This is a genomic window from Streptomyces sp. NPDC034103, assembly GCF_055575395.1.
The window spans coordinates 1-50696 of record NZ_JBVISS010000028.1; the positions used below are offsets into that span (position 1 = coordinate 1).

The 50696-nt window shown below is 67.8% G+C and carries 40 protein-coding genes and 1 pseudogene; 13 read left to right on the plus strand and 28 right to left on the minus strand.

The window, feature by feature from the left end:
* Positions 1-789: 789 nt before the first annotated feature.
* The 5 genes from ACZ56U_RS38845 (at position 790) to ACZ56U_RS38865 (ending at position 7699) form a co-directional block, all read left to right on the plus strand.
* Entirely contained in the window at positions 790-2358 is a 1569-nt protein-coding gene (locus ACZ56U_RS38845) for an NUDIX hydrolase (protein ID WP_469088653.1), read from the plus strand.
* A gap of 64 nt (positions 2359-2422) precedes the next feature.
* Complete coding sequence (gene fxlM / locus ACZ56U_RS38850; protein ID WP_469088654.1) at positions 2423-4780, plus strand: methyltransferase, FxLD system; 2358 nt, start codon at positions 2423-2425, stop codon at positions 4778-4780.
* Positions 4781-4932: 152 nt separating this feature from the next.
* A complete protein-coding gene (locus tag ACZ56U_RS38855) occupies positions 4933-5292 on the plus strand; it encodes a MazG-like family protein (protein WP_469088655.1) in 360 nt (119 codons plus the stop codon).
* 82 nt (positions 5293-5374) lie between these two features.
* The gene (locus ACZ56U_RS38860; protein ID WP_469088656.1) at positions 5375-6679 is read left to right on the plus strand and encodes an MFS transporter; all 1305 of its coding nucleotides are present in this window, start codon (positions 5375-5377) and stop codon (positions 6677-6679) included.
* Between the two features lie 216 nt (positions 6680-6895).
* Positions 6896-7699, plus strand: a complete 804-nt coding sequence (locus ACZ56U_RS38865) for a protein kinase family protein (protein ID WP_469088657.1) — start codon at positions 6896-6898, stop codon at positions 7697-7699.
* Positions 7700-7955: 256 nt separating this feature from the next.
* Here ACZ56U_RS38865 and ACZ56U_RS38870 read toward each other — a convergent pair whose 3' ends face one another.
* The 3 genes from ACZ56U_RS38870 to ACZ56U_RS38880 form a co-directional block, all read right to left on the minus strand.
* Positions 7956-8381, minus strand: coding sequence for a PASTA domain-containing protein (locus ACZ56U_RS38870; protein WP_469088658.1), 426 nt, complete (start codon positions 8379-8381; stop codon positions 7956-7958).
* Between the two features lie 1813 nt (positions 8382-10194).
* Positions 10195-11247 carry a flavin reductase family protein gene (locus ACZ56U_RS38875; RefSeq protein ID WP_469088659.1) on the minus strand — a complete coding sequence of 351 codons (1053 nt, stop codon included), beginning with the start codon at positions 11245-11247 and terminating at the stop codon, positions 10195-10197.
* A gap of 391 nt (positions 11248-11638) precedes the next feature.
* Entirely contained in the window at positions 11639-14644 is a 3006-nt protein-coding gene (locus tag ACZ56U_RS38880) for a hypothetical protein (RefSeq protein ID WP_469088660.1), read from the minus strand.
* A gap of 305 nt (positions 14645-14949) precedes the next feature.
* On the opposite strand from ACZ56U_RS38880, the gene ACZ56U_RS38885 reads away from it, so the two are divergent.
* Positions 14950-15204: a hypothetical protein gene (locus ACZ56U_RS38885; protein ID WP_469088661.1), complete on the plus strand. Its 255-nt coding sequence runs from the start codon at positions 14950-14952 to the stop codon at positions 15202-15204.
* A gap of 144 nt (positions 15205-15348) precedes the next feature.
* Here ACZ56U_RS38885 and ACZ56U_RS38890 read toward each other — a convergent pair whose 3' ends face one another.
* The 3 genes from ACZ56U_RS38890 to ACZ56U_RS38900 form a co-directional block, all read right to left on the minus strand.
* Complete coding sequence (locus ACZ56U_RS38890) at positions 15349-17214, minus strand: pentapeptide repeat-containing protein (RefSeq protein ID WP_469088689.1); 1866 nt, start codon at positions 17212-17214, stop codon at positions 15349-15351.
* An 83-nt stretch (positions 17215-17297) separates the two neighbouring features.
* The gene (locus tag ACZ56U_RS38895; protein ID WP_469088662.1) at positions 17298-20867 is read right to left on the minus strand and encodes a hypothetical protein; all 3570 of its coding nucleotides are present in this window, start codon (positions 20865-20867) and stop codon (positions 17298-17300) included.
* Complete coding sequence (locus ACZ56U_RS38900) at positions 20864-24418, minus strand: hypothetical protein (protein ID WP_469088663.1); 3555 nt, start codon at positions 24416-24418, stop codon at positions 20864-20866. The genes ACZ56U_RS38895 and ACZ56U_RS38900 overlap by 4 nt, the downstream gene beginning before the upstream one ends.
* Before the next feature lie 760 nt (positions 24419-25178).
* Here ACZ56U_RS38900 and ACZ56U_RS38905 point away from each other — a divergent pair.
* Positions 25179-25301 (plus strand): hypothetical protein, encoded by a 123-nt coding sequence (locus ACZ56U_RS38905; protein ID WP_469088664.1) that lies wholly within the window; start codon positions 25179-25181, stop codon positions 25299-25301.
* 87 nt (positions 25302-25388) lie between these two features.
* Here ACZ56U_RS38905 and ACZ56U_RS38910 read toward each other — a convergent pair whose 3' ends face one another.
* The 10 genes from ACZ56U_RS38910 to ACZ56U_RS38955 all read right to left on the minus strand — a co-directional run bounded on the left by ACZ56U_RS38910 (position 25389) and on the right by ACZ56U_RS38955 (position 33927).
* Positions 25389-25922 carry a hypothetical protein gene (locus tag ACZ56U_RS38910; RefSeq protein ID WP_469088665.1) on the minus strand — a complete coding sequence of 178 codons (534 nt, stop codon included), beginning with the start codon at positions 25920-25922 and terminating at the stop codon, positions 25389-25391.
* A complete protein-coding gene (locus tag ACZ56U_RS38915; protein ID WP_469088666.1) occupies positions 25919-26455 on the minus strand; it encodes a hypothetical protein in 537 nt (178 codons plus the stop codon). Before ACZ56U_RS38915 ends, ACZ56U_RS38910 begins: the two co-directional genes overlap by 4 nt.
* 164 nt (positions 26456-26619) lie before the next feature.
* Positions 26620-27471, minus strand: coding sequence for an AAA family ATPase (locus ACZ56U_RS38920; protein ID WP_469088667.1), 852 nt, complete (start codon positions 27469-27471; stop codon positions 26620-26622).
* Between the two features lie 131 nt (positions 27472-27602).
* On the minus strand, positions 27603-27938 hold the full coding sequence (locus ACZ56U_RS38925) for a PadR family transcriptional regulator (protein WP_469088668.1): 336 nt from the start codon (positions 27936-27938) through the stop codon (positions 27603-27605).
* Between the two features lie 76 nt (positions 27939-28014).
* Positions 28015-29589: a hypothetical protein gene (locus ACZ56U_RS38930; protein ID WP_469088669.1), complete on the minus strand. Its 1575-nt coding sequence runs from the start codon at positions 29587-29589 to the stop codon at positions 28015-28017.
* Between the two features lie 25 nt (positions 29590-29614).
* On the minus strand, positions 29615-30433 hold the full coding sequence (locus ACZ56U_RS38935; RefSeq protein ID WP_469088670.1) for a hypothetical protein: 819 nt from the start codon (positions 30431-30433) through the stop codon (positions 29615-29617).
* Positions 30430-30777, minus strand: coding sequence for a helix-turn-helix domain-containing protein (locus ACZ56U_RS38940; RefSeq protein ID WP_469088671.1), 348 nt, complete (start codon positions 30775-30777; stop codon positions 30430-30432). Before ACZ56U_RS38940 ends, ACZ56U_RS38935 begins: the two co-directional genes overlap by 4 nt.
* A gap of 14 nt (positions 30778-30791) precedes the next feature.
* The gene (locus ACZ56U_RS38945; RefSeq protein WP_469088672.1) at positions 30792-31895 is read right to left on the minus strand and encodes a tyrosine-type recombinase/integrase; all 1104 of its coding nucleotides are present in this window, start codon (positions 31893-31895) and stop codon (positions 30792-30794) included.
* A 65-nt stretch (positions 31896-31960) separates the two neighbouring features.
* Positions 31961-33691 carry a hypothetical protein gene (locus ACZ56U_RS38950; protein ID WP_469088673.1) on the minus strand — a complete coding sequence of 577 codons (1731 nt, stop codon included), beginning with the start codon at positions 33689-33691 and terminating at the stop codon, positions 31961-31963.
* A complete protein-coding gene (locus tag ACZ56U_RS38955; RefSeq protein WP_469088674.1) occupies positions 33688-33927 on the minus strand; it encodes a hypothetical protein in 240 nt (79 codons plus the stop codon). Before ACZ56U_RS38955 ends, ACZ56U_RS38950 begins: the two co-directional genes overlap by 4 nt.
* Before the next feature lie 671 nt (positions 33928-34598).
* Here ACZ56U_RS38955 and ACZ56U_RS38960 point away from each other — a divergent pair.
* Positions 34599-34790, plus strand: a complete 192-nt coding sequence (locus ACZ56U_RS38960; protein ID WP_469088675.1) for a hypothetical protein — start codon at positions 34599-34601, stop codon at positions 34788-34790.
* A 69-nt stretch (positions 34791-34859) separates the two neighbouring features.
* Here the strand turns inward: ACZ56U_RS38960 and ACZ56U_RS38965 are convergent, their stop codons facing one another.
* Complete coding sequence (locus ACZ56U_RS38965; protein ID WP_469088676.1) at positions 34860-35555, minus strand: alpha/beta fold hydrolase; 696 nt, start codon at positions 35553-35555, stop codon at positions 34860-34862.
* Positions 35556-36115: 560 nt separating this feature from the next.
* On the opposite strand from ACZ56U_RS38965, the gene ACZ56U_RS38970 reads away from it, so the two are divergent.
* Positions 36116-36526 (plus strand): hypothetical protein, encoded by a 411-nt coding sequence (locus ACZ56U_RS38970; protein ID WP_469088677.1) that lies wholly within the window; start codon positions 36116-36118, stop codon positions 36524-36526.
* Positions 36527-37479: 953 nt separating this feature from the next.
* Here the strand turns inward: ACZ56U_RS38970 and ACZ56U_RS38975 are convergent.
* The 3 genes from ACZ56U_RS38975 to ACZ56U_RS38985 all read right to left on the minus strand — a co-directional run bounded on the left by ACZ56U_RS38975 (position 37480) and on the right by ACZ56U_RS38985 (position 39549).
* Positions 37480-37686, minus strand: coding sequence for a hypothetical protein (locus ACZ56U_RS38975; protein ID WP_469088678.1), 207 nt, complete (start codon positions 37684-37686; stop codon positions 37480-37482).
* Between the two features lie 480 nt (positions 37687-38166).
* Positions 38167-38880 carry a pentapeptide repeat-containing protein gene (locus ACZ56U_RS38980; protein WP_469088679.1) on the minus strand — a complete coding sequence of 238 codons (714 nt, stop codon included), beginning with the start codon at positions 38878-38880 and terminating at the stop codon, positions 38167-38169.
* A 363-nt stretch (positions 38881-39243) separates the two neighbouring features.
* Positions 39244-39549 (minus strand): hypothetical protein, encoded by a 306-nt coding sequence (locus ACZ56U_RS38985; protein WP_469088680.1) that lies wholly within the window; start codon positions 39547-39549, stop codon positions 39244-39246.
* A 697-nt stretch (positions 39550-40246) separates the two neighbouring features.
* Here ACZ56U_RS38985 and ACZ56U_RS38990 point away from each other — a divergent pair.
* Positions 40247-40837: a hypothetical protein gene (locus ACZ56U_RS38990; protein WP_469088681.1), complete on the plus strand. Its 591-nt coding sequence runs from the start codon at positions 40247-40249 to the stop codon at positions 40835-40837.
* Between the two features lie 121 nt (positions 40838-40958).
* Positions 40959-41387 carry a peptidase inhibitor family I36 protein gene (locus tag ACZ56U_RS38995; protein ID WP_391243287.1) on the plus strand — a complete coding sequence of 143 codons (429 nt, stop codon included), beginning with the start codon at positions 40959-40961 and terminating at the stop codon, positions 41385-41387.
* Positions 41388-41647: 260 nt separating this feature from the next.
* Here the strand turns inward: ACZ56U_RS38995 and ACZ56U_RS39000 are convergent, their stop codons facing one another.
* The 6 genes and pseudogenes from ACZ56U_RS39000 to ACZ56U_RS39025 all read right to left on the minus strand — a co-directional run bounded on the left by ACZ56U_RS39000 (position 41648) and on the right by ACZ56U_RS39025 (position 46282).
* Complete coding sequence (locus ACZ56U_RS39000) at positions 41648-42442, minus strand: alpha/beta hydrolase (protein WP_469088682.1); 795 nt, start codon at positions 42440-42442, stop codon at positions 41648-41650.
* Positions 42443-42859: 417 nt separating this feature from the next.
* The gene (locus tag ACZ56U_RS39005; protein ID WP_469088683.1) at positions 42860-43810 is read right to left on the minus strand and encodes a PIN domain-containing protein; all 951 of its coding nucleotides are present in this window, start codon (positions 43808-43810) and stop codon (positions 42860-42862) included.
* Between the two features lie 372 nt (positions 43811-44182).
* Positions 44183-44868, minus strand: a pseudogene (locus tag ACZ56U_RS39010) (sensor histidine kinase); the annotation flags it as partial.
* Positions 44869-44991, minus strand: coding sequence for a hypothetical protein (locus tag ACZ56U_RS39015; protein WP_469088691.1), 123 nt, complete (start codon positions 44989-44991; stop codon positions 44869-44871).
* A 121-nt stretch (positions 44992-45112) separates the two neighbouring features.
* Positions 45113-45805: a hypothetical protein gene (locus tag ACZ56U_RS39020; RefSeq protein ID WP_469088684.1), complete on the minus strand. Its 693-nt coding sequence runs from the start codon at positions 45803-45805 to the stop codon at positions 45113-45115.
* A 156-nt stretch (positions 45806-45961) separates the two neighbouring features.
* Positions 45962-46282 carry a hypothetical protein gene (locus tag ACZ56U_RS39025; protein ID WP_469088685.1) on the minus strand — a complete coding sequence of 107 codons (321 nt, stop codon included), beginning with the start codon at positions 46280-46282 and terminating at the stop codon, positions 45962-45964.
* Between the two features lie 833 nt (positions 46283-47115).
* Between ACZ56U_RS39025 and ACZ56U_RS39030 the strand changes: the two genes are divergently transcribed.
* Positions 47116-48150 carry a hypothetical protein gene (locus ACZ56U_RS39030; RefSeq protein ID WP_469088686.1) on the plus strand — a complete coding sequence of 345 codons (1035 nt, stop codon included), beginning with the start codon at positions 47116-47118 and terminating at the stop codon, positions 48148-48150.
* 42 nt (positions 48151-48192) lie between these two features.
* Here the strand turns inward: ACZ56U_RS39030 and ACZ56U_RS39035 are convergent, their stop codons facing one another.
* Both ACZ56U_RS39035 and ACZ56U_RS39040 read right to left on the minus strand, forming a co-directional pair.
* On the minus strand, positions 48193-49299 hold the full coding sequence (locus tag ACZ56U_RS39035) for a hypothetical protein (protein ID WP_469088690.1): 1107 nt from the start codon (positions 49297-49299) through the stop codon (positions 48193-48195).
* Positions 49300-49658: 359 nt separating this feature from the next.
* On the minus strand, positions 49659-50114 hold the full coding sequence (locus ACZ56U_RS39040; RefSeq protein WP_469088687.1) for a hypothetical protein: 456 nt from the start codon (positions 50112-50114) through the stop codon (positions 49659-49661).
* Between the two features lie 272 nt (positions 50115-50386).
* Here ACZ56U_RS39040 and ACZ56U_RS39045 point away from each other — a divergent pair, with 272 nt between their 5' ends.
* Complete coding sequence (locus ACZ56U_RS39045) at positions 50387-50656, plus strand: hypothetical protein (protein ID WP_469088688.1); 270 nt, start codon at positions 50387-50389, stop codon at positions 50654-50656.
* Positions 50657-50696: the final 40 nt, after the last annotated feature.

Below are 50696 nucleotides of genomic sequence, written 5' to 3' on the forward strand. Positions count from 1 at the left end.
ACCCGATACGAAAAGACCGCCACCTCCTACGAAGCGGCGGTCACTCTCGCATCAATCCTGCTCTGGGCAAGATCCGTTTGAAGACGGACCCTAGTGCTCTGACCGGATAGACACCTCAGGTGGTCAACGTGTCAAGCTTCGGCGGCGAGTTCGGTCGGGAAGGCAGTGGGTAGTACCCGATAAGCGACAGTGATCTTTTCGATCCCCGATTCGCCACGATCGACGGCAGGGCCGAACTAGTTGCCGAGCGCGTTGGCCGGACCTCTGACCCACCTCCCGGCATCACAACCAAATCATGATCGCGACCGGATGCCCGCCCTCCAGCCCGGGACAGCCGGGCACTCGGCGTTTCGGCCAAGATCGCTCTCATCTCGGGCCAGTCCGGGCACGGCTCGTTGCATCCCACACGCCCCACCGCGCCCGTCCTTCTGCGGAAGTGAGCGCGTCTGAAAAACGTGCGTTCGAAGACCCTTCCGCCTCGTTGAGCCAGACAGACTCCAACAATCAACGCGACAGGAACGGGGTGGAACCGTTAGCCCCGGCACACGACAGCAGGCGAGGCGGGATCAGGCGAACCCCTCTCGGATTTCGGTGTACCGGGCTCTTGCCGCCCTCCTCCAACAGCAAGCTCCAGCTCGCGGTCCGGACGACGATCACGCCAAGTGGTCCAGCCCGTGCCCCGCATGTACCGGGCCCGTGTACTGCGAGGGCCTCCCGAATTATCCGAGGCGCGAGTTCGCATACCACGCCCGCCCGCATCTTTTTCCCCGGCCTTAGAGAGGTGCTGACATGCCGCCCGCCCGATCCGACATCCGCGCTCTCGTGCAGATGTACCTGACGCGCCATCCCTCCGAACACGGCGCGGTGGAGCCGTTGTTGAAGCTGCTCGAAGAGGCGCAGGAACCGACGAACCGCGCCACGATGCCGGCGCACATCACGTGTAGTGCCGTGGTGATCGACCGGGACCGGCGCGTGCTGCACATCCTTCACAGGGCGAGCGGCCTGGTCCTTGTCCCTGGCGGTCATCTAGAGCCGGGGGATCGCACGTTGCGTGCCGCGGCGGTGCGCGTGGTGGGCGAGGAGGCCGGGATCAAGGCAGGCGATCTGTGCCTCACCCCGCAGCTTCTCGGTGTCCCGATCGACATTGACTTTCACGACATCGGGGCCCGTGCGGACAGGGGAGAGCCGTCGCACCGGCACTACGACGTACGGTTCGGGTTCTACCTGGTCGGGGAGCATCCCGAGCTGGTTCTGCAGGATGCGGAGGTCGCAGGAGTCGAGTGGCGCGGATTTGACGCGGTCAGTTCCCCGACGCTGCGCGCCAAGCTGCTCGCTTCGGGGCTTGACGGTCGCCCGGAGGCGGTGAACGCCTCTGCGCTGATCTTCGACGATGCCGGCCGCTATCTGCTTCATCTGCGCGACAATCTGCCGGACATTTGGGAGCCAGGGGCCTTTGCCTTGCTCGGCGGCGGCAGCGAGCCGCAGGACGTCACGCTCGAGGACACGGTCCGGCGCGAACTCGGTGAGGAAGTCCCGGATCTTGTCATTCCGGACCTGGAGCCCTTCGCCGTGGAGTGGGCCTCCGGCACCGACGGCCTGTGCGTACCGATCCAGGTGTTCGCCGGCCGCTGGAACGGCGACCCCGACCGTCTGCGCCTCACCGAGGGCGTCTTGCTGCGCTGGTTCGCGCCCGAGATGCTGCACCGGCTGCGTCTGAGCCCGGCAACACGCGACCTGCTGCTCCGGCATGCGGCACAGCGCTCCGCCTTCCTCGGCCAAGACCCCTGCTACGAGCGGCGCAACGGCTCCGAGCAAGGCTTTCTCGTCGCCGACCAGGCGCCCGTGGGTGCCACCGTTCCGGGTCCGCGCACGGCAGGAGTTCCGCGTCTGGCGGTTCCGGCCGATGCGGGCGAGATCGCCCGTCTGCGGTCCGAACTCATCTTGTCCGAGCCGCTGGACGGGGACTGGCTGTCCATCTGCCGCGACCACCTCGCCGCGCGCCTTGTCCCGGGCGGGGACGCCCGGGCCTACGTCGTCGACGCCCCGGAGGGCGGGCTCGCCTCCTGTGCTCTCGCCCTTGTCGATGCCGTGCTCCCCGCTCCGCGGTATCCCAAGGGGCTGGCCGCGCGGATCCAGACGGTCGCCACCGTTCCCGCATGCCGCCGCCGCGGCTACGCCAGGGCCGCGCTGACGGCGCTGCTTGCGCATCTGGAAGGGGACGGCGTGACGCTCTACGAGCTGCACGCCTCCGATGAGTCCGCCCCGCTGTATGCCGCGCTCGGTTTCACCAGCGACCCGGCTCTGATGCGGATGACCCGGATCCCGTCCTCAGCTCCCACAGCCGCGCGCAGGACCTGACCGGCGCCGAATCCGAGCACCACAGCGACAGCCGATCACCACTTCATCGATCAGGAGCAGCTACGTGGCTTATGTCCGCCGGGACCAGTGGGACCAGCACTACGCGCAGGACCGAGGCTTTCGCGGGGTCGGTCAGGTTGAGAGGGCTCTGCTGGCCGAGCACGTTCCCGCGCCGGCCAACGGCCGGGTACTGGATGTGGGTTGTGGCACCGGGGAACTGGCCGCCTACCTGGGCGAACTCGGCTACCTCGTCGATGCCGTCGACTTCGCCGACAGTGCGCTGGACCGCGCCCGAGCCGAGCGGGCAGACGCGGTGGGCGTGCGCTGGCTGTGCCTGGACATCGCCCACGACGACCCGGCCGAACTGAGCGAGGACGGATATGACCTGATCACCCTGCGCCTGGTGTATCCCTTCCTCGGTGACCGGCAGCGGGTCATGCACACGCTCGCCGGGCGGCTGCGTTCGGGCGGCGCGATCGTGGTGATCACTCCCCTGGCTGCCGGCACGCCGGCTGACCGGCGCGACATCGCGCTGGACGAGGACGAGATCCGGGTGCTGACCGAGGGGTGGCAGACCGTGGAGCGGTTCGACGCCGAGGGCCTGGCGGTGCTCGTGCTGCGCGACGCCCTCGGGGAGTTCACCGCGGTGGAGAAGGAGGGGGTGCCGTCGGCGCAGGCGGTCGCCGGCGCGTGCATGGTGGTCACCGACGCCTTCGGACGGGTACTGCTCGGGCGCTCCAGCAGCGGTATGTGGGAGCTGCCCGGAGGCGGCGTCGAGCCGGGCGAGGACTTTCCCACGGCGGCGGTGCGCGAGCTGGCCGAGGAGGCCGGACTCAACTGCCGTATCCAAGACGCCCATCTGGTGGCCATTCTCCACGACGACCGGGGCCTTGTGCGGCGGCTGACCGGCGTGGTGCGCGCCGTCGCCTGGTCCGGTGAACCGGCCGTCCCCGAACAGGAGCGCCACCGGTTCGCACGGTGGGAGTGGCACGATCTGCACGCGCTGGCCGCTCTTGGCCCGGTCTTCTCGCCGTCCGCCCAAGCGCTGAATCTCGTGTGGCCGGGCGTGCTGGCGGGCCTGCCGCCCGTGCACGCCTATCCGGTGGCCGGCCGGCGGCCGCCGGTCGACGGCGAACCACCGCAGGCTGTGCGGCTGCGGCGCGAGATGACCGAACAGATCCTCCGGCGCGGATACCGCCTGTCGGCGCCGGTCCTGGAAGCTCTGCGGAGCGTTCCCCGCCACCGGTACGCGCCCGAGGTCCCGCTGGAGACGGCGTACGACGACGATCTCGCCGTCGTCACCCTCAGGAACGAGGAGGGGCGGGCGGTCAGCAGCGTCTCCGCCTCGTGGTTGCAGGGCATCATGATCGATGGCCTTCGCCCGCAGCCCGGGATGACGATGTTGGAGGTCGGCTCGGGCGGCTTCAACGCCGAGCTCCTGGCCCACGTCGTCGGCCGGCGTGGGCGCGTGGTCACGGTCGACCTCAACCCGTATGTGGTGCACCGCACCCGGCAGTTGACGGCCGAGGCCGGCAGCGGCCGTGTCACCGCGATCCTCGGCGACGGGACCCTGGGCGCACCAGACCATGTCCCCGCCGACGGTTTCGACGGCATGGTGATCACCTACAACGTGTGGGACCTCGCACCGGCGTGGCGTGAGCAGCTCGCCGAGGGCGGCTACCTCGTCGTGCCGCTGGAAATGCACGGCTATACCCGTGCGCTCGCCCTGCACAAGCGCGGGAGCGTACTTGAGGCGGGCCCCGGCGACTGGACGTACTGCGGGTTCATCCGCGACCGGGGATTCGCCGCCCGCACCACCCCCACCGTCGATCTGCCCGGCGCACTCCAACTCCGCTTCCCCGACGGGACCCCCGCAGATACCACCGGGCTGGACGATGCGGTGCGAGGGCCTCGCTACGAACTCGGCACGGGCGTGACGGTGGCCGACGGCGAGTCGTTCGAGACCCTGCAACTGCTCCTGGCCACCACGCTGGACGGATTCTGCCGACTCGCGGTGGACGGCGAGCGTGACGGCGGCCTGGCGGCAGTGCCGCGCGGCGCGGACGCGGCCGCCCTGGTTGGTGAAGGGTCTCTCGCCTACCTGACTCACATCCTGGTCAAGGACAGTGACACCCCGGCCGAACGCCGCAGCGAGTTCATCGTCCACGCCTTCGGCCCCGCCGGCGAAGGCCTCGCCCGGCGCATGGCGGCCCGGGTCCGTGACTGGGACAGCACCGTCCGCGCCGCAGGCTACCCCCACTTGACGGTGCACCCGGCCGGCACGGCGGACCAGGATCTGCCCGCCGGCCATGTGCTGGACAAGACCGACTCCCGGCTGGTCTTCCACTGGCCTGCCCTGGACAGCAACACCCCGGTGAGCACCACAGCCGGGGACCTGAAGGGCGCCGCAGACCCCCGCTGATCGTGTGGACCGCCCTTCGTGCGGTCACGCACTGCCTCCACGCCAACGAGCACGTCATCAGCACCAGCGGCCTCCCCCGCACATAGTCCATCACCGCCGTCCTCGACCGAATCGGCGCCCGGACCCGCATTCCCTCAAGGAGACACCACACCGTGCACAGCACTGTCTGGGACACCATCCACCGGCTCGCCCGCCGCTTCAACGAACACGACACCGCACTCGGCCTGGGCCAAGAGGAGCAGTGGGGGCTGCAAGTCCTCAAGATCGCCGAGGAGACCGGCGAAGCCTCCCAGGCGGTCATCGGCGCCCGCGGCACCAACCCCCGCAAAGCGACCGCTCCGTGGGAGGACGCTCATGCGGAAGTTGCTGATGTCGCCATCACAGCTCTGGTCGCTCTGGCCCGTATGCGCCCCGACGACGCCGCGGAGTACCTCGACCGGCATCTGGCCGCCAAGTCGGCGAAGTTCCTTTCCTCCACTCCTGCGGTCCCGGCTCCGACGGAGCGGGCATGAGCACCGGGCGGCCCGTGCCGCTGCGAGCACTGGGCCCCGGACGAGTACGGATCCGCCTGGGCGGTGCCGAAGGAGACTGTGCGTGACCGCTTCCGATGAACCACTCCCCCATACCGCCGTGTCCTCGGCGCCGGTGGCCGCCGAGGACACGGTCAACCGCGACCTCACCCTGTTCAACAACGGGCTGGCGGTCGGCGTGCTGGGCGGCGCGGTCACCTCCATCGCTCTGCCGAGCCTGGCCCTGATCACGCTGAAGGCTTCGCCGCTGGAGATGAGCGTGCTCTACGCCGCCCAGCGGTTCCCGCCCGCAGTGACGGCCCTCTTCGGCGGGGCGCTGGTCGACCGGCACCGCAAACTCGCCCTCCTGACCTGGGGCAAGGTGGTAGGCGGAGTCCTGCTGCTGTGCGTGCCGCTCGCCGCCTACCTCGGATGGCTGTCGCTGCCGCTGCTGTGTGTCGTCGGCCTCCTGCTCGCCGCCGTCAACGACATCTCCTCCACGGCCGGGATCAGCTATCTGCCCTCGCTCGCCCGCGGGGACAAGCTCACGTCCGCCAACTCGAAGATGGGGGCCCTGTTCTCCTTCACCGACGCCGCGGGCAGCTACCTCGCCTCCGGCCTGGTCGCGCTGCTCGGTACGAGCCGCGCCATCGTCGCCGACGTCGCCTCGTACTTCATCAGCGCCGTGTGCATGACGCGGATCCGCACGCCGGAGCCGCCACCGAGCCCGCGACCGGCCGACAGCACCCTGTGGCGGGAGATCCGCGACGGGCTGCGCTACACCACCAGGCACCCGGTGCTCTGGCCGCTGGTGCTGTCGAACACCGCCTTGTCGCTGGCAATGACCGCCTGGGATGTCCTCTACCTCATCTACGTGATCCGGGAGTTGCACTGGTCGCCGGTCGCCCTGGCCGTGGTCATGGGGTGCGCGAGCGTCGGCGGCGTCGTAGGCGCGCTGGCCGGCCAACGGCTCGCCCGCCCGCGCGGCACCTGGTGGGGCGTCGGCCCGCTCCTGCTGTGCGCGCTCGCCCTGCAACCGCTCATCCTGGTGCCGGTACTCGTCGCCAGGCCGGGCCTGCTGTGGCAGATCATCATCGGAGTGTGCGTCACCGTCCGGTTCGCCGGCGCGACCGCGCACGGCTCGACCCAGCGCTCGGTACGCCAAGGTGTATGCGATCCCCGTTACCAAGGCCGCCAGCAGTCGATCGGCACATGGGTGACATTCGGCCCACGGTTCCTCAGCGCCCTCGCCGCCGGGGCGCTCGCCTCCGTGATCGGTATCGGCCCGTCAATGGCCATCGCAGCCACCGCCACGGCCGGGGGATTCCTCGTACTGGCCCGCTCCCCCGTCCGGCGCCTTCGGACCATGCCGACAACCGGTGACGGATGAGGTCGCGACGGGTGGGTCGCCCAGCGCCCCGCACGCCGACGCTACCCGTGACGGAACGTCACCGGCACACGGTGGCACGCCTCAGCGTCACGACAATCGTCCCCAAGGGCCACTCACACGCATACGGGGGACACAGGACCGCACGGCCCCGGCACCACCCCGCCCCGCCCCGCCCCGCCCCGCCCCGCCCCGCCCCGCCCCGCATAGGAGAAGCGCTTGCCCACGCAGCGGCTCAACCAACTCCCGGACATTGTGCTGCGGCTGATCGAGAAGACCAGCGGCCCCGTCATCGACACCGGGACCGTCAGCGCCGGTCTCAACAGCGCCATCGCCGCCCGCGTACAAACCCCCGACCGGACCCTGTTCGTCAAGGGCCTGCCCCTGGATCACCCACGCGTGTGGACCCAGCAACAGGAGGCGGATCTCGGCCCGCATTTGAAGGGCATCGGGCCGGCACTGCACTGGCACATCGAAGAGGACGGCTGGAACCTCCTCGGCTTCGAGTACATCCAAGGCCACCACGCCGACTACACGCCCGCCTCCCCCGACCTCCCAGCCATCGCGGCCACGATGACCCGGCTGGCCGCCCTGCCCACCCCTCCCCTCGAACTGAAGTCCATGGCGCACCGGCTCAGGACCTACGTGGATGATCCCGCAGACCTCGCCTGGTTCGACGGCGACAGCCTCCTGCACACCGAGTGGAACCCCCACAACATCCTCATCACCCCCGGCGGAGCGCTCCTGGTGGACTGGGGATGGGCCTCCACCGGCGCCCCCTGGATCGACCCCGCCCTCTGGCTGCTCTGGCTCATCGCCCACGGCCACACCCCCCAGCAAGCCGAAACAGCAGCAGCCGCCCATCCCGCCTGGCAGCACGCCCCCGCCCAAGGCCTGAACGTCCTCGCCCACGCCCAGCACCGACTGTGGGACTCCATCGCCGCCCAAAGCCCCGACAACTGGGCCGACCCCATGCAACACGCCGCCCACGTCTGGCACCAACACCGCCAAACACCATCCTGACCCCACACCCCTCCAACACCTGACCCCACAGGACACTTCGGGGCTCACAATTAGCGCCACGCGAATGACGCGACCTTGATCGGGCCGCTCCGCAAACTCCGCTGCTCGACGACCCCGACAAGCTCAATGTCGACCCCGCCCCCGGCAAGATCCGACGCGGCCTGCTGCGATACACACTCTCCCTTGAGCAGTTCACGCACCGCTTGGCCGCCGAGTGGCTGACCTACCGCCACCTCTGCCAGCTGCCGGATGTCTGTCAGCAGGACTCGTCGTCCTTGACCGCGAACAATGTCACCGGCGTGTCCGTGGGGTGCGTGCCGGCATCGGGCTCCTGGCTGCACACCGTCCAGTTGCGGTCATAGACCTGGAGGCGGTTCTGGCCGCTGGCGTCCTGGTCGTCGAGGACATAGAAACCTGCGGGCTGCGCTTCGTCCTGGGCGGCCTGAAGGTCCTTGCCGACGAGGTCGGGCAGCGTCGCGGACTCCGCCTCAGGGGCAGGCTCAGACGCGGAAGTACGGCCGGAAGTGTCCGGGTCCGTGGTGTCGGCGTCCTTCGTCGGGTCCTGGGTTTCCTGCACGGCGCTGTCGGTCTTGCTGGGGCTGGTGTCGTCGCCGGCGTCGCAGGCGGTGAGCGTGAGCAGTGCAGCGGCGGCGAGGGCCGCGACGATGGTGCGAGTGCACATGTGGTGTCCCCCTGCGGTGATGCAATCTGAAAGAGCATCATGCGCAGCACGGAGAGGGCGTAGAGGTGGAGTGGCGTTCCTGTGACACGAATGAGTGCTCGTTGCGTCCGTGTCCGAGCGTGCCGGAACTGGCTTCACGATGCGGCAAGATCGTGCAGAATGCGACTACGGGCGCGCTGCCGGCCGGAGCAGGCAGTAGTGCCAGTCCGCGTCCTCGTGCGGCGAGACCCCCGTCTGGTGCGCGCCTTCGAACGCTGCAACGCCAGCGCCGAGGTGTTGGCCTAGTGGTCGATGACGAAACCGTTGTAGCAACCGTCATCATGGGCGCAGACCGCCGTGGCCTCTTTGCTCGACCACGCTGGCGGCTCGGGGGTTCGGGGGCTCGAGAGATGTAGCGGACACTCAGCTTCTGACGATTAGCCCCGATCACGATTGATCAGTGACGCCTCGGTGGATCTTTTCGTGGCTTCCCCATAAACGTTTCCGACAGCGGGGCCATAACATAGTGGTTAGCAGTTGGCAATTCCGGCCAGCTTGTAGACGGAGCTGACGTGAAGGGCAAGTGCAGCGGCACCTCACACTCCGTGTCCGTGCAGCCATTCCCATGAATGGTAGGTAGCGAAAAGATGTCGGAACTAATTGATTCATCGGCGATGAAATAGGCCACAGGAAAGAACTTCAGCAAGTCGCCGATGGCGAATTTTCCGCCGTCAGCAGCAGCAACCGCTAGACCTCTCATTATCACTTGCCTATCGTCCGGAAATGGCCAATAGTATACTTTCACACACTCGGGCCAGGGGAGTGACTCGTCAAGGAAATAGCGCCTCAGTTCTTGGTGGAACTTGCCGCCTTTTTGGTCAGGGTGAACGTCTCCCGTGGAGGCCGCTAGCAAGTGTCCGATAATACCCCGAAGCAGGTAATGGGTTCGAACGGTAAAAGTCAACGTTCGCGGCAACTCAATACCCGCCACATAATGAAGCCGAGCAAGCCTTCCCACAGCCCGGGAAACTCTCATGATCTCCGGGTCATACTTGCGCCCTAGGAGCGAGTTATTGCAGTGTCCGCACAGCGTTCGAAACTTTACCCCATTCTGAGAAAGGGTCCTTTTATTACCTCGCCCCGGGGTTACGTTATCCCCGACTCGATTAACTCGTCCCGATGCAACCTCCTCAATCCACTCAGCCAGGGAGCGAATTTCGACGGGCTGCAGTTCGATGCTCCCCTTCGGGGGAACATGATCATAGGTTAAAGGCCCATGAGTTCCACAAATCTGGCATGCCCCTATGTGCTTGTTGCGTGACTTGGAAATACCGACCCCCATACGCCATAGTGCAACTAAAATCTGCACCCGGTCGACCACAGGATACCGTTTGGCATGTTCCGTCTTCGCGTTTTGCCCGATTGGGACGATGTCCGATGCCACGGGCGCAGGCGAGCTCGGCCAGCGGGACCTCGTCAAGCCGCGGCCCCACGCCGACCTCGTTCCAGTCCCGCAGCCGTTCGGTGTCCCCGTTCGCGGTGATGCCACAGGCATATCTGTGGCACCGGCTTCGGCCCGTAGGCCGCCGCCCGCTCATCCACGCCCACCCCACAGCCGCCGGGATCGCGGCGGCCGCGATCTAGCGGGCCGTCATCAGGTCCCGTCATTACACCCCGGAGCACCTGCTCCACATCCTCGCCGACGAGGTTCTCTCCCGGAGCGAACCCGAGGAGGCGTTGGAGATCCTGCTGAATCGCTGCGGACGAAGCACCGACCGGTGGGCAGCGCTCGTCACCGCGATGATTTTCGAGTACGACGCAGAGAAGATCTTCTTCACAGCCACGCGTCCACCTCCGCCGAGGTCGCGTCCGTCATGAAGACCGTCCCCATGGGAGGAATGTCGGGTTGCCGGTGCCCGAGTGGGGGCGCGTCACCGGCAACGCCCTGGTTGGTGGCCAGCACCTGGACCGCGTCGTCGCGAATTCTGGCGAGGACACTGCAGGTGACCGAGAACCCGGTGCTGAGCTCCTCGACCTGGGCTCTGATCGTCTCGGCGAGGTGGGCCGCCTGGATGAGCTCCGGGTCGGGCGCGGCGACGAAGGACCCGGGTGAGAAGCGCCCGTAGCCGCCCTGGAGGAACAGCAGCGGCAGCGTCGACCGTTCGACAGCGAGACCGTGCACCCGGCCCAGGACGATGAAGTGGTCCCCCGCCTCGCGGACCTCCTCGAAGGTGCACTCCACCCGCGACACCGCGCCGTCGAGGATGGGCGAGATGTCTGCGGACGTGGTTGGTGAGTAGCACCGGGCTCTTGACCTAGGCAAGCAGGGTGGCGTACGCCCTGTGGGTCGTTGCGTCGACTCACAGGCTATGTACGCCGTGATCTGCACTAACAAGTACGCCCGGTGCATAGAATCGGCCGTACACGCAGTCGGTGGTGTGCTCGCGCTTCGTTCTGCTCGATGAATGTCCCGGAAATTCCGAGTCGTGGTTCCTCTCGCGCTGTTTCGGTGCCTTGCTCGACCACGGGATCCGCGGTGTCGTCTCATTCGCCGACCCCGTCCCGCGCCGGACTGCCTCCGGCGTGCTGGTGATGCCCGGGCACGTCGGGACGATCTACTAGGCTTATGCAGGTCCGGACTCGTCTTTGTTACGTTCGCTCGTCCAGCCACTGGTCCAGATCGCCTAGCTCGGCGCGGACATCGCATCCAGTCTTCGGCCGAGGCAAGTCCGGACGGGTGAAGAACACCCGCCACCCCAGCACTCCCGTCTCTCTGCTGCACTGCGAGAAGGGCGGCTAGGCGAGGATTAGCCGGCCGCCGTGGCGTGCCGCACGTGGCGTACGGCAAGGTCAGCTCCCCGTCCCTCCGACATCTGGCGGGGGGCATCGACTCTCCGGGCTTGTGCTGGGTCTTGGAGGATCAGGTGATCCGAATCCCGGAGTTGGCGTCCCCTCCTGCCGCTTGTGCGTCTCCGGTGTCGTCGGCCTGGACCACGGTGGGCGCAGAGGTGCCCGGTGCAGTGATACCCGTGTTGGCTTGGCCTTGCTGACTCGCGGCTGCCCTACCGGTTCGCGATACCTTCCAGCCCGATCCCGGTGATGAAGTGCCGGGCAGAGCCGCCCACACTGAGATCCCGACAGCCGCCACCGCCGCCAGAGCAGAGACGACCACTGCCATCTTGTTGGCATCGTCCCAACGCACTACTGCCAGAACAACGCCCAGCACAGCAACTGCTGAAGCTGTCGCAATCAAGGCCACCCGACGCGCACTCATGTGGTCACCCTCCATCGGCACCCGCCATCGGGGTGGCAACGAGATCGGACTGTTCGTCTTCGATGAGACGTTGCACCGTGTGCACCGTCACTTCGGGCGCATATCGGGCAAGGAAGGGCAGGAGAAGATGGAAACCAGTTGTGTGCGCCAGCGCGTGGGCGAAGAGCTGCCTGGCTCGCTGCGGCCCAGAAACCTCAGCTACCGAGGCCAGAGCGACGCCAAGGTCCGGCAGCGTATGCAGAGACACGGCCAGCCTATCGGCTTCATCCAGATCACCCAGCGCCGCAAGCGCAACGGCGACCGAAGCCAGTGCACGATTCTCCCAGTACGTGCCTGACTGCTCTGACCGGGCGAGGGCCTCTGCCTCCTCAGTGAGCGCCCGAGCCTGCTCCAGCGCACCGGTCTGGGCGTACCCGGCGGCCACTACAGCGAGGGTCCGTGCCTGCTCCAAGGGCGACTCGATGGTGCGGCAGATCTCCTCCGCCATGTCAGTCCGCCCTGCCTGGCTCAGATGTTCAGCCAGATCCCCCAGCGCCATATCCTTGTACTGAAAATCTGTCCCGGAAACGAGGCGACGCGCGCGTGCGAAGAGCTCATCCGCTTCGGTCGCAAGGCCCAGGCCGGCGAACGTCTCCGCGAGGGCGGACAGAACGCGGGGGCTCCAATGTTCATCATCAAGGGAAGGCAGAAGTTCAACTGCGGTATGGGAGATCCGCTGGCACTCAACGGCATTGTCCATCAGTGCCCAGACTCGAGCCAAGCGTTGAAACCCCCATATTTTCGAGGCGGGATTGCCGACGAGCATCAGGATGGCTTCTACACGGGCTGCCAGGTCTGACGCCAGGGAGTGGGCTCCTGTCAGCGCGAGTGCTTCGGCGTAGGCGACGAGTTTGCGTGCTCGGTGATCGGGGTCGGTTTGTCCGTGCAGGCTGCGCGTTGCCAGCAAGGCGCAGCGCCGGGCGCGCTGCAGGTCCGATTCTTTGAGAGCCGCCCAGCCGACTGCGCTATAGGCCGTCGCTCGCTGGGCCCAGTCAGGGATGGTGGCCGCGATCTGCTCGGCCGCAGCATGATCATGCAGCCCGGCGAGTCTTTGCGCAAGGACGCTGAGGCAGGCGGAACGGATCTCCTCCGTGCCCGTGGTCAACGTGTCTGCAAGATTGCGGACTTGCTCGGCATCCTCCATGAGCGCCGCTCGTGCCGCGAGAACAGTCGACTCAACGGCTCCGCTCGTCGGCCGTGCAACCACCCGCCACAGATCCTCGGCGCGTGCTGAATACGCGAGTGCGTTCCAGCATTTGGCGACGAGCATCAGGATGTTCGTCTGCCCGATGGGATTGCCCTGGACGGCCCAGCATGCTGTCTCAGCCTCTGCGGTGATCTGTGCCGCCCGGCTGGTCTGCCCGGCCTCGATCAGTGCCTCGGCAAGGGTGGCCAGGGCGTGCGCTGCCCAGATGCCGCCGACTTCGACAGCTGCGGTCCTCGCCTGCTCAGTTACTTCCTCAAGGCCGCCGGGATCCTTGAGGTCTGCTGCCATGCGCACCAGGCAGGCCCGAGCGTCTGCGGTCACCCGAGGGTTGTCTTCGTCTTCCACGCCAGCGGCGAACATCTGGCGGAGCTGCTCGGCACGCGTAGAGTGCCCTTCCTTCGACAGAACCGCCACCAGCTGCGCGATCCCTTCTCCGAAGGAGGCGATGGGCATAAGTGATCCGGCGAGGGAATCGGCGCGATCACTCTCTCCCAGAGCCGCCCACAGAGCTGGCAGATGTGGGGGTATCTGGCGATTACGCCAGAACAGCCGGTCCTTGGCAGCCGCCGTGTGCAGCATGACTGCCAGATCCGGGGCATCCTGGGCCAACAGACAGCTGTGGATGGTGCCGATCTCACGGAATGCGGCTGCGTCGCCCCCATTGAGGGCGAGCATGCGGTCCTGGCGCATCGGGTCCGTGCTGAGCTTGGCCATCCGGTCGATGTCGCCCTGCGCATACAGCAGCCGGTGGTAGCCGTCGAGGAGGTACTCCGGCGTAGACTCAGGCCAGCGCATCCCGCGATAGCGGTCAGCCCACTGATGGATCCGCTCACTAAACGCCGACAGCTCACGCTCGCCCAGCGAAGCGGTAGCAGTTTGCTGCAATTCCTCGTGGGCAAGAACAAGCAGCGGCAGGCCCCCTCGCCCCATCCGGCTGGCGAAGGTTCTGCCCGGAGCGGCACGTAGCAGGCGGCGCACCTTCCAGGGGGCCACCTGAGTCAGTTCGGCGAGGTCGCCCTCGCTCAACCCACCTCCCGCGGCAGCAACAAGACCGAGAACGTCGTGCCCGATTCCCTCGTCGTCGAGCAGGTGGATGAGTTCGCGTTCCAGATCATCGCGAGCGAGCAGAGCATGGGGCGATGGCTCAAGCCGGCGCACCGTGCGTGCATCGCGCAGCGGATGCCTCTGCGGGACGTCGGCCGGCACAGGAGGATGAGGCCTTCCCGACACGACGATCCGCACGTTGGGCGGAGCGACCGCCGGAAGCATGGCAGCGATGCTGTGCGCGTCCGGCCCGACCTTCACCCCCCGATCCTCGTCCAGACCGTCCACCAACAACACCAGCCGCACACCCTGCACTGCGCAGGCTGCGCCCGCGTCCTTCAACAACTGTCCGAACCAACGCTGCTTCGCCGACGGCTCAAGAACGTGCGGCACCGGCTGCTCCGCCGCCTCGGCGAGTTGCTCCAGCACCGCATCAAGAAAAACGACCCAGTCGCTCTGCCCGGCCCAGCGAGCCGTGACGAAGAACGACACCACCTTCACTCCGGGCGGAGGAGAGAGGGCGAAAGAAGCCATGAGGGCCGACTTTCCCGCCCATGCCGGCGCTTGCCACCAGGTGTACGCATCACCACGTTCATCCGTGCAGAACGCCGATAGGTCAGCCAGCTCCTTCTCCCGCCCCACTAACTCCCAGGGAAAGATCTTCTCGACCTGCTCACGGTAGACAGAACGCGCCGGGGTGAGCACCCCGGTGAAAACCACATCCCCATGGTGCGTACCAGAGTTGGCGTAACCGCCGTTCGCGGTCGCAGCACCAGTGCGTGAGGCAGTGATCCTCGGATGAGCAGCGATGGTGACACACCCCCCGGGGCAAGGACACGGGCCGCTGACGACGCACCGTCTCGTACACGAGCGACCATACCCATGCGGCTACGGCCGCAGACTGCTCCGGGCCGTCTCGATACAGTCCGGCTCTGGCTTCTAAGCCCGGCTAGGCCAGTACTGAGACGCTGAGCCGCGGACAACGGAGAGGTCTGAAAGGCCTTCATAACACGGCGACAAACGCCGTGTACGCCGGCCGGGCCACCGCACGGACGGTCAAGATCCGGCCGGACGGCACCGTCTTCCACGCCCGGGCGGCGCAGAAGATCCGCCGTCGGGGGCAGGGCTATGAGTACGCCACCGCCCAGCTCGTCGCGCTCGGAGTTCCGCGGCCGTGGCCGGGCTGCGACCCGGCCCTGTGGCTGCGCGACGCCCTGGTCGCGGTCGGCGCCCGCAATATCCGACACCGCGGAGCGCACCGCTTCTGCGGACAGTTTTGATGTGTTGCCGCTCGTCGCTGACGCTACCAGGACAAGGCGCCCGCGACCGATGAACGCTTTGTAAAAGCGTCCTGTCGTCCGCGAGTTTTGCGCGAGGGATCGTGTGGCACGGATGGCTTCAGCGGCGCTGCCACCCGGCACGTGTCAGCGTTTGACGCGGTTGCGGATGGCCAGGACTGCCAGGCCCAGCAGCACGGGCTCGGTTATGCGGGAGCCCATCTCGATGTAGGTGCCGGCAGTGGTCAGGTCCTGGCCTGCAGAGCGGAACACCACCGAGTTGAGCGTGACGTTCAGGGCCGTCTCGAAGCGCTTCCCGGTGAACCTGTCCCGGGTGGGGTTCTGCGGGACCCGCTTGTCGATCTCGAAGGTGACCTTGCCGCCGCCTGGGGGTACAGTGCCGGTCGCCTCTTGTTTCGGGTCCTCCTTTGGGAGCCCGACACCCATCAGCAGCACGACGGTGACGACCATGGCGGCTGCCAGCCAGCCCAGGGCACGCACGGCGCGCAGGCCGTAGCCGGACAGCATCCAGTAGGCGTGAAGCAGCCTGCGTTCGGCGCGGGGTGTGCCGGTGCGGTCGTGGCGGCGCATCTCCATCTCCCCGTAGTAGAAGTCCGCCGCCCCCGGCTCGTTCTTGGCGTCCTCGAGCGCCTTGCGCAGAGCTCGGTAGACCGGAGCCAGCTGCGCCGGCCCGGCGTGGCCGGCGCCGAGCACCGCCTCGTTCCAGCCCCGTCCAAATGTCGGCTGGCTTGCGCGCCAATGGTGTTCTTCGGCAAGGGTTCGGCGTTCGGTGAACCGTACTGGGAGCCAGTGCCGCCAGTGGCTGTCGGGGGCCTTGCCGAAGGAGCAGGCACCCTCCAGCCGCACCTGGTCCAGATGCACGGTCCCAGTGAACAGGCACCCCGATAGGTCAACATCGGCGATGACCAAGTGGGCCGCATCGACTCCACGCAGCGATGCCACTCGTACCGTAGCGGCGGACAAGTAGGCAAGAGCGTGTTCCTCAACCATCCGTCCGTCGGGGAGTACAAATGAGGTGGCTTCCGAAGCGATCGTGAGGGGGTACTCGAAGACCGCGTGGCCGAGATCCACGGTGGCGTAGCGCAGACGCACCTCAGCCGTCGACGACCAACGGGTCTGTGTACATTCCAGGCGGCGCGCGGCGATCCAAAGGGTCACTGGACCGTCGAACACCGCTTGTGACACAGTCACCCGTCCGGCGCACACCAACGGCCCGAGGGAGAGCGCCCTCTCGAAGGCGGCACCGCCGAAATTGGCGTTGCTTTGGAAGGTCGCGCCACCGAAATAGACGCCGTCCTGGAAGACCGCCCCACCGAACCCGGCGTGGCCCTGGAAGGTAGCGTCGCCGAACCCGGCGTAGCCCTGGAAAAGCACCGCTCCGAAATCCGCGTAATCCCGGAAGGTCACCGAGTCGAAAGAGGCGCCGGCCTGGAACGTCAGCGAGCCGAAGCCGGCCCAACCATGGAAGGTCGCCGAGTCGAACACGGCGGGCCCGTGGAAGGTCACCGCACTGAAGCCGACGGGCTCTTGGAAGGTAGCCGACTCAAACCAGACACCGTCCTGGAACGTTGCCGAACTGAAAACGGCATGGCCCTGGAAGGTCGCCGACCGGAAATCTGCGGGCCTCTGGAAGACCGCCCCCTCGAAATAGGCGCCGTCCTGGAAAATTGCCGAACCGAAGCATGAGGAGTCCTGAAAGATCGCCGAGTCAAACCGGGCGAAGCCAAGGCGGGAGCATCCAGTCGCGGGGTCATAGAGGGCGTTGAGCAGTGCGTCGACGAGGGGTTGGGTGAAAGGGGTGTCGCGGTGGTCAATGCCGGCGCCAGGGGTAAGGGCAGACAGGTAGGCGTCTCGGTCGGCATCTGCAATGTGGGCGAGGCATGCGGCGTGGCCAGCGACTTGGACACCACGGCAGCCGATCGGGCTCTCCGAGTTGGCGCCGTGGCCACAATGGGCCCAGGCGGGAGGAGTTGTGGACGAGGCCGGGCTCATCTGTGACATACCCGGAAGACGATCGCGCACGGCCGGACAGTTGCGGTTTTGCTCGCAGGGCTGCGGTAAGCGAGCGTCGCAGCTCACCTAGCTCTGGGCTCTCCCGACGCCGTGTCGCCGCCCGTTTCCCGGCTGCTTACCTGCTCCCGGTCTCTGTGTCCCCTGGTGCCGCCTTCTCGACCGCCGTATTCCCTATCCGTGACCGCTACCAGCGTCGTTGGACTGGTCACGGCGAGGCCGTCCAACGCATCCCGCCACGGAGCGGAGTACAGGCACCGCGCCACCAGCCGCCGTGCCCACTCCAGAGGGACGGCCTGCGCCAACGCGGTGAGTATCCGCGCCTGGCGAACGGGACTGCCAATGTCGGCGACCAGTTCCTCGGCCTCCCGGTGAGCACCGGTGGAAATCAGGGCTGTTCCGGCATGGACGAGGATGCGGTCGCGGTCGGGCGGGTCTGGCAGGGCACGGCCGATCTCCGCAGCCTCTGTGAGGAGGGAGCGCGCCCTCGTGTGGTCACCGCAAGCCGTGAGAGCCTTACCGACGTCGGTAAGGCTCTCGGCGCGGTCCTCTGGGGCGGGGAGCTTTCGGCCTTCGGTCTCGGCCTCGGCGAGCAGGCGGGCGGCTCGCTCTCTGTGTTCGCAGGCGGCGAAGCCCTCGGCAACGAGTGCCAGACGCCAGGCGCGATTGCCGATGTCCCCGAGTCCCCGAGCCTCCATCTCGCACCCGGCGAGTACTGATGCGCCTTGAGCATGGTGCCCCTGGACGCCTAGCTCCTTGCCTACGCGGTCGAGCGCCGGGTTCCCGTACTCTCCGGGGAACTCGATCGAGCGAGCCAATATTTCGGCCCGTTTGCCTGCGCCTGCGGTCACCAAGGCGACGGCGATGTTGTCTAGTTCGTACGCGCGGTGGGTCGGATCAACAAGGCGTGCAGCAGCCTCAGCCGCCTCCTCCAGGACAGCCACGGCACGCGGGCTGCCGGAGCAGGCGGCCGCCGCCCGGCCCAGGCACATGAGCAACCGGACGCTACACAGCGGATTGGTCAGGGAACCGAGCACGGCTTCGGCTCGCGTTGACGCCCCCACCTCGACCAGGGCTCTGCCCAGCCGCAGGCCTTCCCACTCCCAGTCAGGATGGTTGGTATTAGCGCTAACGAGGGTCTCCGCCTGGTCGAGGAGGGCAAGAGCCCGGCCGCGCCATCCAGCCGCCTCCAGGGCACCTGCCAGGTGGATCAGTTGGTTGGCATGGCTCAGCGGAGTAACGGCGTTATGCGCCAAAGCCTCGATCTCCTCAGCCAGAGATTGCGCCTTGGCCTGACGCCCATCGGTGATCAGTGCCTTCGCTACCGAGGCGAGTGCACGAGCCCGGTGCATCGGGTCGTTGAGCGAACGGGCCAGCTCTTCGGCTCGCGCCGTCTTTCCTCGTTCCGCCAGGTCCGTACTGACGAAGGCCAGTAATTGTTCCTTCTCCGCTATGTCGCGGGCGATGTCCTCAGCCCGGTCGACAAACCCGGCGGCGCACAGGACGATGCCGATCACCATCAGGTCCCAGTCCCGTCTATTTTCCTCGCCTACTTGGCCCGACCGCGTGAGAGATTCGGCCCTGGCCAACAGCTCGCCGACCCGTTCGCGCTGTTCCGGGCGGTCCCGCAGAGTCCAAGCGACATGGAGGGGAGAGGCTGACTCGGAAAGAAGACCAGTGTCCCAGGCCGGCGTTTGGCTTCTTAATCCTGTCTCCTCGGTGCGCTTGAGGTCACTCAGGGTATGGAGTACCCGCTGCGCTCGGGCGAGGATGTCGATGCGCACCGATTCCTCGGGGAAGGCCTCGGTGCGGGCCAGGGTGACGGCCTCGGTAAGTGCCGCCCGTGTCCGATTCAGGTCGCCGGTCTCCTGCCAGCCCTCCGCCATGGTCACGAGCGCCTCTGACCGATGGGATGGGACCATCAGGGTGGTGGCCTGGTCTGCTGCTTCCCGCAGCACGGCTTCGGCTTCCCGGGGCCCGACCGGCCACCATGCCCGCGCCACGGCGACCCAGGCCCGGACCCGCTCCGTTGGGTCGAGCTCGGTGCGTGCGCTCTCCACCGCGTCGGCGAACATCTTTTCGGCTTCCTCCCCCGCACCCGCGTCGGCCATTGCCTGCGCCGCCGCGGTTAACGCCTCAGCACGCCGGATAGGGTGGACCAGGCTCTGAGCCAGGGCTTCTGCCCGCCGAGGCTGTCCCAGCGCGACCCACACCGCTGGCAGACCGATCGGCAAGCACTCGTTGCGTGCGTGCAGCGCATCGCGCCGGACGGCCAGTCTGAACAAGGCCGTGAGATCTGGTGCGTCCACTTGGGCCAAGGTGTGCTGGACCGAGCGGATCTCGGTCAGAGCTGCCGAGTCGCCGCCGGTCAGGTCGCGTATCCGGTCGTGTCGAGCGGAGTCGGCAGCGAGGACGGCCATTCGGGCCACGTCGGCGGTGGCGCGCAGCAGGGAGAAATAACCACGAAGTAGGTATTCCGGTGTGTCCGGCGGCCATTGCGCGGACGCGTATGTGTCGGCCCAGGCGTGGATACGGTCCCGGTAGGCTTCCAGTTCTTTCGGTCCGAGCATCCGTACCGCGTGTTCTCGCAGTTCCTCGTGCCCTAGGACGAAGACCACAGGCAGTTCTCCCGGCCGCGAATGGCTTTCCCGTGTCCGGAAGGTGCGCCCCGCCCTGCTGCGTAGTATCTCCTCCACTTCGTACGGGATGAGGTCGGTCAGCTCGGCCAGCTCCGCGCTGCCAAGACCGCCGCCCGAGGCGGTGAGCAGGCCAAGCAGTTCGCGCTCGGCCCCCGAACTCGCCAGCAGGTGCTTCAGTTCGCGCTGTGCCTCCGCCCGGATCACCTGTGCGAACGGAGAGCGGTCCAGGCGGCGGACAATGCCGGGGTCGCGTAGTGGGTGGTGTTCCGGTACGTCGGCCGGTATGGGCGGGTGGGGTCTGCCGGCCACGATCACCCGCAGTTCGGCAGGCGGCCGGGCGGGCAAGAGTGCGGCGATGCTGTAGGCATCCGGCCCGGTGGTCACCCCCCGGTCCTCATCCAGACCGTCGACCAACAGCACCAGACGCTCACCGCGCCGCTGACATTGATGGGCCGCCTCGTTCAGCAGCCGCAGAAGGTGCGCCTCTCGGGTCGAGGGTGTCAAGAAGGCCGCTGGCCCCTCGCCGAGTAGCTCACCGAGTTGTTCCAGTACGACGTCCGTGAAGGCGACCCGGTCGTTCTGCGCTGCGAACCGGGCCGTGACGAAGAACGGCACAATCTGCACCTTTTGGGGCGGATGTTGGGCGAACCAAGACATCAATGCGGTCTTCCCGGCCCACGCTTCGGCCTGCCACCACACGTACGGGCCGCCCGCGCCCGCGGTGCAGAAAGCAGCCAGCTCGCGGAGCTCCGTCTCGCGGCCCACCAGCACCTCCGGGGCGATCCGCCGGACCTGCTCGTCATACCCGGAGCGCGGCGCCGGCTGTATACCGACCTGTACGTCCCCGTATACGATGCCGCTGTTGGCCACCGCGCCGGTCCGTGCCTCGGCCGCGCCCGTCCGGGACGTCCTAAGCGATGCCACCCGGCCGTTCGGCTGTGCCACCGCGGCCTGCTTGTCGCGCGGCGACACTGCCCGCTGCTCGTGGTTCGTCACAGTCTTGACCTGCCTGCCGTACCGGTGGCCGCCGCCGGCGTGCCTCTCTCCGGCGCGACGGAACTGGCGCTCATTTCCTCCCAGCCAAGCAGTGTGTCGGTGAGAGCCTGGAGCGTCTCGGGAGCACATCGGGCGAGGATATCGAGCAGATTGCTCCAGTTGCCTAGGATCAGCGCGCGTGCCAGGAGCCGTCGTCGTTGGACGGGCTCAACGAACGGCGCCAGGTTCGCCAGGACGCGGGCACGCAAGCCAGGAAGCGGGATGCGCTCCGCCAGGTCCAGAGCGGTGGTGAGGTCGCCCGCCGTAGTCACTGCCTCCGCCAGACGGCTCAGGCCCACGGACTGCTCATACCTGTCGGTCAGTGAGCAGACGAACTCACAGGACTGGTGGGCCCACACCGCCGCCAGGCCCGGCTCGCCCGACTTTGCCGCCGCCGTCACCAGGGCGGCCATTGCCTGCGCCCGGTAGATCGGATCGGTGATGTCGCGCGCGAGAGCCTCGGCCGCGTCGAAGCGGCGGCTCCAGGCCAGTGCCTCCGCCGCGTGCCACGCCACCGGGTCCCTGCGGGACTGGCTGCCCGAGCATGTTCTGGCCAGATCCCGCAGAGAGCAGGCCAGTACGTCGGCTCGGTGCCGGGCCCCGCCGACGGCGGCCGCTCGGGTGAGTGCGGCGAACAGCCGGGCCCGGTCCTCCGGCGGGCCCGGGAACTCGTCGAGTAGCCTGTCGGCCCGGTAGAACGCGCCGTGCGTGATCGCTGCGTGCGCCAGCGCGCTTGCGGCCTCGCCGCGTTCCTTCTCGTTGCCGATGCCCCGCACGAGCGCCTCGGCCCGGTCGAATTCTCCCCGCTCGGAGTGCACCCGTACCAGTTCCTGTTGGGTCCACTCCCTATACACGGGCACGGTGATCGTCCGTGCGAGCGACTCCGCCCGGTCCGCCTCTCCCGTCGCCGCCAGCGCTCTGGCCCACGACATCTGCGCCTTCGCCCGCCAGTACGGCGAGACGGTGGCACCGACGAGGTTGGCGAGGGCGCCGGTCAAGCGCGCCGCTCCCTCCCGGTCGCCGACGAGCCCAGTCGCCCTCGCCAGCGCGGCCAGCGCCCCTGCCCGAAGAGCGGGCTGGATGCCGTCACGGCAGAAGCGCTCGGCGACTGCGGCAAGCGCAGCTGCCCGGTCGTGATCCCCGCGATCGAGCAACACCTTCGCCATCAGGACCACCACCTCCGCGTGTTGATACGGGTCCGTGATAGCGCGCGCCAGCGCCTCGGCACGCGCGTCGTTGCCCGCCAGCGCCGCCGCCCCCGCTGCGGCTACCAGGAGCACGTCGTTGTCCGCTCCTTCGTCTCCGCTGCCGGGCCTCGCTGGGGAGACAGCGGAGCCAGGCTCCGTCGACACACCAGCCACGGCTTCCAAGGCCAGTGCCAGCCTGGCGGCGCGTTCCCGGTCGGCGCACAAGGTCAACGCCTCCACCGCCGCCTGGGCCAGAGAATGTAGCGATACCGCGTCTTTCCAGCAGGGGTGGGCGGGAACGGCAGCCGCCTTCGCGATCAGGTCCACCAGCCGTGCGGCACGTGGCGCGTCAGCCCCAGCGACCACTGCCTCGGTGAGCGGGCCGATGACCTCCAGGGCCCACATAGGCGGTCGGGCCCACCGGCTCAACTCCGTGGCAGCCTCACGAAGCGCTGTGCCGTGCCTGCCTATGCGAGCTGCGGCGGCCGCCGCCAGCATCTTTTCGATGCGAGCCCGCCGTCGGGCCGAGCGCACCGTACCGGCGAGAACCTCCAAGTGTTTCAGGACGGTGGTCACACGCTCTGGCTCCTGCGAGTCGGCCGCCCCCTCCAGATCGCTCCTGCACCAGGAGTCGATACTGGTGAGGGCCAGTTCCTCAATGGCATCGGCCATTTCACCGGCCCGCCCACGGTCCCCTCCCGCGGCCGCCGCCCGTGCCCTCGCGGCCAGGACCAAGGGCTTTTCTCTGTCGGGAGCCCACGCAAGGACGGTGTCCATGGCCCGGTCCAAGGCGGCGGGACGTTCACGATCGCCAGCGGCGCCCGCCGCCTCCGCAACGGCAGCCATCCGGCGCGCCCGCCAACAGGCCCCATCGCTGCCGCCGTCGAGACCTTGGATGGCGTCCGCCAGGCGGGCCGCCCGTGCCCGGTCGCCCGCGAACCCCACCGTCGTGGCGATCTCCGCCAGCGCGGCACTGACCGAGTCCGGGTCGTCGATTCCACGGGCTAGCGCCTCAGCCCGGTCCGGCTGCCCGACAGCGGCCCAGACAGCAGGCAAACGCCTCGGATAATCGTTGCGATCCACGAGCCGTTCCCGGTGGGCAGCGAGCACAGCTAGCGAAACGAGATCGGGATCCTCGGACGCCAGGACGAGCGCCTGGGCAGCACCGATCTCGGCGAGCGCGTCGGCGTCACCTCCGGTGAAGTCGCGTAACCGGTCGTGGCGAGCACAGTCGGTGGCATAGGCAACCGCACGAGGCAGGTCGGCGGTAGCACGCAGCAGCCGGGCATATCCGCGCAGTAGGTACTCCGGTGTGGCAGGTGGCCAGCCTCGGTCGCAGTAGGTCCCGGCCCACGCATGCAGCCGCCCCCGGTAGCCGGACAGCCTGTCCCGGCCGAGCATAATGAGCGCCGTCTTCTGGAGTTCCTCGTGGCCGAGGACGTACATCTCGGAGGTGTCCGTCCCCGGCTCGGCCGCCAATCGTGCGCGACCTGCGCGGGCGGTGAACGTCCGGCCGACGACCGCCCGGAGGTGCTGGGCCACCTCCCAGGCGTCGCAGCCGGTCAGTTCAGCCAGATCTGACTTGCTCAGGCCGCCCCCCGCGGCGGTCACCAGACCCAGTAGGTCTCGTTCCTCCGGCGTGCCACGCAGCAGCCGCACCAACTCCCGTTCGCAGTCGGCCCGGACCGCCGCAGCGTGCGGGGACCCGCACAGAGGGCGGACGATTCCGGGGTCGCGTAGTGGGTGGTGTTCCGGTACGTCGGCCGGTATGGGTGGGTGAGGTCTGCCGGCCACAATCACCCGCAGACCGGCAGGCGGCCGGGCGGGCAGGAGTGCGGCAATGCTGTAGGCATCCGGCCCGGTGGTGACCCCGCGGTCCTCATCCAGACCATCGACCAACAGCACCAGACGCTCACCGCGCCGCTGACATAGATGGGCCGCCTGCTCCAGCATGGCGAGCAGATGCCCCTCGCGGGTGGCTTCGGCGAGGTTGGCGGGTGTCGGCTGCCCGAGGAGTGCGGCGAGCTGCTCGCCGACGACCTCTATGAAGGCGACCCGGTCGCTCTGACCAGCGAAGCGCGCGGTGATGAAGAAAGGCACGATCCTTACCGACTGCGGCGGGTGGAGTGCGAACCAGGCCATCAACGCGGTCTTCCCTGCCCAGGCGGGCGCCCGCCACCAGGCGTAAGGGGCGCGGTCCGGCGCCGTGCAGAACGCGGCCAGTTCGTTCAGTTCCGCCTGGCGACCAGCCAGTTCGGGGGGCGCGATGCGCAGCACCTGCTGCCGATACCCGCTGCGAGCAGCAGCCGGGGCATGCACGGCCACGTCACCATGCACGACGCCACTGACCGCTACCCCACCCGACATGGCGTGGGCCTCTCCGCTGCCGGTGACAGCTACCGCCGACCGTTGCGGCCATCCGCGTGCCTTCACCGGGGCTCCGTTCGCCTCACCTGTGTGCTTCCTCTCGCCGGTCGGACGATCCCATAGCTCCGAGACCCGCCTGCAGGGGCGGATACGTGGTCTGAGTCGGGCCCCGGTCAGGTCAGGCGGACGCCGCTTGTGGCGTCTCCGCCCCCCGTGGCGTCGGCCGGGCCGGTACGTTCCACTTCGACCGTCCCCAGATCACTGCCCGTTCCGCCAGCAGCCGGAGCTGTGAGACCGGAAACTGCAATGCCTCCCGCTCCAGCCCGTGCCTCGCCGGTGTCCGTAACCCGCAGCCCGCGTGAACGGGGCGCGGGCAAACCCGCCCAGACGGCGACGCCGAGCGCCGCCACCGCCACCAGCGCCGAGACCACTGTGGCCACCTGACCCGCCTCATCCCCCTGGAGCAGGAGGAAGGCTACTCCCAGGCCCGCCACCGCTAAACAGGTCACCGCTAGGACGATCCGCCGTGTGTTCATCCCTCCATCTTCACGGCAACCGCCGCGGAGCGGCAGGACTTCGCCCAGAACGGTCCACCCTTCGGCCTGTGCGCCTCCAACGGGCGAGGAACGGTGGCACCGCTCAACGCTTTGCGGCGCAGTTCGAGCCGTGGTGCACGGCCGCCTGAGTCCCCTTCCGCGCCGTCTCCGAAGAGCAGGCCTTGGAGACCAAGCAGTACGCCTATGGGAATGCCCGGTTCTTCGACGAGCTTCCCGGTGACAAGCAGCTGGAAGTCACCGAAATCCGCAAGACATGGACATCGACGCCTGGTCCCGTCTCCTGATCGGGGCCTTCGGCCCGTACGACTCCGTTCGGATGAGCGGCGGCACCCGGGCGGGCGCCGCCGCTCGTCGTTAATGCCGGGGCGGGGTCAGGGCCGGCGCCTGCGGCGGGTGGTGAGATCGGGGACGGAGGCGTGGGCCGCCACCTGCCGTTCCAGGGCCGCCTTGGTCTCCTTGAGCTTGCTGTTCTCGATCTCCAGGACGTGGACGATCCGGGCCAGGAGCTGCGCCTGTCCGCGCAGATCGTCGCGTTCAGTCCGGACGCGGGCCAGGTCCTGCTGCTGCTTGGCCGCACGGGCCCGCGCTGAATCGGGCAGCGCTTCGGGGACGGGGGTGCGGGCCTTGACCAGGGCGTAGAACAGGTCCTTGAGGCCGGTGTGCTTGTGGGTGAGCTTGTTGCGGCGCAGGCCGGCTTCGGTGGCCAGGGAGACGACCGTCAGCTTGCCGTTGGAGTGCAGCGGGGCGCCGATCAGCAGGCGCACCATGGCGTTGGTGATGGCTCTGATCTCCGCAGCATCCTCGGTGTCGGCGTGGCCCTGGGAGCGGGCGAGGGCCTCGCCGACGAGCTGGGCCAGCGCTGCGCCGTCGCGCGTGCCGGGCGCGGTCACGACGGGGGTGTTCATCGGCGCTCCATGGGTTCGGTATCGGCCGGCTGCTGGGCGTCGTGGCGGCGGATGATGGCGATGAGGTGGTCCTTGCGCTGCTGTCCGCGGGCGGCGATGGGGTAGGGGTCGAGGCCGGCGTCGGCGTCCGCGTCGATCCGCGCGACCTCGGTGCGCAGAGCGGTGATCTGGCTGTCGGTGCGGCTGATGTTCGCGCATGCCGGGTGGCAGCGAGAGTGGTCGGGGGTGCTGCGGCCGCCGTCGCGCGCCCGGTCGCGGTCGGGGTTGCACAGCGCGGTGAACGCGTCGTGGTTGCAGGTCAGGAACGCCTTGGGGTCCTCGTAGACCTGGAGTCGGGGGTTGGCGACCAGCGCGCGCAGTTCGCGTCGTCCCAGGTAGGTCCCGGCGTAGCGGTCGGAGAACTCGACGGCCGCGGCGCGGGAGCGGTCGGCGGCCGGGCCACTGACCTTCTCGCCGGCGGCGAGGCGTTCGCCGGCCTCGGTGAGGGTCTCGGCCAGGGCCAGGCCCTTCTCCTGGTCCAGGACCTCGAGCATGTCGGCCTTCGAGCGGCCTAATGGTGGAGTCGGGTATCGGAACTGTCCGAATGCCTTGCCGCTGGACGCCGCCAGGGACCCAGACGACGCCTCTTGGCCGTGGTAGCCCCGAGGTAGGAAGCGGTCCCTGGCGGGATGGCCGAGGAAGCTGTGGATCCGAGGACTCAGCCCGTTGGATTCCTCCCTTGGTCTTCGGGTGACCTGTCCAGGCGACTGGCTGCATCTTGAAGACGATCCGCAGCTTCTGCGAGCGTCAAGCCCGTGTGTCGGCATTGCGCTGCGACGAGTTCAAGGGCGAGAGGGAGATTGCCAGCAAGCTGACAGATCCGCAGGGCCGCATCGGGCTCAGCACGAATGGCCTCGTCACCCAGGCGGTCCCCCAGTAGTTCCATCGCTTCCCGATCCGACAGCAGACGAAGGACAGTGACGTGGCTGTTGTTCGGCAGTTCGGCGATGGACCTGCGCCGAGTCGTGATCAGAATCGGGCACGGGAGGTCCAAGCGTTCAAGCATCCTCATGGTCTCGGCTTCGGCATCGTCGATGACGAGGAGCGTTTTCCGGCCCAGTGCCGTCGCGAGTTGAATCCGATAACGGTCCGAGTCAACCGGCTGATCGCACCAATCGGGTGCCCAGGTGTGGACAACGCTGCGGTGGGTCTGCTCGAAGAGACCAGCAACCGCTGTGGCCAGCACCGTCTTGCCAACTCCAGGGCTTCCTGCGATGACGTAGAAGCGCCGCTTCCGCCCTGACTGTTCATCACTGACCAGTTGGCTGTAAAGAGATTCCAGCTGCGCAGAGCGTCCGACAATACGACGTGATCGCCGTGACACGGGCCTCGTGGTGGGGAGTAGTTCAGCCACCTGCGGAGGCTGGCTGTTGTTTCGCTGCCGCCGGCGGAGCGACCACCGCATGCGTGGCAGATAGACCACGTAGCCAAGAGCAGTGATCAGTTTGCTGAGCTTCCCGGGAACCTCAGCGAGCTCTGCGCTCCACTCCTCCGCGTACCGGTCGGCCATGGACGCGTCACCCAGCGAGCGTGCTGTCCAGCGGGCCAAGCGATTAGCGAGCCAAGGGCACCAGTCCCCGAGTTCCGTCAACACCAGCGGAAGAAGAATGGCCGTGAGGATGAAAGCGATAGTCCCTCCGCTCACAGTCCTCCCTCCCAACCAGGCCGCAACGCAGGATTGGCCGAGCGTCCTGCGGCACGGCTCCGCTTTGACGCGAGAAGGGTTCTCGCCTCTCCCAAGCAGTCTGGGTGAAGGCGGTAGAACCGACGCCGAGGCCCTCGGCTGTCGGCGTCGCCTCCCTCCCATTCGCTCGTAACCCAGCCACAATCTTCCAGGCGCATCAAAATCGGGAATACGCTTCCCGTCGGACGCCCGATCTGCTTTGCGATCTTCAGGCCGTAGAGGTGATCGTCACCGGTCATGAGGACCTCGATCACGTCCAGGGTCGCTTCTGTGATCCTGAAGGGATAACCCATGGCGCAACTCTAGCTATGTAGAGATGGCGCCGCAATGGCACCCCTCCTCCAGGGACCAGGCGCCTCAGGGCGATACTCAATCTTGGTGCCGTGGCTGTTGCCGTGAGCTGCGACGGCTGACGTCGGCGGCGTAGGCGGCCCAGTCCCCAGCTGATGCTTGCTGCCATTGGACGGCGACTTTGATGTGGACGCCGAGCATCCGGGCGAGGATCGCGGCGGGGAGTTCGGTCGCGAGGGTGAACAGGGCGGTGGATCGATCCTGTTTGGGTCGGATACCGATCTTGTGGAGGCGAATGCCGAGTTGGCTGTTGGTGAGGGGGCGCCCTGGGTGCCCTCCTGGGAACAGCCAGGGGACGTCGTCCGGGGTTCCGATCTTGGCCTTGCCGCGGCGGGTCGCGATGAGCTCGCGGACCAGGCTGGCCAGCGGCGTTGGGAGAGCGACCGGCGAGGTGCCGAACGTGATCGTCACGGTGTTGTCGTCGATGTGAACGTCGGCGGCGGTGAGTTGGCTGATGGTGGCGATCTTCTGTGCGTAGAGGATCAGCAGCAGGCCGGCGACGCGGTCCGGGGTGGGCAGTGTGTCGTCGTTGAGGAGGCGCCGGGCGTCGGCCCAGCGTTTCTCGCTGTCGATGGTGCCCTGTGGGCCGGTCCAGCGGACGGTGCCGTAGGTGAGTTCGCGGGCATGCCGGTGCTGTACCGACCAGCGTACGAAGTGGCCTGTCTCGTCGCGGTAGCTGGCCGTGGCATTGGCCATCCACCGTTCCAGGTCCGGCTGGGTGCAGGTTCCCAACGTGAGCTCTTCGCCGGTGAGCCAAGTGAGGAAGTTATCGGCTGCAGTGACGTGGCAGCGCACGTTGAGATCTTGGAGTCGAGTCGTGTGGTCTTCGCCGAGGCGTCTCCGGAGTCGGCGCATGTGGTGCCAGACCGCATAGCCGTGCAGGATCCGGCGCTCGGCGAGATCGGTGCGGGCCTGGACGGTCTCGGTGATCCATCTCTCCAGGGCGATGAGCCGTTCGTCGCGGGGCGGGAGGGTGCCGGTCGCGACCAGGACACTGCGCAGGTGGGCTAGCACTTTGCCCGGGGGCAGTTCGTCGAGGACCTCGTGGGTGACGGGCCGCTCGTCGCGTCCTATGTGCTCCAGGAGATCGCGTGCTTTTGAGCGCGAGACCCAGGCGATGGCGACGTCGGGGCGCTCGGCACTTGTCAATGCTTTGTGGAACGGGGCGAGTTCAGGGCGGAGGGCTCCGGTGGCGTCACCGAGGAGGTCGCGTACTTGCTGGTCGAGGACGCATCGCTGACAGGGGCGGGGGCTGAGCTGCCAGGTGGTGGTGCAGACCGGGCAGCGGCCCCAGAAGTCGGGGTCGGGGTTGGTGCACTTTGCGCACAACGGCGCCTCCCAGGTGCCGCTGCGGGCCTGGGCGACGGAGTCGCAGCCGCTGCAGGTCACCCATCGGTGCTGGCAGCGTTCGCACCACGGCTGGCCGGTGGCCCGGGACATCTCGCAGGCCGCCATTCGTCCGCAGATGCCGCACTCTGCGGTGGTCCTTGGGCGGCAGTTGTTGCAGCGGGGGCCGTCGGGCAGTCGGGTCGCGACGGGCATGCGTCGGCGGCAGCCGACGCACTCCTCCAGGTTCGAGGGCTGTCTGATCATGCAGTTCGGACACAACGGCCGGCCCTCAGAGTCGCGGGTGGCGGGCTCGCGCACGGCGCCGCAGCCGGAGCAGGGGACGGCCGCGTGGCGGGCAAAGCAGGCCCGGCAGATCCTCTTGCCCTCCAACAGTTTGGACAGCGCCTTCACTCCGTGGCAGCGCGGGCAGGCAGGCCGGACCACCTTGGTTGCCCCGGCCTCGACGAGCTCGCAGGGCAGCAGGGGTGGGAGCGTCGTAACCGGCCCCGGTCAGCAGCTCGGGGCGGGCGACGATGGCCCAGGCCAGGCGTCGCTGCCCGGCGGGCCGGACGGTGGCGCGGCCGAGCGCCGCCAGGACTGCGTCGGTGTTGAGGGCGGGATCGAGGTTCGTGATCAGCTCGGTGAGTTCCCGGAGCGCATCGCCGTCGGTGTCGGGGCAGTTCTGACAGCGGGGCTCGCCGTTGCGGTCCCGGCTGGTGACGCGTCGTTCTTCGTGGCAGCCCGAGCAGACGGCCGGCTTGTCGAAGCAGGGCGAGCATCCCCACCGTCCGCCGGTGCTGCTGCCGACGTAGCGGCATGCGCGTCCGCACTCGCCGCAGCGGGGCAGTGCGACGTCCTGGGCTCCGGCGTCGTGGAGGGCCATCAGCAGTTTGGCGACGCAGTAGGGCGCCGGTGGTTGTCCGGTCCTCAGCAACGACGGGTCGTCGTGCAGGGCCTGGGCGAGACTGCGGCGGCCTGCTCGCGCGCGTACGACCGCGAGGACGATGTCGCGGATGCGCTCGGCGGGCAGGTGCTTTTCGACGTTGCCGACCAGGCGCACGACCAGGCCGACTGGATCCGCAAGGACCTCGTCGGCGAGACCGGTCACCGGTCGACTCCGGTGATCCGGGCCCTCCGGGGACGCAGGTCTCCGACTCCTTCGGAGACTGAAGTCCCGCCTGCGGCAGCCTTCTTCGGCTTCGTTGCGGAGCCGGCCACGGCGATGGGCTCGATGAGGTCGTCCATGGTGCAGTCGAGGATGTCGAGCAGGGCCATGAGGATCTTCAGGCTGAGGCGCTCGGGCCGCTCGACGACGAGCCGGTAGACCTGGCTCGACGACAGTGTGATGCCGCGTTCCTTCAGCGGTGGGATGAGGTCGGTGGTGGAGAACATCCCGCGGTCCGCCATGACCTTGCGCAGGTGCCAGTGGTAGTCGAGCTTGGCGGCCATCATCGGGTCCTTCCTCGTCAGACGCCGGCGAACGCCGGGGCCAGTGCCTTGCTCAAGGCAGTGTTCATGAAGTCGTCGCTGACGTGCGTGTAGATGGCCGTGGAGCTGTCGCACTCGTGACCGACCTGCTGCTGAATGAAGCGCCGATCCACCCCGTCCTCGGTCAGATGCGTGACGTAAGAATGACGAATTGAGTGCGGAACTAGATCTTTTGGGAGCTTTAGTGCGTCGCGGTATGCCTCGAATCGATCGTTGATCGAGCTTGGCTGCAGGCGTCCCCCGCGTTCGGTGATCCACAGAGCCGGGTGATCGGGGAAACCGAAGCGCGGCCGGACGTTCTCGACGTAGTCCTCGACCGCCTCGACCGCCCAGTCCATCACCGACAGCACGTTCCTCCGTCGCGGCGGCTGGCCCTTCTTCGCCTTGCCGTAGCGGACGTTGAGCGTGCCGTACCGGCCGAACTGGCGAGCCTTCGGGTTCCGTCCGAAGTCGACCACGTCCAGCTTCGACGTCTCGGTCCGACGAAGGCCCCAGCCGTAGATGACCTTGAAGAGGGTGGCGTCGCGGTAGGCGGCGAGGGCGCCCTTACGCTTGGACTTCACGGCGCGTGCGACCTGGTCATCGGCGTAGTCGAGGAACCGCTGCAGTTCTTCGCGGGTGAACGGCCTCGCTTCCGGATCGCCTTCGTACTCCTGCAGGTGGGGCAGGGTGTTCCACTCGTGAGCGATCGCCACCGGGTGAACGCCGAAAGCTTCCTCGCAGGCAGGCCCCCACCCGTAGCGGCCGTCGATGAGGAACTCGGTGAACAGTCGGATGTCGCCCTGGTAGCTGCGGATCGTGGACGGTGCCAGATGCTTCTCGCCAGTCAGCGAGGCGGACCACTCATCCATGTGGGCCGGCGTCCACTGCCACGGGTAGTCGTTCGCGAACTCAAGGAACCGGCGGACGAGCCGTTCCCTGGGGTCGATCGTCTCGTCCTTCAAGCCGCGTGACTTCTGCTGAGCCCGCCAGCCCCTCAGCATCGCGTCGAACATCGCGTCCTCCGGACGCAGTTGAACCACCCCGGACACGAGCTCCAGACGAGCCGCCCCGGCCAGGGCCACCTTCTGCTGATGCACCACTCCAGACCATCCCTTCTGGAGGGCAGATCATGCATCAAACGGGATCGCATTGGCAATATGCCTGCTCAGGCCGCTAGTCCGTAGTAGCGTCGGAGACCGTCAAGCCGTCGCCGTGAGCTGGCGACCTGCGGCTTCCCGCCCATCTGATGCAATTCCCGAGGGTTGGCGTAGGACTCCGACATGGCGGTGGCCGCGTGCCCGTACTGCACCGCGAGCGCGATCCGGCCGCCGGGCTGGCGGTAGATGAACCAGGCGATGGTGCGGCGGAAGCGGCGCAGTGCGACGGCGCCGTCGGGATCGGGAGGGATCAGCTCGTGGGGGCGGTCGTGGGCGGCGGCGAGCTGGTTGGCCCAGGCGGTGAAGGCGCGAATCCGTTCCACGGCGGTGTCGGAGGACAGGCCGGTGCGGGGCATGCAGGTGCCCTTGGCGTATCGGTAGAGGGTGCGGGTGAACAGCTGCTCGCCGTCTTCGAGCTCCTCGACGACGGCGATGGCGCGCGCGACGGGCTCCAGCACGATCCACGGGTCTGCTCGCTGTTCGCCTTCGCCGATCGCGTTGCAGTCCTCGTCGTGCACGCCCTTGAAGTGCCGACCGCGGATCTCGAACCGTACGGTGCCGTCGTCGGGCTCCACGCGGGTGCAGCAGCCGCGGCGCAGGGCCAGGATCTCCTCGGGCCGCATGCCGGAAATGTAGGCGCAGCAGATTAGGGCGGCGGTGGACAGGTGCAGCACCAGCACGTCCACGTCATCGAAGCCGATCGGCTCCCGCCACGGTGCGGCGCCGATCCGGGTGGTGAGCGAGACGTCGAGGAGCGGGGCGGAGCCGAAGTCGGCCGGGGTGAGCTCGTCGGCCAGGATGCAGCGGGCGCGGGCGACCTGGGAGGTGGTGACGCCGAGGGTGCCGGCCAGGAAGGTGTTGGCCATCGGCGGCAGCGGTCCGCCGAAGCGGGCGCGCACGGCAGTGGCGCCGGGCGCACCGCTGGAGGGCAGCTTCTGCCCGGCCGCGAGCAGGCCACGCAGGTGGGCCACCGCGGTCTCGGTGCCACCGCGCGGGGCGCGGTCGGGGATGGTGCCGAGCAGCCGGCGGTGCTCGCGGGCGGCGGTCAGGATGTCCGGGGACAGGTCCAGGACCGTGCGCAGCGCCCACACCAGCAGCGGGGCCATGACGGCCGGGTGCACGATCGCGACGCTGTTCTCGCCGTCCGGGGTGTCGTCGTTGGTGCCGAGGAAGTCGGACATAACCGCAGCCGGGTCCTCCCACGGCGGCATGACCAGTCGGTCGCGCTCGGGCAGGTAGGGGGCGTAGGCCCACAGCCGCGAGATCACCCACAGGGCCTTGGCGTCGGTGCGCCACCGGCGGCCGAGCGGGCGCAGGTGCTCGGCGTACGCCTCCAGGTCCCCGGTGGTGACCTGGGAGAGCTCGGTGATGCCGCGGCCGCCGAGCCAGATGGCGAAGCGGATCCAGATTTGGAAGTTGTGGCGGAGGGTGCCCGGTTGGGTGGTGGAGCGCGAGGCCCGTTGCTGGAGCAGCACCGCCGGGGTCGGGATGTTCAGCTCGGCGAAGGCCGCGCGCATCATGCCGGGGCGCAGCCCGGCGGGGCAGCGGCTCCAGTCGATGACCAGCGAGCGGTTCGACTCTCTGGGGCTGATCAGCGCCAGGCGCCAGGCCAGATCGCGAAAGCGCGGCAGCTCCTCAGGGTCGAAGCCGGGCCGCAGCCGGTTGAACGGCAGGACGAAAGCGTCCGGGGCAGGGGCGACGATCTCCGGGCCGGCGGGCAGGGGCGAGGAAGCGTTCACGGATCGAGCCTCCGTTCCAGCATTGCCTGGAGCAGCTCCCGCTCGCTGTCGGCCAGGGCGGCGACCAGCTGGGGGCGCGCGTCGGTGGTGGTGTAGGTGGTGAGGAAGTCGCCGATCCGTGCGTGGTGCGTCGCCCAGTCCGCGGCCCACACCGCTGGCGTCACAGCCGATCGCAGGGACTCCAGCGCCTGGTGCAGGTAGGCGATGCGGGGCAGGTCACGGTCGACCGCTGGCACAAGAGATATCCGAAACCAGAACGTGGTGACGAGCCGTGCCGATGCGGAACAAGGAAGCGCCCGTTGTATCGGTCTGCCGATCACGGCCGAGGTCGTCGCTGGCAAGCGCGCTACACCGACAGCGACGGCAAGGAACGGCGAGCTTGCCTGGCCACATGGCAGGAGGCGCGCGACCACCTGGACCGGGCGCTTACAGACATCGACAGCCGAAGATCGCCAAGTGCCATGGGACAGGCGTGTTGCGTAGTTCGCGGCTCAAATGATGGAAAGGAGACGTAAGCGCCACAAGAACGCCAATACTTCAGCTGCCTAAGAAAGCCATCTCCACAACCATATTCTGCCGTTCGCCGGACAGCGGAGGGCCAGCGGCCTGTGCCGCAGGGACTCCGCGTCATTCATCGACTATCTGCTCGACAAACCCGGAATCAAATCACCCCGCACAGTGAACCTCTTTCATACTGGGCCGCACTGTCCTGCACTCCTTCGTCCAGGTCCTCGGCGGGGAGACCGACCGCTTCGACCAACTCCTCAACGACGCCCACACCACCCCACTCTCCCCACCCACCCCACACGTGGAAAGCTCCCCCGCCCCTCACGCCGACCATCACGGATTAACGCCACCCGCCTCCGTGTCCGCGCCCAGCGACCGGCCCATCGGGCCCGACGCCGTCATGAGGACCTTCAGCAAAGTCCTCACCGAAGACCGCACCGTCGAAGACGGCCGCGCCCGCCTCCTGCACAAACTCGCCAAGAAGCACCCCACAGCCGACCGCGACCGCCGCCGCCCCCTGGCCTCCCTCACCAACGCGTTGCGCGAACGCACCCTCCCCCCACCCACCATCACCCCCCTCAAAAACGCCTGACCGCACGCGGAATACGCTCCGCGGCGGAGAACGGATCGCCACGGCGGCTAGGCGTGTATCGGAAGTGGATCAAGTCGTAGTGGCGAGTTCGACGAGGAGCTGGGCGGTGCCAGCAGGATCGATGATCTGATGGAGGTGTGCGCCGGGCAGGTGTGCGACGGCCCAGCTGCGTTGGCGCGCCTCGGCGGCAAGGTCGTCATACGGAGGACCGAACAGCAAGTAGGAGCAGGGATGGTCGTCCCAGCCGTCTGGGACCGGGATGTGCTGCTCGTAGTAGGACAGCGGCAGGGTGGGCTGCTCCTCAACGACTGTCTGCCGCACCAGCGGATCGGAGAACATGGGTGCGACGTCTGCCTCGTCCCACCAGTCGGTCCAGCGCGGCAGCCTGCCGTTCACAGCCATGGGGCGTAGGAACCCGAGCAGTTCGGGTGTGGCGACGGGAGTCGGTCCGGGCCGGGCCGGCAGCGCGGCATCGACGAAGATCGAGCTGGCCACCGGATGGTCGAGGCCCGAGCGGATCGTCGGGAGAAACAAGCCTGCGTTGCTGTGTGCCACCAATGTGACGGGGCTTCCGGCCGAGACCTGCCGCAGATCGTCGCGGACCGCGTCGACGATGTGGGGCCAGAAGGGCGGAGCACCGGCGCCTATGTGCAGCAGGGACGGCACCCGCACCTGGTATCCCGCCGCCGTCGAGTATTCGGCCACAGGGTGCCAGGTCGAGGGGCCTACGGACGGACTGTGCACGAGAACGAAGATCGGCTGCATGTGACGATCCTGTCGCCCATGCTTTCGGAGGCGCGCCAGTCTTGGCTGACAGCAGAACGCTTCGCGTCGACGTAGCCCATGCGCCTCCGCAACACGGGCGTTCACAGCCATTCGTTGATTGCGACGATGAAGACAGTGGCTACACCGTGGAACTGTGGGGGGCGGGCGGCGGCGGAGCTAGGCAGGCGTCGCCCAGCTCATGACTCAGGTCAGCTGCTGACACGGAGCCGGTTGGCGATCGGCCGACACAGCCTGCTGACGGCCGATCGCCGGCAGAGCGGCAACAGCTAGCTGCGCGTGCCATACACGTACGTCACCCCGGAGGACTGGGGACCGGTCGACGAGCGTCCGTTGGGGGGCTTTGTCGCAGATCAACGCCGGTACTACAACGCGGGAACCCTGGGAGCCAGTTCCAGCTCGGCTCGATCTTCTGCCGAACCTGTGGCTACTTCACGCTCTAGCGGGGTTCGTGGGTTGCTGATTGGCTTCTTCGGCGGACCACGGGCATTCAACCCGGCCGTTCGGGCACCGCTCATGTTCGTCCGAGGAGAGGAAGAGCCATGCGCAAGCTCTTGACGGTGATGGTGGTGGCCTTGATGGCGGCCATCGGTTTCACCGCACCGGCGCAAGCCGCCCCCGTGTCCAAGCCCTACAGCTTTGCCTACGGTGCCAGCACCGCCACCGGAACGGTCAACTTCACCGACGGGTACACGGCCAGCGTGTCCGGCGTCGTCCACGCCGCCAGCGACCGACGCCAGGTCTGCGCTGTTGGGTTCAACGGCGACGTGGCGGCGGACGAGGTCCCCTGCAGCCCGTGGGCGTACGCGAACGGGCCGAACCAGCCCTGGGGCGGATCAATGCGGATTCCGCTCCGGGGCGGCGTCGTAGAGGTCGTCATCCTGATGTACGACGGGAACGACAAGCCGCTGGACGGCGTGATCTGTACCCGCAGTGGCTGTTCACCCCTGTAGCTCTCCCCAGCTGGGGACTCCGGCGGCGGACAGCTCGCCGTCGCGCCGTCGGCGCGTTGGATCTGGGCCAGGAGCACGGCGCCGGGCATGCGGTGGACCTCGGTCCACCCTCTCGCCGTCATGCAGCCGACGAACCGCGCCAGCTCCGCCTCCCGCTGCTCAGGATCGGTAGGTCTACCTTAGCCGGGGAACACCACCCGGGCCGGAACCTGGGCACCCCACTGGGGCGCCTTCCACACCGCCGTGCTCGCCGCCTCCGGCAGCCGGGGATGCTGCGCGCGGTCGCTCATGGCTCTGCTCTCCGCCCGGATCACCTATCACTCATTACACACCCGATCGCCGTACCTCAGCGCCATCCGCCGATCCAGAGACACCTGGCTCGGTCCTGGGGCCCTGGCGCTGGTGGTCGAACGGTCACTGCCAATGACCCGGATCGCGCATGACCACCGATATGGACAGAAATGCGAACGAAAACGTCCAGCACTCGGAGTCGTGTCACCTGGGCAGCCATTCCGCTCATGACCAGACGTATCACCCGCCGAAGCGGCCCGGCGGCATCGCCTGGCGTCGGAGCGCGGTCCGGGCCGCGGCTGGGTGAGCCAAGCGACGGCGGCGCCGGTCAGCGCCACGGGCCACTCGACCACTCCGGCCACACCGAGCACGCCGGCACCGGCGTAGACGGCCATCCGGCGCCCGCGCGGCGAGACCGCGCCGATCCGGTCGAGGGCGTCGGTGGCGACCTTGCCGACCTGTTCCGCGCCGGGCAGGTGCCGCAGACCCGAGGCGACGGCCCGAGCGGCTGCGGAAGATCGGACGAACGGGGTGTCTCCTGGTTCATGGCGACCTCCGCGAGCGCATGGATGGGCGGCTCCCGGTTTCCCCCTCTTCGCCCCATATTCCGCCTTCGATGGGGTAAGCGCTTGTCTTGTTCGGCCGAGGCGCCGCCTCGGGCGTCAGACGACGGTCTGGCCGTCGTGGATGCCGCCCATGCAGCGCTTGGTCCAGGGCGAGCCGTCCCCCACGGCGGAGATGATGATCATGCCTCCGCCGGCGATGCACTGGCTCGCGGTGACGTCCGCCGGCAGCGCCGCGGCGCAGGCGGGGGCGGCGAGCGCGGTCAGGGCCACGGCGGTGAGCAGGGCGTACGGTAGCGTGCGCATGAGAACTCCTTCGGGCGGGCGAGCCGGACAGGGATGCCGTCCCAGCGTCACCGGGGGGTGCCGGGGCCGCCAGCCGGGTGAGGGATCCGGGGGGCGGACGGCGACGCGGACGGCAACGCAGGCGACGCGGGCAAGTTTTTCCGGTCTCCTCGCGAGCACGGCCAGCGGCGACCGCTGGCCCTTGCGCACCGCACGCTCCACTGTCCGGACGCTCCAGCGGCCGGGCCGCACGGAGGCGACGCCTACGCGCAACACCGCCTCCAGGGCGCCCGATCCCCCCGCCGGGCACACCCCTGCCCCAGCCCCGCCCCATCTCCCTCCTTCCTGATCATGGGTGGCTGAGGGAGGCCTCAGGGGGATTTCCGGCCCCCGAGCCTGCAATAAAACAGGCGTGGCGACCAGCGGTAACGCGAGCGTCCCGAAGGGCTCCCGCCATGGATGTCGCAGAAGAGGAGCGTTAGCGCAGCCGCTGGGCCCAGGTTACGTGGGGGCGCACTTGTCATGGGAAACGCCGCGTGCGCTGTACAGGTACGCACCCCTCAGGCACGCGCCGTACAGAAATGCGTCGCGTAGGTCTGCGTTCTTGAGGTTCGCGCGGCTCAAGTCTGCTTCAACCAGATGTGCGGCACGCAGATCCGCACTCATCAGCTGCGCGCGGCTCAAGTCCGCACCCGACAGGTGGGCAGCGCGTAGATCTGCATTGATCAGGTTCGCACGGCTCAAATCCGCTCTGGCGAGGCGCGCGTCGTACAGGTTTGCCCCGTCCAGGCTGGCCCTGCGCAGGTCCGCTTTGGCGAGAAATGCGTCGGATAGATCTGCGGCGTCCAGGTGCGCCTGCCGCAAGTCCGCATTCCTCAGGTTCGCGCGGCGCAGGTTCGCGCCGTCGAGATGTGCCCCCCTCAAATCTGTGCCATGTAGATCTGCACCAGCCAGATGAGCGTTCACCAGAATCGCGCGGCTCAGATTTGCGCCATGGAAATCCGGGCGGAACCCTTTGTCGTGGACGACATCGCGGCTGCTGAGGACGGTGATGGCCGCCTGCACATCACTTGGGACGTCCTCGTCCTTAGCCGGTCGAGCGTCGGCGTGGATACGTACGTAGGTGGCGAGCACATTGGCGATAGTGGGGTGATCGCGGTGGGAGTCCTGCATGATGCGCTGAAGCGCGTAGATTCCGCCCAGGCGCACGTCCATCTCTTTCGCTCCAAGGTTTCCGACTGCTGCCGTGTATCGGTCAGTGATCTGTCCCTCTTTGGTGAGCGCCCTGTCCGCTTGCGCCTGGCTATTTGCCTGCGTGGTTTGGATGCTGGAGTACCAGAGGCCGGCGACAGCCACTAGGGAGGCAAGTAGCACCGACAGCAATTCAATCCGGCGGGCCCAGTCCAGGCCTTCACGCGGCTCACGGCCGCTAGGCCGACCGGACGGCGAGGGCTGTGGGGTCCGAGGCGCCACAACACGTCGAGGTGTGCGGCGTACACGCGGACGGCGTACTGGCGAGGACGGCATGCCGGTATTCGAGCGTGAACCCTGTGGCGTGGGAAGCCGGATAGTCACAGCTCACCCGATGTGGTGAGGGCGGCTTCGTCCCGCCCGGGTGCTGTCGCGGGAACTTCGGGCCCACTCCATCCAGACCTGGGATGGGACGTCCACGAGCGTCAGGCGGTGGAACAGCCGCTCGCCCGGCGAGCGTGGCGCACCCAGTCCCACCCCGGCGACCCGGGCGCCGCGCTCGGCGGTCCACACGACGGTGCCCGCCCAGCGCACGTCCGCGAAGCGATGCAGCAGCCCGGCCTCGGTCGTCTCCCCGCGTGCGTCGCCGGCGTTCCGCCCGTCCTCGGTAGACCCCGGTCGTCCCCTGCCCACTGCCGTACTTTTCCCTGTAGTTGGAGCGCAGCCGAACACCGGCCCCGCCGGGAGTCGTCCACCTCCTGACGGAGGACTGGTGGAGGACTCAGCGGCGCACTGCGACGACGCTGTGGGCCTGCTTGGTGCCCCATGCGAACGGCGGCCACTCACGGTCGGCGCGACGAGACGAGGTGGAGACCATGACCGAGGCGGTCGCCCCGGAGGTACGGGCCGCTCAGCGGCGCGTGATCAGTATGGTGCGGGTCTCTGGGGCGTCAACGGCGACGGGCTCGCGCTGTGGCGGGAGAACGGATGCGGCGAGTGGAAGGCCACCGCCGCCGACCTCGGGCAGGACCTGGAGCTACTGGCGGTACCGCACACGATTCCGACGGCGTTCCGCTTTCCACTCGCCAGCTCCCGCAGCGAGGCAATGCGGCGCGGAGAAGGGATCCGGATCGTCCGCAACGACCTGACGTACCCGACTCGGTGGATGTCCTCGCTCAAGGAGATGATCGGCGACAACTCCCGACGACTGCCCCGGCTGGGCCTTTCAGTTGTCCCAGCCTCGCCCCGAGGGCATGGCCATCCTCACCTGGCCCTGTCGGCGGACTGGCCCACCTGGTCGAAGAAGCAGGCCCGCGCCGCCGGATTGGTCTGCGCGGAGGGCGCGCGGCATCAGCGGAGCGAGTAACTCCCACTCCTGATAGGTGAGTTCATGACGACGTATCACTTCACCATGATCCACCACCCGCTGATCTTTGAAGACGGACTCTTCGACGTGCTTCAGCACATTCCGCCCTCCGGTGCAGAAAGCGCTGTCGATTGGCCGGTGAGGCACTGTTGGCCACTGCACGCATCCTCTTACGCTACAACCGTCAACCAGTCAATCAGCGGTGGCCACCCGCGACTCCTGACCGTCGAATCAGTGGGGATACACGTGAAGCTCCGCACGAAATTTGCAGGGGGAGCAGTCGCCGCAGTGTCACTGGTGGGCACGACGCTCGCCGGACCCGCGGCCGCTGGAGAGACAACCGTGCTGGCGACAAGGAACTGCCCACCCGCGCCGACCTGTTCGTTCCAGGTCACCGGGTTCCCCGGTGGCACCATCTCGATCGACCTCGATGAATACGGCAGCGGCACGGCCGTTCACCGCTGGGACCTGATCAACGGTGCCGGCTCCTACCAGTGCTACGGGACCTACCGTGCGATCGATCCGCCCAGGTCGTGGACCTGCAGCGGGGTCGTCGGAGGCACGGTCACGGTAGTCGCCCAGATGAACGGCGGCGGCTACATCGGCATTCGCTGATCTCCGGGTCCGCCGGAGGCCTCTCGGCGAGGTCCTCCGGCGGAACACCGAAGAGTCGGAAACTGACCGACACGCGCCTGACCTGAGGCCAGGCGCCATCGAAAACGGGGATACGTTCACCATGGCCCTTCGTAAGGCGGCCGCGTCAGCAGCGGCCTCTCTGGCCTTCCTCATCGGCCTCTCGGGCACTGCCTCCGCGACGACGACAGCGCCCGCAGCCGACAACAGCGGTGCGTCCATCATCGGCGTCACCGGCCACCCGAGTGCCAACAACGGCGGCAAGGACTGCGCCTACGGCAACCTGTGCCTGTACACCGGCCCAAATCAGACCGGGACGAGGTTCGACCTTTACAACTGCAGTACGTACAGCCTGAACAGCTGGAACGGCTGGGGCTCCTGGGTCAACCGCCAGACTCCTGGCCAGCAAGCGTGGTTCATGGACGTCAATCACACTGTCGTCAGCACTGCCCCCGGTTCCAACGGGCCCGACGACTACTGGCTCGTCCTCTACTACGACTACGCCCCCATCTGGTACGTCAAGAACTGCTGACCCCTCCTCCCGGCCGCTCTGGTCGGAGCAGATGGGTTTGTTCCAAATGGCGCCTGGTCACAGCCAGAAAGCGGGCCATGGTCGGTAGCCTCTTGTCCATCCGGGAGCAGGGCGACCAACTGGCTCGTCGACATGGCCGACTAGCAATCGCCCAGGCGATCACGTGCTGACTGCACCCCTCCCGCCCTTGGTCTCCGGGCCTTGGGCGGGACGGGCGTTCCGGTGAACGGCGCCACTGGCCCACGCTGCTGTGGATCTGCTCATCCGACGCTGGGAGTGGTGAGGGGGTACAGCGTGCGCAGGCCCTCGTTCAGCGCATACGACAACGCCGACCCGTGGGTCTGCCTGGGGTACAGGCGGGAGGTGAGCTCCAGGGACGGGTAGTTGCGCAGTCGCAGCAGCTGCGACATGCGGGTCATCGACCCGACAATGTCGGCGGCGGCCACATAAGGATCGGTGAGCTCCGCCTCGCCCGCGCCGAGGAACACCTTCGCCGCCAGGTCGTCGTGAGTCATGGCGTAGTCGGCCTCCAGCGCGAACAGCAGATCCTCACATCCGCTGAGGGCAGGGCTACTGGCCAAATAGCGGCCGAAGGCCGCCGGCCGGGAGAGAAGCGCGTAGCCGACGAAGTGTCCGCCGCCGGAGAAGCCCACGAGACCGTGGTCGTCGTCGAACCGGAACTCGGTCGCCAACCGCGGGCGCAACTCGTCGACCAGGAACGACAGCAGCGCATCGGCGCCGCCACCGCCCGTCGGCGTTTCGCTGGACAGTGCTTCCATGCGTGCGCCGCCGGGTCCTGCATTGACCCATCTCGGCATCGGATAGAAGTCGTGTGTTCGACGCGCGCCGAACTCGGCGGAATCGCTCTCGTCGGGAGCGCCGACGCCGATCACGATGAGTTCGGCGATCTCCTGCACGGTGTGGAGCCAGTTCATCAGGCCGACGACGAGCGGGAAGCTGAGGGAAGCATCCGTCACCCAGAGGACGGGGTAGCTGCGGTCACCGTGCTCGTACGACGGGGGGAGCGCGACGTGCACGTCATGCGGCCAGGGCACATCGGTCCCCTGCGTCCGTCTGGTGGGCAGAACCTGATACGTGTGCCGGGACAGGGACACGACTACCTCCTGCTGAAGGCAATGTTCGGACCTTTGATCAAGGGTTCTTCACATGTCGGAGAGCACGCTGGTCAGCCGACGGCCCAGGAATCGCACACCGAATGGCCCACTGCCGGGCCCCACTCTGGCGACGAACGGGACCCGGCACGTGCGACATCGAGCCTATTCCAACCTGCCCCGCGGGCACGGCCTCTGCGCCGGCATGCCCCGCCGACACGTGCGCCCTTGTCGCCAGGTGACCACAGTCGCACAACTGAGCCAGCTGTTGTCGCCTGCGGAGGAATACCTCGTGGTATCGGCTATCCGCACCGATATGGGACCGACGACGTGCCGTTGTTCAGGGAGAACACTCAGCTCTCAGCTGGTCGTCTGAGACTCGGCTTCGGCTCGTCGGGCGCGCCGCTGCGCGCGTACGCCAGTGCCAGGCTGGTCCGGGGCCGACCAGTCCGGCTCTTCCCCAGGGTCTTTCGTCGCGACCTTGGTCACCTTCAGCCCAGCAGCCCGGCCTCGAGTGTGTTGACTCGTATCGCACGTCAGCAACCGCACGTCGCGGCCGGCCAGGCCCTGGATGGCTACCGTCCGGTCGATGATTTCGACATCGGGGCGGTCCAGGCGCACGTGCCCGGGAGGATCGAGGATGATCTCCACGTTGACCCTGCCGCGGGTCTCACGGTCCTTGGCTGTGTACTCCCCCTCGTGCAGGATCCCGTGAGTGCCGCCGTTGAGCACTTCGTCGAGGCGACCGAGCGTGTGTGCGGCACGCCAGCGGCCCCGCTGTTTGCTGGTGTCTTTGAGGTCGTCCAGCTCGTCGACCACCACGATCGGGAACAGCAGGCGCACGTATTTCCAGCGCGGGACGTCGAGAATCGCGTGAAGGTCGACGTCGGCCAGCTTCACGTCGTTCTGGATGTAGAAGCTGGAGTCAGCCACGACGAACTCCTCGCGCTGGCTCCACCGGCCGATCCGCGAATCCAGCGCGTCCACTGCCGTCTCGAACGCCTCGACACGTTCGGCCACCTCGAGCTGCACCAGACCGTTCACCAGGCGTCCCTGGGCGGGGTTGGTGAGCGTGCCGCAGCTGCCCAGCAGGGCGCGGTAGCGGTCGGTGAATACGAGCTGATCGAGGTCCCGGTCGCTGATCTGGGCGCGCAGCATTCGCGCGGACTCCGTAGCCCACTCCAGATACGCCAGCAGTCCCTCGAATGCGGTGTCGTAAGGCCGTTGCAGGTTCATCGCCGCGGTGTGGACGCCGCTGAGCACCTGTTGGATGTGCCTCCGGTCAGCGCCGTGGCGCGGTGTGATGAGCATGAGCCGATCATGTCAGCGCGGCCCCCACGGGCGCCTTGAGTTTCCGACGTCGCAGCCCTCCACTCGTGACAATTCACGCCGCGAAATTCGTCCTCCTGCCGGGTGAAACAGCGTCAGGAAGCACGTCCCGCACCGACCTGCAACCCGAAACGCGGCAGGGCCCGGATCCCGACGGATCCGAGCCCTGCATCGCAGTAGCGGGGACAGGAGCCCGCGCACAGGAGAGGCGGTCCCGCCCGGCGCGTTTCCTGGCCGTCCCACCGGCCTGTCGAGGGCCGGCTGTGGCCTTGCGCATCAGTGTGGTCACGAGTGTCCGGTTTCCTGTGGCCTTCGGCGGGATGGTGCGCCTCGTTCACCCCCCAGAGGGCCGCCTCACGGCTCGTCCGTGACCGGCACCCGCCACACCAGAACGGTTCCGCCTCCGTGGGGGCTGTCGAACTCCAGTCCCCCGCCCAGCTGCTGGGCGCGTTCGGCCATGTTGCGCAAGCCGCTGCGGCGGACCTCCGGCGGTATCCCCACGCCGTCGTCGGAGACCGTCAACCGCACTTCCCGACCGTCGGTCTCCAAGGCCACGTCAGCGCGGCCGGCACGGGCGATGTTGGTCAGCGCCTCCGACAGGACCGCCACCACGTGATCGGCGATCCGGACGGGAATTTCCGTGTCCACCAGGCCTTCCATCCGCACGCTCGGGGCGAAGCCGAGCACCGGAGCGGCTTCGCCGACCGCTCGCACCACGCGGGCGCGCAGCCCGGATCCGGCGCCCCCCTCGCGGGATCGCAGCCCGAAGATGGTTGATCTGATGATCTTGATGGTCTCGTCGAGGTCGTCGACCGCTCGGGTCACGCGGTCGGCGGCCTGCGGATGCTCGATGAAGCGGCCCGCGCTCTGCAGTGTCATTCCGGTGGCGAACAAACGCTGGATCGCCAGTTCGTGCAGGTCCCGGGCGATCCGGTCACGATCGTGGAGCATGGCGATTGCTCGGCGTCGCGTCGGCGTTCCGCCAGTTCCATCGCGATCGCGGCCTGGGAGGCGAAGGCCTCCAACGGTTCGGTCTCCTTTCACGTGAACACCGGCCGGCCCCCCTTCTCGCGGGTCTGGGCCGCGTACGCGCGCACCGCGTCGGCGGCCGCGGGCTCCAGCTGCTGCCGGGCGTGGTCGGCGTGGGCAGGCTGTTCGCTCATCGAGGGCTCCAGAGGGCAGAACTGGCGTCTCTCACCACGGTAGCGCCGAGCCCCGGGACCGGGGGCCACTCCGTACGGACCTGCCCGTACGAGCGTGCAGAACCTAGACCTAGATCAGACCCTACACGTCGGGCGGCGTCGAGGTGTTGCTGGCCTTTTCTTCGTCCGCGGGGCGCAACTCGTCGATCCACCTCTGGTTCTCGGCTCGGATTGCCTCGCCGTTCGCCTGCTTGTACGCCTTGTTCAGCGCGCCGAAGTGGCCCTCGATCTTCTTCAGTTGGCCCTCCATGCGCTTCCCGGGCCGCTCGCCTGAGAGGTACCCGGCCAAGACATCGAGGTCGATCCGGTAGGTCAGCTCCTCCACTTCGCCTTCCGGGCCGTTGGCGTTGACGGTGACGTCGAACTGCATGGGCAGGTCGCTTTGCCAGCGCTGACTCGTGTCGAAGGGGTAAACCAGTTTCCGGCCCGGGGGTAGGAAGGGGATGGTGCGGGACACCGCCCGCTGAACGAGGTCAGTCAGCTTGGCGTGCGTGGACACGAGCTCTGGCGTTACCTGAACGCGTACGTCTCGGGCCATGGTGGGACCGCTGTTGTGAATGCTGAGCACGAGGAGATCGGATCCCGTTTCGTGGGGGCCGATGTCGACGACCACGTACGGCTCGTTCTGCTCGCGCTGGACCCGCATGGCCAGCTCCAGTTGCTCGGCACCCGCACGGCGGGCGATGAATGCCTGCCAGACACTGACGCCCGCCGCAGCCACGGCAACGAACACCGCGCTCAGCGCGATCCAGTCCGCAATCTCCAGGTTCTCCACCCGGGTACGGTACCGACCGCATCAGTCCCCACGGGCTGTGGCGGGGGCCGGCCTTCGCGGTCGCGGGCGTGGCTGCGTAGGTGAGATCGGGGCTCTGGCACAGATCTTGGGGAGCGGTCGCGGAGCGTCAGCGGGTAGGTCGCTTCGTGGCTGCGATCACACCTGTTCTTGGTAGACCCTGATTTCCGAGGGATGGAAGTTGCGGAGGGTCGCCCAAAAGTCGTGGAGGCCAAGGCCGTCGGCCCAGCGGTCGAGTGCGTCGTCCGTGTCGTGGAAGAACCAGGACTCGAAGTGCCCCAGCGCCCGAAGTTGAGGGACGGGCTCGTATCGAAGTTCGCAGTGGAGCTGGATGTAATGATCATGCTCGCCGGAAGCGTCGTTGATCTCGAACTGCCGGGCAAGGTCCAGCGTGAAGACGGGCGGTCCCTCGAAAGCGTGAGTCCCGTACTGGAAGAGAAGGCCATGCTGAGCCGCCACAGGTGTGGACGCTGGATACGCGCTCCTCGGATATGGGGCCAACAAACTGATCACGAGCTAAGGAGTCAGCACTATGACCTTTGCGGCGGGCGGGGCGAGCAGCGGCAGCGCGGTGATCAGCGTCATCTTGGGCATCGTGTTCATCGCGGCGGTACTGCTGGTGGTGAAGGCGAAGAACCGCAAACGCTGACGCAGCAGTCCCAATCGGTCACTGCGGGGGAGAGCGTGGATCAACACTCTCCCCCGCGGTCTCGCCTTGGAGGGCTACGTCGCTGCGTGGTGGCTCAAACGCCGCACTGGCCATGGTGACTGACCACGAACTCATCAAACGAAAGCGTTGATCTGCGGATCTGCGCAGAATCGGGGAAGGCTGACAGGTTCGCAACCGTACGCAACTTTTGCGGGCTGGCTGTGGCCATCATCTGTGCACCTGTCACATCCTGACCCCTGACCTGCTCGACTGGGTCGGCCTGTCTTTCGGCGGGCACGCAGGCCATCGCCCTACTGCCGACGTCCGGCAGCCGGCCGAGCTCGTGACCTTGGACTCCGATGACGACGCGCCCAGCCGGATAGCTCCGGGTCACCCTGGCTCGGTAGTACTCCGTTGGGAGGCAGCCGCGCTGGTGTCGGCCGCCTCCGGGCGGCACGCTGCGTCATGATGAGTGGGCACGGATCTCAGGCGAGCCCCGTGCCGGCCATCGTCCGATCCGATGTGCCGGGCGCAAGGAGCGTAGGACTGCACCGGCCTGTCCCAGAACACCATTTGCCTCGTTAAGCCTGACCTCCTTTCGTGTGCCGGGATCGGGCAACGGCATGCCGGAAAGGGCACGGTTATGTCGCTCAAGGGCTCCTGGCGCTCTCAGAAGATCCAGTACTGGGCTGAGTGCAGCGGCCGTTCGCGCCGCGCCGCTCCGCGCACGAACCTCCCCGTACCTGTGGCCGTTCAGAGCCAGGCACTGCTCGAAGGGCTCCTCCTGGACCGCCTCGGGTCGCCGCCGGACTACTGCGCGCACCCGCTGGGCATCACCTCCGCTACAGGAACCCCCACAGCGCTCGCCCTGCATCTCGATGCCTACATCAGCAGCAGGCGCTACTCCTTCCCCGAGCACTGCCTGAACCGGCTGCTGCCCTCCGTACCGTGCGCTGGCGCCGACGGCGAGCCGGGTGGCATCCTCGGTCTGCGAGTGAGGGGCATCGAGTCTCGAGGCAGGGTGATCCGCCTCGGACTGTCCGACGGGTGCGGTGGACCGGCAACCGTCCGTCTCGTCCTGCCCGCTGCCGCGGCAGACTCCTGGGCAGCGATCGTCCACCGAGTCGCCCGCCAGCAGCAGGTCCAAGGGTTCCGGCCGGTCTGGGATATGCCCGGCCTCGATCCTGCCGAGCACGACTTCATGACCGCCTGCGCCAGCCTCACCCGAGCGATGACACAAGCCGCGCCAGCAGGCAGCGCGTTGCTGCGGCGCGTCGCCCTGTTCCATACGGTCGCCGCGTTCTACCGGGTGCGGTGCTGGGAGGACGGTGGCAGCTGGAAGATCGACGCATGCATCAGCGAGCCCAATACGGACGCACACGACCAGTTCGTCCAGCGGCTCTGCCACCCACGGTGGGGGCTGCCCATGACCGTGGCTCACCGCTTCAGCTGGTGCGACACTCCATACGCGGCCGGCCAGCGGGGGCACACCTGCTCCTTCTACTTCGACCGTCCCAGTGCCCACGAAGACGGTGCCGAGCCTGTGTACCTCCGCATCCACACCGCACCCGACGGCCGCGACCTGGCCGAACGGGCCGAAACCTGCCGAGCAGCCGGAGCGGACCCTGCCTGGATCAGGAAAGTCTTCCCAACGGCCACCGTCACCCAGGCTCGGTAGCGGTCGGCACCCTTGCTTTGACCTGCACCGCGCTCTTGGATCCTAGGAGTCCACGAGGTATGTCTTCTCCCCCATCATCAGCGGCGCCTCGGCAGGCCCCTTGATGTAAGGACCGCGCCAGATCACCCGATGCTCCTGCAAGCTCGGATACCACTGCCGGACCTTGTGCATCCGCACCGGCCACCGGTGGTGGTAGACCCGTTTTGCCTCTCCCAACGGGTCCGATGAACGGGTTGCGGGTGAAGCGAGCCGGATGACCCGCACATCAGGATCGTGAGGCACGGACTCCTTACCACTGGCGACCACGCCCGCTCGGGCCTCGGACGGGCCGGCAGTTGTGACTCCCTGGGTGATGAGCCGCCAGAAGGCGAACATGTAGCGGCCCACGAAGTCGTCGAACGGATCCTCCACACGACCGCCGGCCCACTCTCCTGTCTCAGGGGCCGGTTCGGAGCGCCACCGGGAAGCCTGGGTGAGGGCGGCCTGCAATTGCCGGTGGTGCTCGGACAGTTCAGCGAGCGTCTCGGCACTCTCCTCCGCCAGGCACGCATCACCGCGCATCCCGTACATGCCATCCGGCACCAGAGGAGGAAGCGGGTTCCCAGACGACCGGGCCTGGGAAACGGCGGCTCGCCATTCGGCCGGCTGCACCGGCCCGTCGCGGTCCATGAACGTCGTCACGCGCACGCCGGAATACTGGGCGGTGGGCAGGATCTGGTGCTGGGTGATGAACTGCCAACCGAAGGCGCGGGTGTCCGACAGGGAGCCAGTGCGGTTGACGACCACGATCGGCTCGGGCAGCACCAGCAGGCCGACCGGCATCAGGATGTCCCGGTCGCGATCCAGCGTGCTGATGTCGGCCGGCTCAAGCGTGGCGGCCGCAGCCATGACCGCGGCGTGCGCGGCCGGCGAGATGACGACCACTTCCGCCTGCCGCAGCAGCTTGCCGATCTTCCGTAACTGCCACGCGGCAGCCGGCCCCGGCTCTCGCGGCCACGGCGGCGGACACCCCTCCTTGCCCAGTGTCATTGACAGTGCCGCATCCCACTCAAGACCCTCAGGCCGTGCGGCCATGTCCCCGAGACCGCTGTGAAGCAGCACGGCCCGCAGCTCGCTGACGACGTTGTTGAGATTCGAGGCGAGCATCATCTGCACCCACGGGTTCCCGGTCAGACACCGCTGGGTCTGCTCCCGGAGCCGCTGCGCCACCTGCGCCGCACCGGCCGCCGTCCACTGCCCCGCCTTGTCTCTGCTGCGCTCCCGTTTACTCCGGCTCGCCTTCCCCACCCGCAACCTCCCCTGCTGCGATGGACAGTTGTGGGTGCCGTACCCGAGGCCGATCGCGTCGACACGACGCGATCCGGCCGGTTGTACCGCGCGCCACGCGCAGCCGCCGGCTGCCCTCGTCGCTGGCAACGGTTCGGTCTACCAGGGACGGTGAGGCGCAGGGGAGCAGATTCCGAACGGTCCTTCACGATGAGTACGTCGGCCTCGGAGGAGTAGCGAGGTCAGGTGCGGAAGCGGGAGAGCCAGCCGCCGGTCTTCTGCACGGCAGCCTGTTCCTCTGCTTCCTGGCGCAGGCGCTCTTGCTCCTGGCGCTCGCGTTCGTCGGCTTCGGCCTGCGCTTGTGCTGCGACGGCCCGGTCCTGGCAGTCCTCGCACAGGTGCGGGTGCGACTGGCGCTTGCTCCAGTCCCAGCTGTAGCCGATCGCCTCCCACCGGTCGTCGGTGAATTTCTGCCCGCAGTCCACGCAGAGGGCCCGCCGCGCCTCCTGCTGAGCGGCTTCCCTCTCCTCACGGCGCCGCTGTTCTTCCCTGGAGGCGTGGCGGCGGTGGGCGACGTAGGCGTCCCGGCGGGCATTGCCGATCGCGTCCAGCAGCGGCTGGCGGTGGTCACGGCCGAAGCGCCAGAAGACGGGCCCGGCCGGGCCGTGTTCGCGCAGCTCCTCCAGCGTGGTCGCCACGATCGGGATGCAGCGGTCGTAGGAGGAGAGCGTGGCGAAGGTTCGAGACCGTGGCGAGGTGCTGGGCTTCGGGGTACCGGCCGCTCTCTTCCTGCCCGGGGTCGCCTACCTCGGGATCACCAACGGCCACCAGTTCATCGCCAACAACTTCTTTGCCTTCATGTATTGCCTGGCCTGCGTCAGCTTCGCCTCGGTCCCGTTGATGGGCGTGGCACCGGGGCGGAGGCCGCTACGCAGACCCGGGCTTCCTCCGCACCGCCTGGTTCCCGTGGTTGTTCACCATCGGGCAGGGCGTCGCCTACAGCGACCCGCGCGGCGACGCGAATATCTTCGTGCTGATCGCGGGCTGGGGCGCCTTCGTCTACGCCGGGATGATCGCCCTGTACTTCCTCGCCCGCGCACTCTGGGCCGTCGACGACGACCAGGCCGTCCCCTTCAGCGAGGCAGCGCCCGGTGCGGGGCTTGGACCACACCTCTGGCGGCGAGGACTAGGGTCCGTCTTCAAACGGATCTTGCCCAGAGCAGGATTGATGCGAGAGTGACCGCCGCTTCGTAGGAGGTGGCGGTCTTTTCGTATCGGGT

Bases quoted from the DNA above. Each gene is read 5' to 3' on its own strand.
- ACZ56U_RS39035 (WP_469088690.1), bottom strand. From the start codon at position 49,299: ATGATGCTCGCCTCGAATCTCAACAACGTCGTCAGCGAGCTGCGGGCC.
- ACZ56U_RS38890 (WP_469088689.1), bottom strand. From the start codon at position 17,214: ATGAGCCCGGCCTCGTCCACAACTCCTCCCGCCTGGGCCCATTGTGGC.
- ACZ56U_RS38940 (WP_469088671.1), bottom strand. From the start codon at position 30,777: ATGATGGCCGCCAAGCTCGACTACCACTGGCACCTGCGCAAGGTCATG.
- ACZ56U_RS38910 (WP_469088665.1), bottom strand. From the start codon at position 25,922: ATGAACACCCCCGTCGTGACCGCGCCCGGCACGCGCGACGGCGCAGCG.
- ACZ56U_RS38930 (WP_469088669.1), bottom strand. From the start codon at position 29,589: ATGATCAGACAGCCCTCGAACCTGGAGGAGTGCGTCGGCTGCCGCCGA.
- ACZ56U_RS38870 (WP_469088658.1), bottom strand. From the start codon at position 8,381: ATGTGCACTCGCACCATCGTCGCGGCCCTCGCCGCCGCTGCACTGCTC.
- ACZ56U_RS38965 (WP_469088676.1), bottom strand. From the start codon at position 35,555: ATGCAGCCGATCTTCGTTCTCGTGCACAGTCCGTCCGTAGGCCCCTCG.
- ACZ56U_RS38980 (WP_469088679.1), bottom strand. From the start codon at position 38,880: ATGGACGTGCGCCTGGGCGGAATCTACGCGCTTCAGCGCATCATGCAG.
- ACZ56U_RS38990 (WP_469088681.1), top strand. From the start codon at position 40,247: ATGACGACGTATCACTTCACCATGATCCACCACCCGCTGATCTTTGAA.
- ACZ56U_RS38960 (WP_469088675.1), top strand. From the start codon at position 34,599: ATGAGGACCTTCAGCAAAGTCCTCACCGAAGACCGCACCGTCGAAGAC.
- ACZ56U_RS38915 (WP_469088666.1), bottom strand. From the start codon at position 26,455: ATGCTCGAGGTCCTGGACCAGGAGAAGGGCCTGGCCCTGGCCGAGACC.
- ACZ56U_RS39015 (WP_469088691.1), bottom strand. From the start codon at position 44,991: ATGAGCGAACAGCCTGCCCACGCCGACCACGCCCGGCAGCAGCTGGAG.
- ACZ56U_RS38975 (WP_469088678.1), bottom strand. From the start codon at position 37,686: ATGCGCACGCTACCGTACGCCCTGCTCACCGCCGTGGCCCTGACCGCG.
- ACZ56U_RS38920 (WP_469088667.1), bottom strand. From the start codon at position 27,471: ATGGCCGACCGGTACGCGGAGGAGTGGAGCGCAGAGCTCGCTGAGGTT.
- ACZ56U_RS38925 (WP_469088668.1), bottom strand. From the start codon at position 27,938: ATGGGTTATCCCTTCAGGATCACAGAAGCGACCCTGGACGTGATCGAG.
- ACZ56U_RS38970 (WP_469088677.1), top strand. From the start codon at position 36,116: ATGCGCAAGCTCTTGACGGTGATGGTGGTGGCCTTGATGGCGGCCATC.
- ACZ56U_RS38845 (WP_469088653.1), top strand. From the start codon at position 790: ATGCCGCCCGCCCGATCCGACATCCGCGCTCTCGTGCAGATGTACCTG.
- ACZ56U_RS38995 (WP_391243287.1), top strand. From the start codon at position 40,959: ATGGCCCTTCGTAAGGCGGCCGCGTCAGCAGCGGCCTCTCTGGCCTTC.
- ACZ56U_RS39005 (WP_469088683.1), bottom strand. From the start codon at position 43,810: ATGCTCATCACACCGCGCCACGGCGCTGACCGGAGGCACATCCAACAG.
- ACZ56U_RS39030 (WP_469088686.1), top strand. From the start codon at position 47,116: ATGTCGCTCAAGGGCTCCTGGCGCTCTCAGAAGATCCAGTACTGGGCT.
- ACZ56U_RS38875 (WP_469088659.1), bottom strand. From the start codon at position 11,247: ATGCCCCCCGCCAGATGTCGGAGGGACGGGGAGCTGACCTTGCCGTAC.